This window comes from Geminocystis sp. CENA526 (genome assembly GCF_050753365.1).
Taxonomy (GTDB): domain Bacteria; phylum Cyanobacteriota; class Cyanobacteriia; order Cyanobacteriales; family Cyanobacteriaceae; genus Geminocystis.
Genome location: NZ_JBLZFY010000030.1, coordinates 1 through 42,272, shown reverse-complemented (window position 1 = coordinate 42,272; position 42,272 = coordinate 1). Strand labels below are relative to the sequence as shown.

At 33.7% G+C, this 42,272-nt stretch carries 43 protein-coding genes; 28 read left to right on the top strand and 15 right to left on the bottom strand.

Going from position 1 to position 42,272, the window contains the following annotated elements; all coding sequences use genetic code 11:
- Positions 1-193 precede the first annotated feature (193 nt).
- From ACN4EE_RS10430 to ACN4EE_RS10415, 4 genes are all read left to right on the top strand, one after another.
- Positions 194-1,768: a site-2 protease family protein gene (locus ACN4EE_RS10430; RefSeq protein WP_431706383.1), complete on the top strand. Its 1,575-nt coding sequence runs from the start codon at positions 194-196 to the stop codon at positions 1,766-1,768.
- Positions 1,769-1,980: 212 nt separating this feature from the next.
- Positions 1,981-2,445, top strand: coding sequence for an SsrA-binding protein SmpB (gene smpB, locus ACN4EE_RS10425; protein WP_431706382.1), 465 nt, complete (start codon positions 1,981-1,983; stop codon positions 2,443-2,445).
- Between the two features lie 22 nt (positions 2,446-2,467).
- Positions 2,468-2,857 (top strand): hypothetical protein, encoded by a 390-nt coding sequence (locus tag ACN4EE_RS10420; protein WP_431706381.1) that lies wholly within the window; start codon positions 2,468-2,470, stop codon positions 2,855-2,857.
- A gap of 580 nt (positions 2,858-3,437) precedes the next feature.
- Entirely contained in the window at positions 3,438-4,448 is a 1,011-nt protein-coding gene (locus tag ACN4EE_RS10415) for a phosphoribulokinase (protein WP_431706380.1), read from the top strand.
- Between the two features lie 76 nt (positions 4,449-4,524).
- Here ACN4EE_RS10415 and ACN4EE_RS10410 read toward each other — a convergent pair whose 3' ends face one another.
- The gene (locus ACN4EE_RS10410; protein ID WP_431706379.1) at positions 4,525-6,123 is read right to left on the bottom strand and encodes a peptide chain release factor 3; all 1,599 of its coding nucleotides are present in this window, start codon (positions 6,121-6,123) and stop codon (positions 4,525-4,527) included.
- A 321-nt stretch (positions 6,124-6,444) separates the two neighbouring features.
- Here ACN4EE_RS10410 and ACN4EE_RS10405 point away from each other — a divergent pair, with 321 nt between their 5' ends.
- The 3 genes from ACN4EE_RS10405 to ACN4EE_RS10395 all read left to right on the top strand — a co-directional run bounded on the left by ACN4EE_RS10405 (position 6,445) and on the right by ACN4EE_RS10395 (position 7,889).
- Positions 6,445-6,993 carry a hypothetical protein gene (locus ACN4EE_RS10405; RefSeq protein ID WP_431706378.1) on the top strand — a complete coding sequence of 183 codons (549 nt, stop codon included), beginning with the start codon at positions 6,445-6,447 and terminating at the stop codon, positions 6,991-6,993.
- A gap of 319 nt (positions 6,994-7,312) precedes the next feature.
- A complete protein-coding gene (locus ACN4EE_RS10400; protein ID WP_431706377.1) occupies positions 7,313-7,555 on the top strand; it encodes a type II toxin-antitoxin system RelN family antitoxin in 243 nt (80 codons plus the stop codon).
- Positions 7,548-7,889 (top strand): type II toxin-antitoxin system RelE/ParE family toxin, encoded by a 342-nt coding sequence (locus ACN4EE_RS10395; RefSeq protein ID WP_431706376.1) that lies wholly within the window; start codon positions 7,548-7,550, stop codon positions 7,887-7,889. The genes ACN4EE_RS10400 and ACN4EE_RS10395 overlap by 8 nt, the downstream gene beginning before the upstream one ends.
- 274 nt (positions 7,890-8,163) lie before the next feature.
- Here the strand turns inward: ACN4EE_RS10395 and ACN4EE_RS10390 are convergent, their stop codons facing one another.
- The 5 genes from ACN4EE_RS10390 to pheS form a co-directional block, all read right to left on the bottom strand.
- Positions 8,164-8,646 carry a crossover junction endodeoxyribonuclease RuvC gene (locus ACN4EE_RS10390; RefSeq protein ID WP_431706375.1) on the bottom strand — a complete coding sequence of 161 codons (483 nt, stop codon included), beginning with the start codon at positions 8,644-8,646 and terminating at the stop codon, positions 8,164-8,166.
- 59 nt (positions 8,647-8,705) lie between these two features.
- The gene (locus ACN4EE_RS10385) at positions 8,706-9,062 is read right to left on the bottom strand and encodes a XisI protein (RefSeq protein ID WP_431706374.1); all 357 of its coding nucleotides are present in this window, start codon (positions 9,060-9,062) and stop codon (positions 8,706-8,708) included.
- Entirely contained in the window at positions 9,032-9,466 is a 435-nt protein-coding gene (locus tag ACN4EE_RS10380) for an element excision factor XisH family protein (protein WP_431706372.1), read from the bottom strand. Before ACN4EE_RS10380 ends, ACN4EE_RS10385 begins: the two co-directional genes overlap by 31 nt.
- A 96-nt stretch (positions 9,467-9,562) precedes the next feature.
- Positions 9,563-10,432 carry a bile acid:sodium symporter family protein gene (locus ACN4EE_RS10375; protein WP_431706371.1) on the bottom strand — a complete coding sequence of 290 codons (870 nt, stop codon included), beginning with the start codon at positions 10,430-10,432 and terminating at the stop codon, positions 9,563-9,565.
- Between the two features lie 182 nt (positions 10,433-10,614).
- On the bottom strand, positions 10,615-11,610 hold the full coding sequence (gene pheS / locus ACN4EE_RS10370) for a phenylalanine--tRNA ligase subunit alpha (protein WP_431706370.1): 996 nt from the start codon (positions 11,608-11,610) through the stop codon (positions 10,615-10,617).
- Positions 11,611-11,820: 210 nt separating this feature from the next.
- Between pheS and ACN4EE_RS10365 the strand changes: the two genes are divergently transcribed.
- From ACN4EE_RS10365 to ACN4EE_RS10350, 4 genes are all read left to right on the top strand, one after another.
- On the top strand, positions 11,821-12,483 hold the full coding sequence (locus ACN4EE_RS10365; protein WP_431706369.1) for a response regulator transcription factor: 663 nt from the start codon (positions 11,821-11,823) through the stop codon (positions 12,481-12,483).
- Between the two features lie 2 nt (positions 12,484-12,485).
- On the top strand, positions 12,486-13,940 hold the full coding sequence (locus tag ACN4EE_RS10360) for an FAD-dependent oxidoreductase (protein WP_431706368.1): 1,455 nt from the start codon (positions 12,486-12,488) through the stop codon (positions 13,938-13,940).
- A 7-nt stretch (positions 13,941-13,947) separates the two neighbouring features.
- Positions 13,948-14,586 carry a dTMP kinase gene (gene tmk / locus ACN4EE_RS10355; protein ID WP_431706367.1) on the top strand — a complete coding sequence of 213 codons (639 nt, stop codon included), beginning with the start codon at positions 13,948-13,950 and terminating at the stop codon, positions 14,584-14,586.
- 447 nt (positions 14,587-15,033) lie between these two features.
- On the top strand, positions 15,034-16,773 hold the full coding sequence (locus ACN4EE_RS10350; protein ID WP_431706366.1) for a M61 family metallopeptidase: 1,740 nt from the start codon (positions 15,034-15,036) through the stop codon (positions 16,771-16,773).
- A gap of 17 nt (positions 16,774-16,790) precedes the next feature.
- On the opposite strand, the gene ACN4EE_RS10345 is transcribed toward ACN4EE_RS10350, so the two are convergent.
- On the bottom strand, positions 16,791-17,927 hold the full coding sequence (locus ACN4EE_RS10345; protein ID WP_431706365.1) for a response regulator: 1,137 nt from the start codon (positions 17,925-17,927) through the stop codon (positions 16,791-16,793).
- Positions 17,928-18,135: 208 nt separating this feature from the next.
- Here ACN4EE_RS10345 and glyQ point away from each other — a divergent pair, with 208 nt between their 5' ends.
- Positions 18,136-19,032 carry a glycine--tRNA ligase subunit alpha gene (gene glyQ / locus ACN4EE_RS10340; RefSeq protein WP_431706364.1) on the top strand — a complete coding sequence of 299 codons (897 nt, stop codon included), beginning with the start codon at positions 18,136-18,138 and terminating at the stop codon, positions 19,030-19,032.
- 74 nt (positions 19,033-19,106) lie between these two features.
- Here glyQ and ACN4EE_RS10335 read toward each other — a convergent pair whose 3' ends face one another.
- The gene (locus ACN4EE_RS10335) at positions 19,107-20,075 is read right to left on the bottom strand and encodes a bifunctional riboflavin kinase/FAD synthetase (protein ID WP_431706363.1); all 969 of its coding nucleotides are present in this window, start codon (positions 20,073-20,075) and stop codon (positions 19,107-19,109) included.
- A 208-nt stretch (positions 20,076-20,283) separates the two neighbouring features.
- Entirely contained in the window at positions 20,284-22,272 is a 1,989-nt protein-coding gene (gene uvrB / locus ACN4EE_RS10330; RefSeq protein ID WP_431706362.1) for an excinuclease ABC subunit UvrB, read from the bottom strand.
- 78 nt (positions 22,273-22,350) lie between these two features.
- On the opposite strand from uvrB, the gene ACN4EE_RS10325 reads away from it, so the two are divergent.
- On the top strand, positions 22,351-22,524 hold the full coding sequence (locus tag ACN4EE_RS10325; protein WP_431706361.1) for a DUF3285 domain-containing protein: 174 nt from the start codon (positions 22,351-22,353) through the stop codon (positions 22,522-22,524).
- A gap of 91 nt (positions 22,525-22,615) precedes the next feature.
- On the opposite strand, the gene ACN4EE_RS10320 is transcribed toward ACN4EE_RS10325, so the two are convergent.
- Positions 22,616-22,942, bottom strand: coding sequence for a DUF3082 domain-containing protein (locus ACN4EE_RS10320; protein WP_431706360.1), 327 nt, complete (start codon positions 22,940-22,942; stop codon positions 22,616-22,618).
- Positions 22,943-23,133: 191 nt separating this feature from the next.
- Entirely contained in the window at positions 23,134-24,279 is a 1,146-nt protein-coding gene (locus tag ACN4EE_RS10315) for a citrate synthase (protein ID WP_431706359.1), read from the bottom strand.
- A gap of 485 nt (positions 24,280-24,764) precedes the next feature.
- Between ACN4EE_RS10315 and ACN4EE_RS10310 the strand changes: the two genes are divergently transcribed.
- From ACN4EE_RS10310 to ACN4EE_RS10280, 7 genes are all read left to right on the top strand, one after another.
- Positions 24,765-25,223, top strand: coding sequence for a CBS domain-containing protein (locus ACN4EE_RS10310; protein ID WP_431706358.1), 459 nt, complete (start codon positions 24,765-24,767; stop codon positions 25,221-25,223).
- An 88-nt stretch (positions 25,224-25,311) separates the two neighbouring features.
- Positions 25,312-25,977: a phycobilisome degradation protein NblB gene (nblB, locus tag ACN4EE_RS10305; RefSeq protein WP_431706357.1), complete on the top strand. Its 666-nt coding sequence runs from the start codon at positions 25,312-25,314 to the stop codon at positions 25,975-25,977.
- Between the two features lie 88 nt (positions 25,978-26,065).
- Entirely contained in the window at positions 26,066-27,136 is a 1,071-nt protein-coding gene (locus ACN4EE_RS10300; protein ID WP_431706356.1) for a class I SAM-dependent methyltransferase, read from the top strand.
- A 230-nt stretch (positions 27,137-27,366) separates the two neighbouring features.
- Positions 27,367-28,257, top strand: a complete 891-nt coding sequence (locus ACN4EE_RS10295) for a PhzF family phenazine biosynthesis protein (RefSeq protein WP_431706355.1) — start codon at positions 27,367-27,369, stop codon at positions 28,255-28,257.
- A 277-nt stretch (positions 28,258-28,534) separates the two neighbouring features.
- Positions 28,535-28,843 (top strand): carbon dioxide-concentrating mechanism protein CcmK, encoded by a 309-nt coding sequence (locus ACN4EE_RS10290; RefSeq protein WP_431706354.1) that lies wholly within the window; start codon positions 28,535-28,537, stop codon positions 28,841-28,843.
- Positions 28,844-28,906: 63 nt separating this feature from the next.
- Positions 28,907-29,254 carry a carbon dioxide-concentrating mechanism protein CcmK gene (locus ACN4EE_RS10285; protein WP_431706353.1) on the top strand — a complete coding sequence of 116 codons (348 nt, stop codon included), beginning with the start codon at positions 28,907-28,909 and terminating at the stop codon, positions 29,252-29,254.
- Positions 29,255-29,332: 78 nt separating this feature from the next.
- Complete coding sequence (locus tag ACN4EE_RS10280) at positions 29,333-30,628, top strand: aminopeptidase P N-terminal domain-containing protein (protein ID WP_431706352.1); 1,296 nt, start codon at positions 29,333-29,335, stop codon at positions 30,626-30,628.
- A 189-nt stretch (positions 30,629-30,817) separates the two neighbouring features.
- On the opposite strand, the gene ACN4EE_RS10275 is transcribed toward ACN4EE_RS10280, so the two are convergent.
- Positions 30,818-31,621 carry an EI24 domain-containing protein gene (locus ACN4EE_RS10275; RefSeq protein ID WP_431706351.1) on the bottom strand — a complete coding sequence of 268 codons (804 nt, stop codon included), beginning with the start codon at positions 31,619-31,621 and terminating at the stop codon, positions 30,818-30,820.
- A 290-nt stretch (positions 31,622-31,911) separates the two neighbouring features.
- Between ACN4EE_RS10275 and ACN4EE_RS10270 the strand changes: the two genes are divergently transcribed.
- Positions 31,912-32,247, top strand: a complete 336-nt coding sequence (locus tag ACN4EE_RS10270) for a hypothetical protein (RefSeq protein ID WP_431706350.1) — start codon at positions 31,912-31,914, stop codon at positions 32,245-32,247.
- 45 nt (positions 32,248-32,292) lie between these two features.
- Here ACN4EE_RS10270 and ACN4EE_RS10265 read toward each other — a convergent pair whose 3' ends face one another.
- A complete protein-coding gene (locus ACN4EE_RS10265; protein ID WP_431706349.1) occupies positions 32,293-33,522 on the bottom strand; it encodes a methionine gamma-lyase family protein in 1,230 nt (409 codons plus the stop codon).
- A gap of 184 nt (positions 33,523-33,706) precedes the next feature.
- Here ACN4EE_RS10265 and ACN4EE_RS10260 point away from each other — a divergent pair, with 184 nt between their 5' ends.
- The 6 genes from ACN4EE_RS10260 to ACN4EE_RS10235 all read left to right on the top strand — a co-directional run bounded on the left by ACN4EE_RS10260 (position 33,707) and on the right by ACN4EE_RS10235 (position 38,397).
- On the top strand, positions 33,707-34,432 hold the full coding sequence (locus ACN4EE_RS10260; RefSeq protein WP_431706348.1) for a response regulator transcription factor: 726 nt from the start codon (positions 33,707-33,709) through the stop codon (positions 34,430-34,432).
- A 121-nt stretch (positions 34,433-34,553) separates the two neighbouring features.
- Complete coding sequence (gene cysC / locus ACN4EE_RS10255) at positions 34,554-35,099, top strand: adenylyl-sulfate kinase (RefSeq protein WP_431706347.1); 546 nt, start codon at positions 34,554-34,556, stop codon at positions 35,097-35,099.
- Positions 35,100-35,279: 180 nt separating this feature from the next.
- A complete protein-coding gene (locus tag ACN4EE_RS10250) occupies positions 35,280-36,044 on the top strand; it encodes a TIGR00297 family protein (RefSeq protein WP_431706346.1) in 765 nt (254 codons plus the stop codon).
- An 18-nt stretch (positions 36,045-36,062) separates the two neighbouring features.
- Positions 36,063-36,746 carry a type 1 glutamine amidotransferase domain-containing protein gene (locus ACN4EE_RS10245; RefSeq protein WP_431706345.1) on the top strand — a complete coding sequence of 228 codons (684 nt, stop codon included), beginning with the start codon at positions 36,063-36,065 and terminating at the stop codon, positions 36,744-36,746.
- A 363-nt stretch (positions 36,747-37,109) separates the two neighbouring features.
- Positions 37,110-37,793 (top strand): GUN4 N-terminal ARM-like repeat domain-containing protein, encoded by a 684-nt coding sequence (locus ACN4EE_RS10240; RefSeq protein WP_431706344.1) that lies wholly within the window; start codon positions 37,110-37,112, stop codon positions 37,791-37,793.
- Positions 37,794-37,920: 127 nt separating this feature from the next.
- Positions 37,921-38,397 (top strand): CRR6 family NdhI maturation factor, encoded by a 477-nt coding sequence (locus ACN4EE_RS10235; protein ID WP_431706343.1) that lies wholly within the window; start codon positions 37,921-37,923, stop codon positions 38,395-38,397.
- On the opposite strand, the gene ACN4EE_RS10230 is transcribed toward ACN4EE_RS10235, so the two are convergent.
- Positions 38,365-39,702, bottom strand: coding sequence for a class I SAM-dependent methyltransferase (locus ACN4EE_RS10230; RefSeq protein ID WP_431706342.1), 1,338 nt, complete (start codon positions 39,700-39,702; stop codon positions 38,365-38,367). The genes ACN4EE_RS10235 and ACN4EE_RS10230 overlap by 33 nt on opposite strands.
- Positions 39,703-39,869: 167 nt before the next feature.
- Here ACN4EE_RS10230 and ACN4EE_RS10225 point away from each other — a divergent pair, with 167 nt between their 5' ends.
- A complete protein-coding gene (locus ACN4EE_RS10225) occupies positions 39,870-40,193 on the top strand; it encodes a LapA family protein (protein ID WP_431706341.1) in 324 nt (107 codons plus the stop codon).
- 19 nt (positions 40,194-40,212) lie between these two features.
- Here ACN4EE_RS10225 and ACN4EE_RS10220 read toward each other — a convergent pair whose 3' ends face one another.
- A complete protein-coding gene (locus ACN4EE_RS10220; RefSeq protein WP_431706340.1) occupies positions 40,213-41,769 on the bottom strand; it encodes a B12-binding domain-containing radical SAM protein in 1,557 nt (518 codons plus the stop codon).
- Between the last annotated feature and the right edge of the window lie 503 nt (positions 41,770-42,272).

Below are 42,272 nucleotides of genomic sequence, written 5' to 3'. Positions count from 1 at the left end.
AGAATTAAGAATTAAGAATTAAGAATTAAGAATTAAGAAAAAATTTAGGTATTAATTAATTTTTTATTCTGCATTCTGCATTCTCCCTCTTGTCATTGCGAGGCACGAAGCAATCTCAATCTATTATATTTTAACTAAACCTTATAATTTATTAAATACTTAAAATTATCCTAACTATTATTAATAATTAATCATGTTAAATTTACCTTTAAACTTTACAACCATAGCCATTATTTTAGTAGCTATAGGTCTTATTTTTTGGGGTTATAATAGGGCTAAACCTTATGGAGAAATAGGGATTTTAGCTTGGTTACAATCCCTTAGCTTAATGTCTCCTTGGTTAGTATTTTTTGTCCTGTTAACCACTGGAATTTATCTCAATATCATCGGGATAATTTTACTCTTAGTTATATCCGCAGGAATCTATATTTATTTAGGCAATTTAATTAGGAAAAAAGCAGAACAAAAAATAGAATCTGAACAATTAGAAAAATTTAGAAAACAAATAATTTCATCTCTCGAAAACACTGATTTAATGGAGCAAATGACGACAGAAAAAAAACCTTCTAATCAAGAATCCGTTAAGTTAAAAGAAAATAACTCTACTTTTAAAATTGAGCAACAAATACAAGCAGAATTTAAGCCTATTGACGAAGAAGATTTAAAACAAATCAAAACTATTTTTGGCATCGATACTTTTTTTATTACTGACACAATTCCCTATCAAGAAGGCGTTATTTTAAAAGGTAATTTAAGAGGAGAAGCCGAGATTATCCATGAAAATTTAACGAAAAAATTAACCACAAAACTAGGGGAAAAATATCGTTTATTTTTAGTAGAAACTCCCGAAGGCAAACCCGTTGTTATCATCTTACCTAGTACAAACGATCCTAAACCTTTGACTCTTGCTCAAAAAAATTTGGCTTTAGTCTTGTTTTTAGCGACAATTTTTACTAGCATGGAAGCGATCGCACTGTTGTTAGGCTTTGATTTAGTGGGTAACTGGAATCGTTATACCGAAGTTTTACCTCTATGTATTGGTTTATGGATAATCTTATTAAGCCATGAAATCGGACATCAGATTGTCGGTGCGAAAAATAACGTTAAAGTTAGCTTACCCTTCTTTTTGCCCACTATCCAAATCGGCAGTTTTGGCGCTATCACCCGTTTTGAGTCTATCATACCCAATCGATCGATCCTTTTTGATATTTCCTTTGCAGGTCCTGCGGTGGGTTTTGTGGTATCGTTAGTGATATTATTACTAGGATTTACTCTTTCCCATACTGGCAGTACATTTGCCATTCCCACTAACTTTTTTCAAGGCTCAATTTTAGTAGGTATTTTGGCAAAATTATTTTTCAACAACGCCTTACAAGGAGAAAGTGTCGCCGTCAATCCCTTGACGATTTTAGGATGGTTAGGATTAGTTATCACCGCCCTTAATTTATTACCCGCAGGGCAACTCGATGGCGGTAGAATTATTCAAGCTATCTATGGTAGAAAAACCTGTCGCCGTGCTACCATTGGCACATTAATTATTTTAGGTATCGTTAGCATTCTTAACCCTATCAACTCATTACCCTTTTACTGGGCGATCGTAATTTTATTTTTACAAAGAGACTTAGAACGTCCTAGCTTAAACGAACTAACCGAGCCTAATGATACCAGAGCGGCATGGGGATTAATATTAATTTTCTTATCCTTAACAACTCTCATTCCCATAACACCTAGTTTAGCCAGTCGATTAGGCATCGGCATTGGTTTATAATCCAAATAAATAGTCACTTTTTTAAGTAATGAATAGTGAATAATGAATAATGAGTAAGAAGTAAAAAAGGAAAGACGCAAAAATCGTATTATTTCTCTAGTCTTTTAGTCTTCTAGTCTCTTATCATCACTGATACTTTTTCATCACTCCCTAGGTGTTAATTCTCCATTCCCAATTCTTAACAATCATCATCATCAAAAAATCATCATTCCATGACAGACAAACCAACCATCAAAATTATTAGTGATAATCGTCAAGCGAGATATTTATACGAAATCTTAGAAACCTACGAAGCAGGAATAGAATTAGTCGGCACAGAAGTTAAATCTATTAGACTAGGGCGTGTTAATTTAAGAGATGGTTACGCCTTAATTCGCAACGGTGAAGCGTGGTTAAGCAATGTACATATTTCTCCCTACGAAACCACGGGGAGATATTTTAATCATGAGCCTCGTCGCAATCGTAAGTTATTATTACACAAGAAAGAAATTAATAAACTCATTGGTTTATTAGAACAAAAAGGCTTAACTTTAATTCCCTTAAAGATGTATTTTAAAGGAGAATGGATTAAAGTGAGTTTAGGAGTCGGTAGAGGCAAAAAACTCCATGATAAACGAGAAACCGTTAAACGTAGAGATGATCAAAGAGAAATGGCTAGAGCTTTAAAGAGATTCTAGCATAAAATCATTGTTTATTGAGATGATAAATTTATTTTTGACAGGATTATTAAGTTTTAATATCGGTTTAGAGATACCTGTTTTTGCTATGGATAAAACAGAAGTAAAATTATCTCCACCTTTGGAAAATGAACAAGGTTGGAGTAGTTGGCATCCTTGGATTTACTTTCCTTTTGATAAAATTCAAGTCGGACTTTCTAACATGGATTTAGGAGGAATGCTAGATTTTGAATATTCTTGTTTTGCTTCTGTAGGGGATGAAAATAATCAGATAAAACAGGAAAGTTATTGGTATAGAATAAGTGAAAATACTGAAAAAATTGGCAATGATATTTATGTCAAAATTGAAGTAGGTTGTTGGCTAAATAATGAGTTTAAATCAACAATAATTATTAATGGAATTAAGAATTAAGAATGGAGAAGCTCGAATGGAGAGTTGAGAACTACAAATACAATAAACATCTCCAAAAATTATTTTTAATTGGTTCGTAGTAAGGGCTTCAGCCCTTAAAATCTTAATTAATGGAGAAGTCTAATAAATCAAAAACACGTCTAACAGTTTCTCTTTCAATAAATTTTACCCTGACTTACACCTAGCGTCATGGCAGTAGTCGAAATGTAGTAGTGGAAGTGGCTCTGATTTTTGAGAACTAAGATAATTAAAAACTTAGGACACCTTTTTATGTTAATATTTTTTTGTTGTTAGTAACAATATTATTTTTACTTTACTCAAAACACCCTTTTTCCTAATATTGTTGACAGTGGTGAAAATAGAAGTAAAAATTATCAAAACAATCTATGTATAGATTTTTTTGTACTCAAAACCCTTTCCATTTGGAAAGGTAGGCGAGATAGTGCCGAATTACACGATATTCGTTAGATTTTTAGATAAATTTTTAACAAATATTGGGTTAGAACCTATCTGATAAGATAACAAACAATAGAAAAATTACTGATATAAGTAAAATTTAGTTTCAACTATAGAGGAAAATATGACTCAAGATAGAGTAGTAATTATTGGAGTTGCCGGGGACTCTGGTTGCGGTAAATCAACTTTTTTACGTCGCTTAGAAGATTTATTCGGAAAAGAATTTATGACTGTGATCTGTCTTGATGACTATCATAGTCTCGATCGAAAAGGTAGAAAAGAAGCTGGTGTAACTGCACTTGATCCCCGTGCTAACAATTTCGATTTAATGGCGGAACAAATTAAAGCCTTAAAAAATGGTCAAGCTATTGATAAACCTATTTATAATCACGAAACAGGGGAAATTGATCCCCCCGAAAGAATAGAACCCAATAAAGTAATCGTTATCGAAGGTTTACACCCTCTTTATGATGCCAGAGTGAGAGAATTAGTGGATTTCAGCGTCTATCTCGATATTAGCGAAGAAGTTAAAATCAACTGGAAGATTCAACGTGACATGGCTGAAAGAGGTCACAGCTACGATGACGTAGTGGCTTCGATCATGGCAAGAAAACCCGACTTTACCGCTTATATTGAGCCTCAAAAACAATACGCTGACATCGTACTTCAAGTTTTACCCACTCAATTAATCAAAGACGAAAAAGAAGGTAAAATTTTACGAGTTCGTCTCATTGAAAAAGAAGGAATCCCCCATTTTGAACCTACTTACCTCTTTGATGAAGGTTCTACCATTGATTGGCGCCCCTGCGGACGTAAACTTACTTGTGCTTATCCCGGTCTTAAAATGTACTATGGACCTGATAACTATATGGGCAACGAAGTTTCTATGCTTGAAATCGATGGTCAATTCGATAACCTCGAAGAAATTATTTATGTTGAGAGTCATCTAAGCCGTACTAGCACTAAATATTATGGTGAAATGACTGAACTTTTACTCAAACATAAAGACTACCCCGGTTCTAACAATGGTACTGGTTTATTCCAAGTTTTAGTTGGTTTAAAAATGCGTGAAACCTACGAGCAATTAACTGGCACTACTGCTAACACCGAAGAAAAAGAAGTTGCCAAAGTTTAACTTAATGTTAAAATTCATCCCACATCTTTTTAACTATATTCTTCTTAGTAGATGTGGGACTTCTTCCTTTATTGAGTTAAAAGGCGATCGAACTCAATTTTAACTCAGGATGATCCCCTTGTAACTGATTGACGTTCCATTCATTGCGGAAAAGCAAAACAGGGCGATTACGAGCATCTTTAACTGTCATCACGTTAAACAAACGTCCGACTTTCTCTAAGGCTTCCCAACCATCCACCACCCAACGGGCAACATTAAAGGGAATTGGCTCTAAAGTCGTCTCTACGTTATATTCACTCAACATCCGATATTGGACAACTTCAAATTGTAATTGACCAACAGCCGCTAAAATTGGTTCTCGAATAAACTCATCCACAGAATACATGATTTGTACCGCTCCTTCTTCCTGAAGTTGTTGCACTCCCTTCTGGAATTGTTTAAACTTAGAAGGGTTAGGATTCTTGAGATAACAGAATAATTCGGGAGAAAATGACGGTATTCCCTCGTATTCGAGCTTTTTACCTAGATAAATAGTATCTCCGATGGCAAATACCCCCGGATTGTTTAAACCGATGACATCCCCCGGATAGGCTTCTTCAATGGATTCCCTCCCTTGGGCAAATAATTTTTGAGGGTGGGACAAACGTACTGGTTTCCCCGATCGAGCATGATTCACCGTCATATCCTTTTCAAATTTCCCCGTACAAACTCGCACAAAGGCAACCCTATCCCTATGTTTGGGGTCCATATTTGCCTGTAATTTGAACACAAAACCAGTAAAATCAGGGTGGGTAGGCTCTAATTCTCCTAAAGTGGATTTGCGTGGAGTAGGGGGTAAAGCATAATCTAAAAAGGATTGCAGAAATAAGTTAACCCCAAAGTTAGTCATGGCACTACCGAAAAACACGGGTGTCATTCTTCCCTGATGAATTGCCTCTAAATCGAAAGCGGGGGCGACTTCTTCTAACATCTCCAATTCTTCGAGAGTTTCTTCATACAGTTGTTTATCAATATAATCTAAAATTCGATCGTCACCTTTAGGAATAATAATTTCAGGCACTTCTAAACTACCGTGGGCGATTCTTTCAAATAAATGGTATGCTTGTTCTCTTCGATCGAAAACCCCCTTAAAAAAGTCACCGCTACCGATAGGATAGTTAACAGGATAAGTCTGTAAACCTAACTCCTTCTCAATCTCGTCCAATAATTCAAAAGCTGATCTACCCGGTCGATCCATTTTGTTTACAAAAGTAAAGATAGGTAACGATCGAAGTTTGCATACTTCAAAAAGTTTACGGGTTTGAGGCTCTAAACCCTTAGCCGCATCAATCAACATCACAGCATTATCCGCCGCCGCTAGAGTGCGATAGGTGTCTTCACTAAAATCTTGGTGTCCGGGGGTGTCCAATAAATTGATATAATAGTCTAAATAGTCAAATTGCAAGACAGTAGAAGTAATGGAAATACCCCGTTGTTTTTCCAACTCCATCCAGTCAGATGTCACCTTGCGTTGTTCACCTCTTGCTTTAACCGCACCAGCTTGATGGATTGCACCTCCGTATAATAAAAGTTTTTCTGTGAGAGTCGTTTTACCAGCGTCAGGGTGAGAAATAATGGCAAAATTACGCCGTTTACTGACTGCTTTTAATAATTCTTGTTCTATAGTTAAAGACATTATAATAATTAGGAATTAGGAATTAGGAATTAGGAATTAGGAATTAGGAATTAGGAATTAAAAGAAATACTAACAAAACAAATTAACTGTTTTGAGCCAACGTATTATTTTAAAATCGATGATTTTTATAGTTGGTTGAATAAGTCAGTAATTCTTAATTAACTATTTTTAGTGGTATAACAAATAAAATAACCTTTGAAATTATATCATTAAAACGTTATTAATGTCATTAATTGTTTAAGACAAGAAAATATTTATCTACTAAAATTAAGATATTTTGCATTTACTATTAATTGTCGTTTATCAAAAGATTTGAAGAAAATGAGTAAACCAAAAAATCAACAAGAAAAAGAATTAGAACAAATTAAATTAAGAGAAATTTTACTGCTTTTAGATCAATTATTTAGACGAGAAGAAGCGACAGCAAAAGGAATTGTTGGTTGTTTATACGACATTGCTACCATTAATATTATCAATAAATATTGTCCTTTATGGGGCATAAATGCAACCTTAAAATATTTAACCCGTTTTCCTCGTCCTATGGCTCAATCTTTAGGGGTAAAATTATATTTACAACCTCAATGCCCTAAATTAATTACCGATTGGCTTTATACTTTAGTAGAATTTTCTCAAGAAAAAATCCCTGTTATAGAAGCTGAAATTATGGAAAAAGAATTATTACCAACTTTACAAAAAAATAAGTTAGAAATAAAATCTTTAGAGCAAAAAGTGACTTTTTTAACAGGAAGTTTAGTGGCGACTTTTGCTATTTTTATCGGTAGTTTTGCTTGGATTACCTATAATTTAGAAATGAGTCCGATCGATCTGCTAACAACATCTAAATCTAAGGTACAATTATTGTCCAAATAGAATTGTTCCTCTTTTGTCAGTTTCCGATTTTAACTGTGATTAAATATTTTCAAACTGCTTGATAAGTAGGTAAGCAAAATTAATTATGAATTTTATTTATCTCAAAGCTATGATAACAAGGGTTTAAACCCCTTGTCTTTATACAATCAATTTTGCACAAGAACTTAACTAAGGATTAAAATATACTAATTTAAAATAATATTTGCTCGATCTATTAGTATATAAAAGTTTCAGAATGTATAAATTGCAAGTGTTTGCGGAATTTGACAGACGAGGGTTATTGAGTAAAAATTAAGTCTAAATTATTAAGATCAAATTTATGAAAGCAATAGAAACCATCGGCATAATTGATCACAATGGTCAAATAATTTTACCAGAACCATTAAATGTTGTTTCAGAAAGTCCTATTAAATTAATAATTCTTTTAGATGATACAACGGATTTATCATCGGAAACTCATCTCAAATCAGCAGTGGAAAGTTTTACTCAAGGATGGCAAGAAGCTATGACAGGAAAAACTCATCCCCTTGATGAATTATGGATAGGAATTGAAAATGAGTAACCCTAATCTTAGCATTGAATTTAGTGATGAGTTTAAACATAATTTAGTGATTCTTGCCAAAAAATATCGATCGATTCGTAATGATATTCAGCCAATTTTAGAAAAACTTAAATCAGGGGAATTAATTGGCGATAAGATACCAAATATTAACTATACCGTTTTTAAAGTAAGAGTTAAAAATAGTGATATAAAAAAAGGAAAAAGTTCAGGTTATCGTTTAATTTATTATTTAAAAACATCCACTAAAATTATTTTAATTACTATTTATTCTAAGTCAGATCAAGCAAGTATTTCAGCTAAAGAAATTAGAAAAATTATTACTAATTTTAGTTAATTTTAGTTAATTTTAATTTGAATATATAGCATTTATCTAAATAGTAAAATCTACTATGTATGCTGGAAAGAATAGTTAAGATTTTTACTCATGGCAAGGGGTTTAAACCTCTTGTTAATAAAAACTGTAACTTAAAATGCGTCTTAGTTTAGATGACAATTTCTCCTCTTACTTATGAGTTACGATAAAATCCTTGCAATCAGGTAAACTTTCATTTTATTTTTGTGTCTTGCAACTGTAAAAAATGTTACAACAATATAAGCTCTGGAAATTATCATTGTATATAGTTTCTTAGCCCACAACAAGCACTATAAGCGATCGCAATGGCATCAACACTATCATCAATGGGAAGATTAGGTAAATCGAAAAGTTGTTGTAACATTTCGCCAACTTCTTTTTTTTTGGCTTTGGCATTACCTAAATGGGCTTTCCAGCTAGACTGATGTAAAAAAAATGGTGTTAATTTAGCCTCTCGATAACACACAAGGTTAATGACTCCTAATGCTTGTAAAACACCACCAGCCGCTTTGATTTCTCGATTAAAAAAAGGCATTTCAATGGCAATAGCTTCTGGTTGAAATTCTTGAATGATAGTGACGAAATCTGTTTCTAATTCCCTTAATCTTTCTCCTGTGGGTTGTTTTTTATCGGTTTCAATAATTCCATAGTCGATAATTTCGGGCATTTTAGTTTCATCCCCTTCTAATATCGCCCACCCAACTATGGCTAATCCGGGGTCTATTCCTAACCAAATCATGTTATGCTATTTTCCATTTAAGTTCTTCTCCTCTAACTCAAGATTTATAAACAATAAAGTTAAGCAACGGCAAAACCAGTTTGTTCTCGAATTTGAGGATCATAGAATGCTAGGATAATTTTATCTTTTTTGATACCAGCTTCTAAAAAATCGGTAGCGATACCTTTTTCTGTGCCATCTCTTTGAATCCAGATTTTATCGTCAATAATATCCACATGAATTAAACAACCATGTACTCTTTTAGTCGTAGGGAAAGGGTGATTAATTTTTTCTCTACCAACTATCATTAATAAATAGCGATGTTGTTGGGTATCAAAAACAGTTTCAAATTTGATATTAGGGTCTGTATATGGTATTTTAGTATAAGAAATAATAATATCTTGAATTATTTGGCTATAGTTATTTCTGGTATCCATTGCACAATTTCCTCCGAATTAATATCAAAAATTAATAAATTAAGTTGGTAATCTTCTTTAATAAGTTGTCCTAAAGATTCTTGAAATATATCGATATAAACTATACTAGGAATCGCTAAATATAATTTACGTTCTGATTCTGTTTTTCTAATAACTGAACGGTATAATAAATATTGTCCTAAAGCATTTTCTAAGGCATTAATTTCCGATACGGAAGTAAAAGTTTTGATTTCTACAGCTATTTTTTGTTGATTTTTTTCTGCAATTAATAATTTTTCTGCCCCTAAATCAACATACATATCTTTACTCCCCCATTTTAATCTTAAAGGATCATTGGTAATTGTCCAACCATCTTTAATGAGAGCATTTTTTACTTGATTATGGTAAATATCTCTGACAGGCATATTTAGAAGTAGAAATTAAATAAGTGAATAGGTGAAATTGTCATTAATTTCTTATAGTAAACTTTCTTATTACTGTACTTGAGACTAAATTTAAAGTCAAACGTCATTTTTCATTCTATACAGATAACAAATGATGCTTCCTGTAATAAACATAATGATAGAATAAATAGCAGGGGCGATGGCAATGGTAGGATTATTTAATAATGTACTAGAAGATGCGATCGTAATCCCTAGAGTACCATTTTGGATGCCAGATTCGATCGAAATAGCGGAGGATTGCCGAAAGTTTAAACCGACTAATCTAGCGATGAGTAAACTAAGAATAATCGCTAAAACATTGAGGGTAAGAGTCGGTAAACCAGTCTCTTGAAAAAAGGGAATGACATTTTCTCTATCTTTTAAGATAGCACCTAAAACGATAATGGCAATAAAGATTCCTGATGCGATTTGAAAAGGTTTTTGTGCTTGACGGGCAAAATTTGGTTTCCAATTTCTCAAACTCATTCCTATTATTATAGGTACGATTGTAATAATTAGTATCTGAATAATCGTTTTGACTACGGGTAAAGCAATATATTGCCCTTCTCCCATAAATACTTCCATGCCATAGTTAACGAGAAAGGGAATACTAAAGATAGTAATAAAACTAGAAATCGCCGTCAAACTTACGGATAAGGCAACATCACACCTACCCAAATAAGAGTATAAGTTAGAAGTGGGACCTCCCGGACAAGCGGATAGTAAAATCACCCCCACGGCAAATTCTGGCTTTAAATCCCAAAAATACATCAACCCAAATGCCACCAAAGGCAAGAGAATTAATTGACAAAACAACCCCGTTAATACTGCTTTAGGTTCGATCGAAATTGCCTTAAAATCTTTAATGGTAAGGGATAATCCCATGCCTAACATAATTATCGTCAAGGCTAAAGGTAAGAAAACCTCAGTTAATAAATTTCCCTGCATAGAATTTTAAGTAAGGAGTAAGGAGTAAGGAGTAAGGAGTAAGGAGTAAGGAGTAAGGAGTAAGAAGTAATGATTAATGAATAACTCTCTAATCTGTCATTGCGAGGAAACGAAGCAATCTCCGCTAAAACTTGTGATTTTATTTTTTAATTCTTCATTCTGCATTCTGCATTCTTAATTCTTTAGAATTGTTGTAAGAAACGGAGATCGCTGTTGTATAATCGGCGAATATCGTCAATTTTGTGCAAAATCATGGCAAAACGCTCCACTCCTAACCCCGCAGCAAAACCACTATATACTTCTGGATCATATCCTACCGCTTTAAGGACATTGGGATCAACCATGCCACAGCCTAAAACTTCTAACCATTTTCCTTGCCATTGTACATCAACTTCTGCTGATGGTTCGGTAAAAGGGAAGTAACTAGCACGAAAAACTGTCGGTAAGTCGTCACCAAACATCTGTCTTAAAAACTCTTTGATTGTGCCTTTTAAGTCGGTGAAAGTTAAGCCTTTATCAATAGCAAGGATTTCGATTTGATGGAAAACGGCGGAGTGAGTAGCATCAACGGTATCTCGTCTATATACCCTCCCCGGGGCGATAATTCTTAGGGGAGGCTCATTTTTTTCCATGTACCTAATTTGTACTGAAGATGTATGAGTACGCAATAAATTACCATCTTCAAAGTAGAAGGTATCTTGCATATCTCTAGCAGGATGATCTTCGGGGGTATTTAAAGCGGTAAAATTATAATAGTCGCTCTCGATTTGAGGTCCTTCTGCTATACTGTACCCTAACCCTACAAAAATATCTATTACTCGATCGATCGTACTTTGTAAAGGGTGAGATTTTCCTAAAGGATAACTAACCCCCGGCATAGTGACATCGAGGGTTTCCTCTGCAATTTGACGATTAAATTCTGCCTGTTGTAACTGTTGCTGTTGATTACTGAGGGTATCTTGAATTTGATTTTTGATGTCGTTAGCAATAGCGCCAATACGAGGTCTATCTTCGGCGGATAATTTACCCATTTCCTTTAAAATAAGGGATAATTCCCCTTTTTTGCCTAAATACGCTACCCTTAATTCTTCTAACTTTTGCAAGGTTTGTGCCGATTCGATCGACTTTTGTGCTGTTTCTTTTAAAATATGTAATTGAGATTCTATATTGGTAATCATAAATAATAGTGAATAGTGAATAGTGAATAGTGAATATTATCCAGAAAAATTGAGAGTTCAATTGATTGAACGTGATATTATTAGCCGTGTAATGAATCACACGGTGGGTTATTAATTAACATCTAAAACTTTTATTACTTAGGTATTTTTTCAGATGATGGCAATTTTTAGGATAAGATTAAAATATATTCCCTCAAATTAGTTGACATTATGCCTTTGCAAATTCTTGTCACCGATGATGATCTTGTTATTAGAAGATTAATACAAGACTGTTTAGAATTACAAGGTTATTCGGTTATTTTAGCAGGAGATGGAGACGAAGCCTTATATTTAGCCTATCAATATCATCCTCATTTACTCATTTCTGACATCAAAATGCCCCATAAAGACGGCTATAATTTAGTCAAGGAATTGCGCCAAAATCCCCATTTTCGTTTGTTACCAGTGGTTTTTTTGACTAATAAATACTCCATTGAAGATAAAATTAGCGGTTATCAAGCTGGTTGTGATGCTTATTTACCTAAACCTTTTCAACCTAGTGAATTGACTGCTATTGTTAAACATTTGTTGGAACGATCGCAAATTATTCAATCTGAATTATTACATACAGAAATTGAACATCAATATCCTTCTCTTGAGATAAATGTTAATTATAATAGTCGGAAATTAAGTTCTGATAATTTACACTTAACGAATAGAGAAAATGAAGTTTTAAAATTATTAAGTCAAGGTTTATCTAATGGAAAAATAGCCGAAGAATTATATTTAAGTCCGAAAACGATCGAAAAATATGTAGGCAATTTATTAAGAAAAACTAACTCCCATAATCGTACAGAATTAGCTAGTTTTGCTTTTAAGAATAACATAGTTTAACCATGATGAAAAATGATTATGACTTAGTGGTAATTGGTGGTACAAAACAAGGCTTTTTTTGTGCAGAATATGCGGTGAAATTAGGAGCTAGAGTTGCCTTAGTTATTGATGATAAATTAGCTTCGATCGAACATGAACAAGATTTTTTATTATTAAATAATGGCATTAGTTATCAAGAATTTTTACAAGAAAAAAAAAGAATAATTGAATACAAAATTTTACCAGATTTAGAAGTATTAGGAGTTGATATAATTTTTAGTCAATGTAAATTTATTCAACAAAAACAACTCATCTTATTTACCGAAAAAAGGCAGTTAAAAAGTTCTGCTTATTTATTAGTAATGACAGCTAATCAACTTTTTTCTCCTTTATCTCCCCTTTATCCCCCCTTAGTAAGAGGAGAATTAACTTTGAATAATTTATTGGATGAGAAAACATGGCATAATTTACCCGAAGAATTAACTATATTGGGAGATGATATTAATACTATTTATTTAGTCAATAAATTATCTCAAGAAAATAAAAAAATCTCTATTATTTCTGCTTCTTCTCAGATTTTACCGTCAGAAGATGAAGATATATCCTATCAACTACAATTATTTTTAGAAGGCAAAGGCATCAAAATTTATCTTAATCATAATGATACTGGTTTAGAGTTCGATCGAGCAACTTCCGATGACGACTTGAAAACACAGCGAGTCACAACTTCCGATGACGATTTGAAAACACAGCGAGTCACAACTTCCGATGACAAATTGAAAACACAGCGAGTCACAACTCCTGATGACAAATTGAAAACATTGCGAGTCACAACTTTAACAAAAAATCTATCGAAAGAGGATAACTTAGAATTAACGAAACTAGGTATCAAAAATAATGGAGGCAAAATAGAAGTCAACTCAAAACTGCAAACCAAACACCCTCAAATTTATGCCTGTGGAGACTTATTAGGAGGTTATGCTTTAGAATCTTTAATACCCTACGAGGTGAAAATTGCCGTTAATAACGCCTTATTTTTTCCCTATCAAGAGATTAATTATAGTGATATTCCCTATACTTTAAATACAAATCCTCCCATTAATAGATTAGGATATACTGAAAAACAAGCTAAATTTTTGTTATCCCAAAATATCAAAGTTTTGAAAATATATTGTTTATTAACATCTCCCATAAATTGGCAACAAGAAGTTACTTTCTTGAAAATTATTTTAGATGAATCTAATTATCTATTAGGTTTTCATTCCTTTGGTTTTGGAGTGGAAGAATTAATAACAGCAATGACTTTTATCAAAAAGCGTAATTTGCCTTTTTACTATTTATTTAAAATGAGTTTTGCTAATCTTAATACTCAAAAATTAATTACCAAAATTAATAATTATTGGAAAAAAGAGCAGAGGAGACAATATCAGATTATACTAGATTTAGCAGAAACTTTTTTTATTTGGAAACGTGCTTAATTTAATTATGAATAATATTGTAGAAAAACAAGGTTATTTTATTGTTTTAGAGGGAATAGATGGGGCAGGTAGCACTACCCAAGCTGAGTTATTGCAAGATTTTTTCTTAAATAATGAACAAAAAGTAGTAATCAGTCCAGAGCCTTCTTCGGGTAAAATAGGTAAATTATTACGAGAATTTTTAGCTAATGAAAATCCTTTTTTAACTCAAGATTTGTATGATCAACAAATGGCTTATTTATTCGCTGCCGATCGACATCATCACCTGTATAATAATATTGATGGGGTTAAAAAACTCACTTCAGAAAATACCCACGTTATCACCACTAGATATTATTTTTCTTCCCTTGCTTATAATGCAAAAACGCAAAAAGAATTTGAGTTTGTCAGTGTCTTAAATAAAGACTTTCCTCCTCCAGATTTTTTGATTTATCTTGATATTCCCGTAGAAGTTGCTTTAACTAGAATACTCGATCGAACTACTTTAGAAATTTATGAAACTAAAGAAAAATTAACCCAAGTTAAGGCAAATTTTGACAAAATTTTAAGCAATTATCCCCATAAATATTTAAGGGTAGATGCCACTAAAACTAGAGAGGAAATTCATCAAGAAATAGTCAATTTTCTTTTCTCTACCTCCTCTTAATAAGCAGGGTTTTTTCATTCTCAAAAATCTCAATTTCTGAAACTAATAAATAATACCAGATACAGAAGTTTTTAACTATTAATCAATTAATATATAAAAATATGATTTTTTCGGAAAAATTTAACTCACTTTAGTAGAGTTAAGCTATTAGTAATGAAATTTATTTCATTGTGGGATAAAGGTTTCATGCCATAACTCGCTTTGCAATAAATTAACAAAGCTAATAGCAAAAGTCTGCTAAAGCGACTAAGAAAAATTCAATCTTTGAAAATGTGTGAAAGGCAAAAGGCATCGGGCATAGGCAACAAAGATTATGGGTTATTTCCATTAATTTTAAAATATACAATCTATTTTGCTTTAGTACTTAGAAATGCTATATATTATCAAAAATAATGTATAATAGTTATAATTTTCATCCTCAATTAAGTTAATTTGTGCCAATAAACTATGAACAAATTTAGTCCAAATATCCATTATTTTGTTTCGATGTCTTCCCCTCAATCTCATTTATTTACCGTTACATTAAATATTGAAAATTGGCAAGAAAATATATTAACTTTAAAAATGCCTGTATGGACACCCGGTTCATATTTAGTAAGGGAATATTCTCGACATCTACAAAATTTTGCAGTAAATAGTGACGATAATTCTATTCAGTTAAATTGGCAAAAAACTGCTAAAAATACTTGGAAAATAGACACAAAAAATCAAACAAATATTATTATAAAATATCAAATTTATGCTAACGATTTAACCGTAAGAACTAATCATTTAGATGCAACTCATGGTTATTTTAATGGGGCGGCTTTATTTTTTTATATCCCTGATTATCAACAATTACCGATCGAGATTTCGATCGAACCGCCTGAATCTCATTGGCAAATTAGCACATCATTACCAAGAATTGCTGATAGAAAAAATACATTTTTAGCAGAAAATTTTGATACTTTAGTAGATAGCCCGTTTGAAATTGGAACACAAAAAATAGTTCATTTTAAAGTAGAAAATAAGCCTCATCAATGGGTAATTTGGGGAGAGGGAAATATTGATATTACTAAACTGGTAAAAGATACCGAAAAAATTATTAAAACTGAAGCAAAAATATTTGGAGATTTACCATATAAAGACTATTTCTTTTTGCTACATTTATCCGCTAGTGGCTTCGGTGGATTAGAACATAAAAACTGTTGTGTGTTGAATTATCCCCGTTTTGGCTTTCAAAAACCAGAAAAGTACGATCGATTTATTCAATTAGTAGCCCATGAATTTTTTCATCTTTGGAATGTGAAAAGAATCCGTCCTAAAGCCTTAGAAACCTTCGATTATGAGCAAGAAAATTACACTACTTCTCTATGGTTTTCGGAAGGCTCAACCAGTTACTATGACATGATTATACCCCTGAGAGCAAAAATTTATAATCGTCGAGTATTTTTCGATTTATTAAGTAAAGATATTACTCAATATTTAAACACTCCGGGACGACAAATTCAACCTTTAGCAGAATCTAGTTTTGATGCTTGGATTAAACTATATCGCCGAGATTCTTATAGTAATAATTGTCAAATTTCTTATTATTTAAAAGGGCAATTAGTGACATTATTACTAGACTTATTAATTAGAAAAAATACCGATAGTGAAAAATCTTTTGATGATGTCATGTTAACTATGTGGAATAAATTTGGAAAAGAAGAAATCGGCTTTACCCCAGAAGATTTAAAACAAGAAATAGAGTTAATTGCTAATACAGATTTAACAGAATTTTTTAAATTATATTTAGATAGTACGATCGAGCTACCTTTCAACGAATATTTTGAACCTTTTGGCTTAATATTAGAGGAAAAAATAGACAAAAATACCCCACCCTATTTAGGCTTAAAAACCCAAAAAGATAACGGTGTAGAAAAAATTACCTTTGTTGATGCCAATTCTCCAGCAGGAAAAGCTGGAATCGATGCCGATGACGAATTATTAGCCATCGATAATTTTCGAGTCACCAGCGATAATTTAAACGATAGATTACAAGATTATCAGCCCTTAGATGTCATCAAATTAACCTATTTTCACCAAGAAGAATTAAAAACAGCACACATCAAATTAGAAGCCCCCAAACCATCCAGTTATCAAGTCAAAATCATTGATAATCCCTCGAAAAAACAGCAGGAAATGTTGAATAAATGGCTTAGTTAATTATTAATAGTTAATTGTTATTTAGCGGATAAATATTTACTGACAATATTAAGTACTTCATCTCGATCGAGGGGTTTAGCAATGAAATCCGAAGCACCCATCATTTTTGTTCTGACTCGTTCTACCATACCATCATTAGAGGTTACAATAATAATGGGAGTTTGACGAAATAAAGATAGTTTCCTTAAACTAGCACAAATTTCATAACCGTTGGTGTGAGGCATGACTAAATCTAAAAAGATTAAATCGGGTTTAGTCGCTAATACTTTTGCGATCGCCTTCATGGGTTCAGTAATACATATAAACTGGTATCCTGCTTTTTTGACAATATTTGCCATAGTTTCACAAATAAGAGGGCTATCATCAATACAGGCAATTAAAGGGCTTTTATCTTCTGGTTGAATAATGGTAGGAGGCGAAATGGGAGCAGGTAAATCGGCAACGGAAACTAAGTCGATATAGCCTTGTTGAATGTAGGGTAATAATGAACTACTAAACTGGTTTAAATCTCGTTTCAACTGTAGAGATAAATCTCTGAGGGTGTTTCTACCGTTAAATAATTTGGTAAATGCCTGATAGGTTTTGGGGGTAATATTTGCTTGTAACTGTTCACCAGAGCGAATTACGGGGGCTTTATTCGGCGATCGATCTCCTAACCTGAGACTAACCCAACTTTGCCATTGTTGCCAAGCAGGTACAATAAATTGATTAGCATCCACCAGAAAAATTTGCTCTGATAGGGGTATTTGAACTTTATTATCAAGATGAAAAGTAATTTCTGTAGTTTGATTGAGATCGAAAAAAATTTCTGTGAGAATACCATTAATCATCTTCATTACTCCTTCTCTATCCGCCTTTCCATTGACTAACCAACGGCGCACTAACTCGTATTCCCAACAAAATTTAATGTTATCACTGGAAATCGATCGAATTTCTGTCTCCAAATAACTGGCATCTGTAGCGATATTAGGAAGATAAGCGGCTAAATTACGGCGCCAACGTCTGACAGAATGCTCTCCCCCCGTACCGTAAATTAAGCGCCCCATAGACAAGTAAAAATGCCATTGAGTTTTACCCGGATACACTAACCGAACTTTTCCACTAAATTGATGTTTTTTGAGGGTGTTAAATAGGTAGGTTTGTTTCGATGCCACAAACCCCTTGATTGGAATACTATAGTTTTCTTTATTTGGCGTATCCATCAATGATAAATTAGAAGTAAGCTGATAATCATTTTTTTGATCTTAGTATAAAATTAAGAGTTTGTCTGATTTCTAAGTCATACTCTTAAGGTTTTATTCTTATTCTAAAGATAATTGCCTTATATTCTATATATATTTTAAAATTTCTTAACTATAGTTCATGAGTATTAATTTTCAATCGATCGTAACTACCCTCAATCAATTTTGGAGTGACAGAAACTGTCTTATTGCTCAACCCTATGATACCGAAAAGGGTGCAGGTACTATGAGTCATAATACCTTTTTACGAGCTATTGGACCCGAACCTTGGTCTGTGGCATACATAGAACCTTGCAGACGACCCACCGATGGACGTTATGGAGAAAACCCCAATCGAGTCCAACATTATTATCAATATCAAGTCTTAATCAAGCCTTCTCCCGACAACATTCAAGAGATATATTTAGACTCTCTCAAGGCATTGGGAATACATCCTGAAGATCATGATATTCGCTTTGTGGAAGACAACTGGGAATCTCCCACTTTAGGCGCTTGGGGTGTCGGTTGGGAAGTGTGGTTAGACGGCATGGAAATCACTCAATTTACCTATTTTCAACAATGCGGAGGAATTGACTGTCATCCTGTTTCGATCGAAATTACCTACGGTTTAGAAAGATTGGCAATGTATTTACAGGATGTGGATAGCATTTATGATATTCAGTGGAATAATGACATAAAATATGGAGAAATTTTCTTACAAGGAGAAATTGAACAATGTACCTATAACTTTGAAGCATCCAATCCCGACTTACTTTTAAAACTGTTTAATTTGTACGAAGAAGAAGCGAAACAACTAATCGAAAAAAATCTTGTTTTACCTAGTTTAGACTATGTTTTAAAATGCTCTCATTGCTTTAATTTGCTAGATGCTAGAGGCGTTATTGCCGTAGCTGAACGCACTAGATATATTGGTAGAATACGCAATTTAGCCCGTCAAGTTGCTTTACAATATCTCAGTCAAAGAGAGTCATTAAATTTTCCTTTAATGAAAGATAATTCTGCAAAAATTTTGGCTTAACACTTGATCTGATTATTCGAGATAAAAAAAGGGGGAATAGGGAATAGGTAATAATGCGATTAATTCGCTAGAAACTAGATAAAATAATCTAGGGATAAAAGTATTTGCTTTACTCCTATCCTTGCTTTTTCACAATCAAGTTTTATTTGTTTTTTTAATTCATCGATCGAACTAAATTTTTCTTCATTTCTTAGAAATTTAATTAATTTTACCGTTAAATTTTGGTTATATAAATCATCATTAAAATCGAATAAATGCACCTCGATCGAGATATTTTTGCCGTCAACAGTAGGACGTTTACCTAAGTTCATTACGCCAAAAAAATAGTTATCTTTTACTTGAACTTTTACCGCATAAACGCCCATTTTAGGTAAAAATTTTTCCAAAGAAACACCTATATTTGCAGTAGGAAAACCGATAGTTCTACCTAATTTTTTTCCTTCAATAACTCTTCCTACAATTTGATATTCCCTACCTAACATTTCTGAGGCTAACTCTGCTTTACCCATTAACAAACTTTCTCGAATATAAGAGCTACTAATTCTTATAGATTGATTATTTATGGTTAAATTTTGTTCTTCAGTAATGTTAACTTTTACATCATATTTAGTGGCTAAATTTTGCAAATATTCAGCGTTACCTTGTCTTTGATAACCGAATCTAAAATCTTCCCCAACACTAATAAATTCGGCTTTTATTTCTTTAATTAAAATATCTTGAATAAATTTATCGGGACTTAAATGGGCTAATTCTCGATCGAAAGGCAATAGAATTAGTTGTTGAATACCTAATTTTTCTAGTATTTTACATTTTTCAGGAATAGGGGTAAGTAATTGTTTTCTTGTACCTGTAAAAAATTCTTGGGGATGGGGAATAAAAGTAACTAAAGAAGGAGTTAAATGGGGATAGTCAAAAATGGGTTGTATTACTTGTTGATGTCCTCGATGAATCCCATCAAAATTACCAAGAGCGATGGCACAAGGGGAATTGATGGTATCTTGTCGAACATTGTTAAGGGAAGTAGTAATAATTTTCAACATCATTAGCGGATATTTTATGATTCCGTAATATTTCTTAAAATAACTTCATATTCTACCAGATTTATCCAAAGTCCAGTTATTTATTCTACTGATGCCTGATACCTACCCTCATCAAAATACTTTTTCAGCACCCCTAAGTATTATACAATCACAAACTATGATTTCAAAAATCAAAACCATACTACTGTAGAAGAGCCAAATAGAATAGTCATTAATGACGGTAAATCGATCGAAAATGCTTAATTTTGTCTCGATATTCTGCGGCTTTTTCAAACTCTAAATTCTTCGAGGCTTCTAACATTTTTTCTTCTAATTGTTTAATTATAATTGGTATTTGATCTAAACCTATCTCTTCAATATTTTCAGATACTTTTTCTAATTCTTGATTATTTAATTTTCTCGATATGTCTAAAAATTCTAATAATAAATTACTCGATTTTTTCGTGATTGATCGAGGTGTAATGTTATTCTCTTGATTATATTTAAGTTGAATTTCCCTACGGCGATTAGTTTCTTTAATAGCTTTTTCCATACTATTAGTAAAGTTATCAGCGTATAAAATTGCTTGACCATTTACATGACGAGCGGCTCTACCAATGGTTTGAATTAATGATTTTTCAGAACGTAAAAAACCCTCTTTATCAGCATCTAAAATTACCACTAAAGACACTTCAGGTAAATCTAAACCTTCCCTTAATAAATTCACTCCAATTAAAACATCAAATTCTCCTGCTCTTAAACTTTGTAAAATTTCAATACGTTCGATCGACTGAATCTCCGAATGTAGATATTGTACATTTATTCCCCTTTCTTGTAAATATTCCGTCAAATCTTCTGACATCTTTTTAGTTAAAGTTGTTACTAAAACCCGTTGTTTTTGCTTAATTCGCTCTTTAATTTCTGCTAATAAATCATCTATTTGCCCCTCACTAGGACGTACAAAAATTTGTGGGTCTAAAATACCAGTTGGGCGAATAATTTGCTCCACAATTTGATGATTAGACTGTTCAATTTCCCAATTACTAGGAGTAGCAGAAACGAAGATACATTTTTTCACTTTTTGCCAAAATTCATCGGCTTTTAAAGGGCGATTATCAGACGCACTAGGTAAACGAAAACCATGATCAATTAACACTTTTTTTCGAGCTTGATCACCGTTATACATTCCCCTAATTTGAGGTACAGTAACATGGGATTCATCCACAATTAAAAGCCAATCTTCGGGAAAATAATCTACTAAACAATCTGGTGGTTGTCCAGCTTTTCTTCCTGTTAAATGACGAGAATAATTTTCAACTCCATTGCAATATCCTACCTCTTTTAACATCTCTAAATCATACTTTGTTTTTTGTTTTAATCTTTGTGCTTCCACTAATTTTCCCTCTTTTTCTAATCCTATTAATCTTTCCTCTAATTCGGCTTTGATATTTTCGATCGCACATTCCAACTGGTCTTTAGGTGTTACAAAGTGCTTGGCAGGATAGATGTTAATTCGCTCTAATTCTTCTAATAATTCCCCTGTAACGGGGTCTAAAAGGGAAATTGCCTCGATTTCATCTCCAAAAAAATCAACCCGTATAACTCGATCTTCGTAGGCTGGTACAACTTCTAAAACATCCCCTTTGAGGCGAAAAGTAGCACGACGCAAATCAACATCGTTGCGACTATATTGTACATTAACCAAGTCTCGAATCAGTTGACGGGGATCATATTCTTCCCCAAGACGTAGGGGAATAGAGGCTTTCAGGTATTCTACTGGCATCCCTAAACCATAAATACAACTAATGGAAGCCACCACAATAACATCTTTTCTTTCAAAGAGCGATCGAGTTGCAGAGTGACGAAACATATCGATTTCATCGTTAATAGAAGAACTTTTTTCGATGTAGGTATCCGTAACAGGGATATAGGCTTCGGGTTGATAGTAGTCGTAGTAACTGACAAAATACTCTACAGCATTGTGAGGGAAAAATTGCCGTAATTCGTTGCAAAGTTGCGCCGCTAGGGTTTTATTATGGGCTAATACTAAAGTCGGTTTTTGCCACTGTTCGATCGTACAAGCTATAGTATAAGTTTTTCCTGTACCCGTTGCGCCGAGTAGAGTTTGAAAAGAATGTCCAGCCTGTAATGATTTTACCAGAAGTTCGATCGCTTGAGGTTGATCTCCAGTAGGTTTGAAGGGTGCTTGTAAGTTAAACATTAATGATCTTATAAGGGAAGTTCCAAGATAATAAATAGGATAAACTATAAATAAATTTATTCTCTTATTGATTCTTTTATGACTAATTCCGATTCATCTACCAATACCCCTGAAACAGAAGTCAAAGATAGCTATGTAAAATTAGCCATGCGCAATATGGTAAAAAAAGGGGGATTATCTCTCAAACATTTTTTCTTAACTACTGTGGGATTATTAGGCTTTTTGGTAGGTATCTCTTATCTAACTCGATAATCTAAGAGATGTCATTCTTGAAGTGTGATTAACATATTCAGATTTGTAGGGTGGGCATTGCCCACTATTCTTACATCGAACTGAGGTTAATTCAGGTTTTAACGGATTTATAGTTATCTATAATTAGCTTAATGCCCAAAGCTATTAAACCGACTGTCACCATCAAAAATAAAAAAGTCGCCATAGTGGTAATACCCATAATTAATGTTCTCACGGTAGAGGCGATACTCATTGCCATTTGATTATTGAATTTTATGGGCATTGTACTATAAGTCGAAATTACGGATTTCGTTAATAGATAAGCTCCAACCGCCAATCCCCCCGAAATGGAAGCCCCCGTAAAACAACGAAAAGGGGTTATTTTTTCTTGATTTTCTTCTTGTTCGATCGATCGATCGTTTGTATCACTATCAGTCATAATTATAAAATTATTGGTAGGTAATAGGAATTAATGTGATATAGCAGTACTAAATCATTTGTGAGAAAATTAAACTAAGTACCCCCTTTGTTTAAGGGAGGTTAGGGAGGATCATATTCTCACGATTCATTTAGGATTGCTATATATTCTATTCCATTGTTAATTGTTAATTGTTAATTGTTAATTACTTTCTAGCTTCTTTCCTCGATCGGAATATAAGATTGATTATGTTCACCTACATACACTTGAGTCGGGCGAAAAATGCGATTAACGGCTAATTGTTCTTTCCAATGGGCTAACCATCCTGCAACCCTTGAAATAGCAAACATAGGAGTAAATAAATCCGACTTAATGCCTAACTTACGATAGACTAAACCAGAATAAAAGTCCACGTTAGCATAAATACCCTTATGTCCTAAATGTTCTGCGACAACTTTTTCCACTTCCAAAGCAATCTCATAATATTCATCATAGCCCGTTAATTCAAACAAACGTTCTGCTAATTGCTGTAATATTTTAGCACGAGGGTCTTTAACTTTATACACCCGATGACCAAAACCCATGATTTTCTTTTTATGTTTAATACAATCTTCAATATAAGGACGGACATTTTCCACACTACCGATTTGTTCTAACATCAATAATACTTCCTCATTCGCTCCTCCGTGTAAAGGACCGGCTAATGTACCTACAGCAGAAGCCACAACAGCATACGGATCGGTTAAAGTGGAAGCTGTCACCATCGCTGAAAAAGTAGAAGCATTCATGGTATGTTCAGCATGGAGCATTAAACACACATCAAAAATTCTCGCTTCTAAAGGTTCTGGCTCTTTTTCCGTTAACATATAAAGGAAATTAGCAGAATAGTTTAAATGTTCGCTAGGTTTAATGGGATCATTTCCATTACGCATTTGAGCAAAAGCCGCTACCATAGTAGGAATTTTGGCTAATAACCTAATTACCGCATCTCTAATATATTCTTCTTTGGCTAAGGCACGACGAGAATAAAATAACCCTAAAGCCGCCGCCGAAGTTTGTAAGGCATCCATAGGATGTCCACTTTCAGGAAAACACTTCATCATATCTCGAATATGATATTTAATGCGTCTATGACGAGTTACTTCATCTTGAAATGTTGCTAATTCTTCCTTCGTGGGTAATTTCCCCCAAATTAATAAGTAAGCTGTTTCCAAAAATGTGCTTTTTTGAGCTAATTCTTCAATATTTATTCCTCTATATTCTAAAATGCCGTTTTTGCCATCGACAAAACTAACGCTAGATTGTGCGACGGGTATTCCTTCTAAACCGGGTTGATATTGACAAGCTGGTTGCGTCATTTTTATTCCTCTATGATCTAATTATAATAGTATTTTTTATAAGTACTCTTTTTGATTAATTGTTTATTGTGAGTTAGGTTATATTCTATTTTATTCAACCTATTATTTAAGGTAAGAGTGCTGTTCATTCAATATACAATTAATTTGCTTCAGTTACTCTAAAAAGCCCATTAATGAAAGTAATTGATCATGGAAATCACAAAAGTTGTGTAAGATACTAATTTATTGACCTAATGACTGTTAACTAGGAGTTGATGAAAAGGTATTTTCGTGGGGAGAGGCAAAAGGCAAGAGGGAAAAGTTAAGACTTTTGGTTATTTTCAAGAATTATGTCAGTTAAATGCGTTTTAGCTTAGTTCCAATTAATCAGAAATAAAATATTTTCAAAAGTATGTTATTTAATTTACGATTTGAAACAATAAAAAAAATCGGATGGTGCATTTTGATACAATTACCTGTATTAACAAACCAAAATTAATAAGATTATGAATAAAACCGTTGCTGAGGTGATGACACCGAATCCTATCACCGTTACACCTCAAACTCCTTTAAAAGAAGCTATTACTATTTTAGTGGAAAACAAAATCAGTGGTTTACCTGTCATTGATGAGCAAGGTGAGTTAGTCGGGGTAATCTCTGAAAGTGACTTGATGTGGCAAGAAACAGGAGTTGAACCGCCTCCTTACATTATGATTTTAGATAGTATCATCTATTTACAAAATCTTAATCGTTATGAAAAAGAGATACATAAAGCATTAGGGCAAACTGTAGGAGAGGTGATGAATGATAAAGTCATTTCGATCGAAAGTAGTCAGTCTGTAAAAAAAGCGGCTCAATTACTCCATGATAAACCCATTCGCCGTCTTCCAGTGGTTAACGATGAGGGAAAAATAATTGGCATTATTACTCAAGGGGATATTCTACGCGCTATGGCAATGGATTAATCGTGAATTAAGAATTAAGAATGCAGAATTGAGAATGACAAAGACTTATTTACTAGACTCTATTCACCTATTCAAAATTAACTAAATTATGACGATTACCCCTGAATCCGTAAAAGCGTTGATACATTCCCAAAATTTTGGGGAGCGTATTCGAGGTATTAATGAATTAAGACAGTTAGAGAAAGAAACTGCCTATGAATTATTAATTGCCATCATTAAAGATAATAACGTCAGAGTGCGTTATGCCGCTATTTCTCAACTGGATAGTTTAGGAGATATTAACCTTGACAAATCCTTAGAAGTCTTGTTAGATACACTATATAATGATCCTGAATCCGATGTGCGCGCGGCTGCAGCAGATGCCATCGCAGGGTTAAAAATTACTAAGGCTTTTCCCGACTTAAAAAAAGTCTATTATGATAGCGATGATTGGTTAATTCAATTTAGTATTGTGTCAGCATTAGGAGAATTAGGGCATCCTGACGGCTTTGATTTACTCCATGATGCGTTAAATTCTGATAATGAATTGCTGAAAACCTCTGCTATTGGTGCTTTAGGAGAATTAGGAGACGATCGAGCCATCGATTTATTGATACCCTTTGCTAATAACGATGATTGGCAAATTCGTCATCGAGTCGCCCAAGCATTAGGCAGATTTGGAGGGGAAAAAGCGAAAGCGGTTTTAATGACTCTTTCCCTAGATAAATCCGTAGCCGTATCAGAAGAAGCTAAACACTATCTTATTAGTGAATAGATGTTAAGTAATAGGTAATAGGTAATAGGTAATAGTGCGATTTTTAATTAAGGCTCATTGAGATAAAATCTTTGTGGAAAATATCATAATGAAAAAACAGATTTTAAAACAAAAAGACGCTCTGACGATCGCAAATGAGTTATTAGAAGTACTCAATCATGGGGCATTAGCGATTATGATTTCCATAGGGCATCGTACCCAACTTTTTGACACTATGGCAAATTTACCTCCTGCAAAATATAGTACTATTGCCCAAGAAGCAGGATTAAATGAAAGATACGTCAAAGAATGGTTAGGTGCATTAGTTACAGGAGGAATTATTGAATATAATCCCGAAGCAGATACTTACTATTTACCCCCTGAGTATGGAGAATTTTTGACTCGCCAAGCTACTCCCAATAATATAGCGGCGGTAATGCAATATATTCCCTTATTAGCTCAAGTGGAAGATAATATCATCCCTTGTTTTTATCAGGGGGGAGGTTTACCCTATTCGGCTTATCCTCGCTTTAACGAAGTCATGGCAGAAGATAGTGGGCAAACAGTGGTAGCAGTATTAGAAGAAGCTATTATCCCTCTGGTAAACGGTTTACAGGAAAAACTAACCCAAGGTATCAAGGTTTTAGATTTGGGATGTGGTAGTGGACAAGCCTTGATTAAAATGGCTAAACTATTTCCTAATAGTCAATTTTTAGGTATAGATTTTACTTCAGATGCCATCGAAAAAGCTCTTAATTACTCTCAAACACTGGGTTTAACTAACATCGATTTTCAAGTACAAGATGCGGCGCAATTAAGTTTAACCACCAAATTTGATTTAATTACTACCTTTGATGCTATTCATGATCAAGCCAAACCTGCCCAAGTGTTAAAAAATATTTATGATAGTCTCGATCGAGATGGTGTATATTTGATGCAGGATATTAAAGCCTCGAAATATCTACACAAAAACTTGGATCATCCTGCAAATATTTTCCTTTATACTGTATCCTGTCTTCACTGTACCTCCGTTTCTTTAGCCTATAATGGTGATGGATTAGGTACAATGTGGGGAGAAGAAACCGCCTTAGAAATGCTCCAACAAGCAGGATTTTCCGAGATAACCGTTAAACAACTTCCCCATGATCCCATGAATAATTTTTATATATCACGAAAATAATAATTTAGCTAATTCGATCGAACCTATTAAGTATTATCTACACAAATTCGACATAAAATTTTAGAAAAGGATAAAAAATAGGAGACTAGACAACTAGAAGAAAATTATTTATTAGACTTCTCCAATTATTATGATTTTACCACCGTAGAACAGGCATCTTGCCTGTATTTTTGAAGATGTCTATTACCTATTCCCTACCTTCATCATTCTACTTAAATGCAAACTAGCTTATGAAATTCTATACCCTTGACGTTTTCACCGATAAACCTTTTAGCGGAAATCAATTAGCAGTCTTTCCCCACTGTGAAGAATTATCCCCTCAAACCATGCAAAACATCGCTCAAGAGTTTAACTTTTCTGAGACAGTTTTTGTTTTTCCCCCTAGCAATCCTCAAGCTAATTTTGATGTCAGAATTTTTACCCCAGCAGGGGAAATTCCCTTTGCAGGGCATCCCACCATCGGCACGGCTTTTCTGTTAGCATATCTAGGCATGGTGCATTTAACCAACAATACCACCGAAATTATTTTACATGAAGGAGTAGGGAATGTTCCTGTTACTATTTATAGCGAATATAACGAACCCCTTACCACAGAATTAAGTGCGCCTCATCCTCCCGAATTTTATGATGATATTCCTTCTAAATCAGCGTTAGCAGAGATTTTATCGTTATCGGAAGCGGATTTGAGCGATAAATATACCCCTCAAGCAGTTTCTTGCGGTTTACCGTTTCTCATTATTCCCCTCAATAGCTTATCGGCGTTGAAGAAAGCACAACTTAACTTAACAGCATGGCAAACAACCTTATCTAATCATATTGCACCCCATGTTTATCCCTGTTATCAGACAGGAGATTTTCAATGGAGAGTGAGAATGTTTGCGCCTAGCTTAAATATATCAGAAGACCCTGCAACGGGATCGGCAGCCACTGCTTTTGCTGGTTATTTAGCTACTTATCAACCTGAAAAAGATGGTAATTGGCAATGGGTAATTGAGCAAGGTTTAGAAATTAATCGCCCTAGCAAAATTATCGCTTCTGCCAGTAAACAAGATGATCAAATTACCCAAATCAAAGTTAAAGGACAATCAGTGGTTATCATGGAAGGAGTTTTGGTTACTTAGACTAACCTCAGTTCGAGACAAAATTAAGTTAAATTTATTTAACGATTTCAATATCTAAATTGATTTAATTTTTTATTTCTGGAGATGTCTAATAAATTGACAAAGCGAATAGATAACGTTCAATGAATTGAACTAATAAAATGCAATTTTACCTCGACTTTGAAAAAATCCTGCTTCTCTCCCTCTTATCTTCATCAATATCCATTGGGGTTTTACCTGATTTGTAGCCAAGAGGTGATAAAATTGCCTTTGATTAGCTATTCTTTAAAAAAAATCCATGCCTGAAGCAGTAGGAGTAATTCAAACATTAGGATTTCCCTCTATTTTAGCCGCCGCCGATACGATGGTGAAAGCGGCAAGGGTGACTCTAGTTTATTTTGATAAAGCTGAAAAGGGTGATTTTGTCATCGCTATTCGTGGACCCGTTTCTGAGGTAAAAAAGGCTATGGCTGAAGGTATCCAAGAAGCAGGAAAGGTATTTGGTGGAGTGGTACAAACTCATTATATTGTCCCGAATCCCCCCCCTAATGTTGTGGATGTCTTACCGATCGAATATACAGAAAAATCACAACCCTATCGTTTTTAACACAACCTCAATAAAATTATTTTTATTACAAAATTTATTATTAATTAAAGGAGAATTTTTTTTATGCCTTCACAATCAGCAGTAGGATCTCTTGAGACAAAAGGATTTCCCGGAGTTTTAGCCGCCGCCGATGCTATGGTAAAAGCTGGTAGAGTTACCTTAGTGGGTTATATTCGTGTGGGAAGCGCTCGTTTTAATGTCAATATACGGGGGGACGTTTCCGAAGTTAAAACCGCAATGGCGGCTGGAATAGATGCTGTTAGTAAAGCCGAAGGTGCTACCCTTGAGTCTTGGGTAATTATTCCCCGCCCCCATGAAAACGTATGTGCAGTATTACCGATCGATTACTCAGAAGCGGTTGAGCCTTATCGTCAGGCGGTGGAAGGTGTAGCGTTACCCCCTTCTCGTTAAAATAGTGAATAGTGAATAGTGAATAATTGTTAATTGTTAATTCCTAATTCCTAATTCTTAACTCTACATTCCTTAATAATGATTACCTTTACAGAATATCAACAACGTCGTCAAAAATTTATGCAAGTTATCGGTAAAGGAGTAGCGGTGTTTCGTAGCGCCCCCCAAGCCGTTATGCACAATGATGTAGAATATGTTTATCGTCAGGATAGCGATTTTTATTACTTGACAGGATTTAATGAATCTGAAGCTGTAGCGGTTTTTGCACCTAACCATGAAGAACATCAATTCATACTTTTTGTACAACCTAAAGATTTAGCTTCAGAAATTTGGACAGGTTACAGAGTGGGAGTGGAAGGCGCTAAGGATATTTATGGTGCTGACGTGGTTTATCCGATTAATGAGTTAGATGAGAAATTACCAGAATACCTGATTACGGGCGATCGAATCTACTATCATTTAGGCAGAGATTTACCCTTCAACGAAAAAATTATCTACCATTGGCAAAAATTAATGGCAAAATACCCTAAAACTGGGCAAACCCCCAGAGCCATCGAAGATAGTAACTTTGTTCTGCATCCCTTACGATTAGTGAAAAGTGAAGCGGAAATTGCCATGATACGCAAGGCAACGGAAATTTCTGTGAAAGGGCATCAAAAAGCCCGTGAAGTGGCACAACCCGGACGTTATGAGTATGAGATTCAAGCAGAAATTGAACACACTTTTAGATTATTAGGAGGAGATGGAGTTGCTTACCCCTCGATCGTAGCATCAGGAGGAAATTCTTGTATTCTGCACTATATCGACAACAACCGCAAAATGGAAGCAGGAGACTTGTTATTAATCGATGCAGGATGTTGCTATGGTTATTATAACGGTGATATTACCCGTACATTTCCCATTGACGGCAAATTTACTCCTCAACAAAAAGACATCTATCAGTTAGTCTTATCCGCTCAAACTCAAGCTATCGAGCAAGTAAAACCGGGCAACACCTATAATCAATTTCATGATAAAGCCGTAGAAGTGTTAGTGGAAGGCTTAAAAGAACTTAAACTATTACAAGGAGATAGTGAAGAAATCATCAAAGAGAAAAAATATAAACCCTTTTATATGCACCGCACTGGACATTGGTTAGGCTTAGATGTGCATGATGCTGGAGCTTATAAACAGGATAAGGAAAATTGGATAAAATTTCAACCAGGTAATATTGTCACCGTTGAACCCGGTATCTATATTTCACCATATATTACTCCTGTGGAAGGGCAACCCGAAGTATCCGATATATGGAAAGGTATCGGTGTCAGAATCGAAGACGATGTTTTAGTCACGGAATCTGGCAATGAAGTCTTAACCAGTGGTATCGAGAAATAAATACGATTTGTTGAATAAATCAAAAGGTGATTAAAATTAATTCTGATTATTTACAATACACCTGTGTATTTGTTGAAGAGATAACGCTTCAAAACCTTGATTTTTCATTCTTTAACCTGACACCCGATACCTGATGCCTGATACCTACCCTCATCAAAATACTTTTTCAGCTTATACGCAACTAAATCTTTAACTTCGTTTTAGCTTATCGCATACTAAAAGAGTACCTGCGGAAACGCATAAAGGAATAATAATTAAATTCAATAAGGGAATACTAATTAAGGTTAAACAAATTAAACCAAATCCTGCGGTAGTTGGCAATTTTCCCCACACAAATTTTAATTTTTCTCGAAAATGTAAACGTTTTCTTTCTAAGGTTGCGTCAAAAAAATCTAAGCAAATAATCGTACAAGTGAGAGTTATTCCTCCTACTAAAGAAATTAAATTACCCATAGCTGGAATAAAATTTAATAAAAATAAGGGGACACTGATGACTATAATTAACAATAATTTTTTCAGTTCAAATAATATCGCCCTCAATATCTCCTGAATAATATTAACTTCGACAATTTCTAGTTTTCCTGTGTATAAAATTTCTAGTTTTTCTGATAATTTACCATACCAAGGTGAGCCGATTATTGAGCCAAATTGCACTATGATAAAACCAATTATAATTAACAATATCAAAAATAAGATAACCTTCAAAATTTGACTAATAAACAAGAGAATTGCTATTAATATATTTGACCATTCTGGAAGTTGATTGATAGCATTATCCACAGATATTATAATGTTATTAGTGAAAGAATCGAATAATTTTAAACTAGGATTTAGTAAAAAAATATAAGTGGTGATTCCCACACAAATATTGATAATAATAGGGATAATTAGATATTGCCATAATTGCTTATGGTTTGCTATAAATTTTATGGCTAATAAAGGGTAGCCAATACCTGTAAAAAAGGTAAATTGTTTGAGGTTTTCTTTACTCATTAATTTTAGATTTAATGGAATAATAAGATATTCAGTATTATATAGCAGTCAGTTATGAGTTGTGAGAATTATCTTATCCTAAAAGGGAATAGCGAATAGTGATGCTATCTTATATATCTTTTTCTAATAATTGATTTCTTATAAATGATTCCTGATTGCTATCAGTTAGTTAAGAGATAAATTAATAAACTACTATGTAAATTTATACCTGAGTTCGATCTAAAATAATGACGATGAGAGAAGGAAAAGGGAAGGAATATACTTTAAAACTTTAGTTAAATTTAGTAAATATGGAATATTTAACTTACTTTATAATAATTATTGTGATACTAATATTAGTTATTAGTTATTTGATGATTCTTAAAAATCAAGTAAATAATCGCAAAAAAAATTATCAAAATTCTTCTAATTTTAAAAGAAAAGTAAATAAAAAAATTGTTAATAAAAATAAAGAAGAATCTGATGAAAAAATAAATGAATTAAAAAATCAATTGTTAAAATTAGTTAATCATGATGCTAAAATTGTAGAACGTTTGATTAATAATCTTAAACTAAAACATCCCGATAAATCAGAAAACTGGTATTGGGAGAAAGCAATTTTAGATTTAGAAAGAGACAGAACGTGATATTAATAATATCAAATCAACTTCTTAATTCTTAATTCTTAATTCTTAATTCTCCATTATGGCTTTAATGGCTTCAGAAAGTGCGATCGAAGTATGTGTCCAATGAGTCCCCCCTTGACAGAATACTATATAAGGTTCTCGTAAAGGTCCATCAGCAGAAAATTCTGAAGTACTACCATCGATAAAAGTTCCTCCTGCCATGACTAAATTACTCTCGTAGCCTACCATGGGTGCAGGTACTGGGTCAAGATATGAACCTACAGGAGAGTTACGTTGGATCGATCGACAAAAAGCCACCAATTTATCAGGATTACCGAGTTTTACCCCTTGAATAATATCTCGACGAGGTACAAAAGGTAAAGGATTGACTTCGTAACCCAACTCAGAAAACACTAAGGCGATGAGATGACTGCTTTTCATGGCTTCCGCTACCATCTGAGGCGCTAAAAATAAGCCTTGAAACAGGAGGCGATTTTGATCAAATGTAGCACCGCCACTGCTACCAATACCGGGGGAGGTGAGACGACAACAGGCTTTTTCCACTAAGTCTTCTTTTCCAGCTACATAACCCCCTGCTGTAACTATTGTACCCCCCGGATTTTTAATTAATGAACCTGCCATCAAATCCACCCCAACGGCAGTAGGCTCAAGGTTTTCGATAAATTCTCCATAGCAGTTATCCACAAAACATACGGTATCAGGATTTTGTTGCTTCACTACCTTGACAATTTGGTCAATTTGTGCTATGCTCAAGCTCGATCGCCACGAATAACCGCACGATCGTTGAATTAAGACTAATTTGGTTTCTGGCTTAACGGCGGTATTCAATGCCTCCCAGTCAATATTGCCTTCTGGGGTTAAGTCTAACTCTCGATAGCTAATACCAAAATCTTGTAGTGAACCTTGTCCTTCACCTCGTAATCCGATAACTTCTTCTAAGGTATCGTAGGGATGCCCCGCCACTGCTAACATTTCATCATTAGGGCGCAATATTCCGTATAGACAGGATGCGATGGCATGAGTACCCGATACAAATTGTACTCTAACGGCAGAACTTTCGGCGTTAAAAACCTGTGCAAAAATGTTGTCTAAAACTTCCCTTCCTAAGTCATCATGACCATAACCGCTTACACTAGAAAAATGATGCACTCCCACTCTATTATCTCGAAAAGCTGTCAAAATTTTTTGTAAATGTTGTTTGACTTGTCGATCGATTTGTGCAAAAGTTGGTAATAATTTTTTCTCGGCTTCTTCTATTAATAAATCAACGTTCATTATTGTTACTATACTTAATAAAATTATAATTTGAGTGTTTCAAAAACTTCTATCCCTATTTCCTAGCTTCATCATTATCTTTCATTAACGTTCGATCGAGTTAAGATAATTATTGAGAAAAGAATAAGATAAGATATAATAAAAATTGAAAATCTGAAACATTAAGTAACCTAGAATAAAGTAAATGACAAGAATATTAGTTATTGAAGATGAAAAAGAAATTAGAGAAAATATTATACAAATATTAGAGTTAAATAACCATGAAACTATTTTTGCAGATAATGGACAAAGTGGATTAGACTTAGCAGTCAAAAACCTACCAGATTTAATTGTTTGTGATGTAATGATGCCTTGTATGGATGGTTATGAATTTCTGGAAAACTTGAGAAAACTAGAAGAAACTGTAACAATTCCCTGTATTTTAGTTACAGCCAAAGTAGAAAAAAAAGATTTTCGTCAAGGCATGGGATTAGGTGCAGACGACTACTTAACAAAACCCTTTACTCCCCAAGAATTATTAGAAGCAATTGAGTCACGGTTACAGCGTCATGAAAATATTACAGAACAGTTTAAAAACAAATTAAAAGAAAATGAACAAAATATTACGGAGATTAAACAAGAAATCAAAGAAAAGAAAAAACAATCTAAAGCAAATGAAGATTTAATTGCGATGAAAGATAATATTATTGATAAATTATTGACCAATTTAAGTGATCCTATTAATAATATCAATCTAGCGGTGAAAATGTTAATAGAAGCTGATAGCGAAGAAAAACAGCAATTATATTTGAAAATCCTACAAGATGAGTGTGCTAAAGAAATTGCTTTGTTAAATGAGACTAAAGAATTGCAAAAACTTTTAACGACAGAAACTATTGGAATGTTACAAAAATTTAATCTTTTAAAATAAAAATGTAGCTCACTTGAAATAAAAGATTTAAAGAATATTTAAGCGAAAAAGTCACTCTTGGGGTAAAATATTTCAGGATAAATTTCCGTATCATAAATATATATTTAATATAGTCAAAATAATGGAACAAAAAGGTGTTACGATTTGGTTTACTGGATTAAGTGGTGCTGGTAAAACTACTATTAGTCAACAGGTAGAACAAAAATTAAGAGAACAAGGTTATAAATTAGAAGTATTAGATGGTGACATTGTTCGGACTAATTTAACCAAAGGTTTAGGTTTCAGTAAAGCAGATAGAGACGAAAATATCCGCCGTATCGGTTTTGTAGCTAATCTTTTAACCCGTAACGGGGTAATTGTGATTGTGTCAGCTATTTCCCCTTATCGTGATATTCGAGATGAAGTTAGAGTAAAAATTGGCAATTTTGTTGAAGTTTTTGTCAATGCGCCTTTAAGTGTTTGTGAAGATAGAGACGTAAAAGGGTTATATAAAAAAGCTCGATCAGGTGAAATTAAGATGTTTACAGGCATAAGTGATCCTTATGAGCCTCCCTTAAACCCTGAGATTGAATGTCATACTGATTTGGAAGAGTTAGACGAGAGTGTCAATAAAGTATTAGAAGGTTTAGAAAAACTAGGTTATTTACGTCAAACCGCTAATGTTTAATTAATAGTGAATAGTTGATAGTGAATAGTGGATAGTGGATAATTGATTCCTAAATTCTTAATTCTTTCTTAAGGCAAACCTTATTTACCTTTATGATTACTAGGCGATTTTTCTTAGCGTCTTAGCATCTTTGCGAGAGAAAAATCAGGTTTTGAAATAACAAATAAAGAGGAAATATTGATGGAAAATCTTTATTTTGATTGGTCTAATCCTTGGATAACTGGTGTTATAATTAATACTATTCTCATCATTATTGCCTTGATTTCTCCCAAAAAACTCCTCACTGTCATAGGTTATCTTAATGCTTGGGTGTTGGGGGTGATTGTCTGGGGAAGTTTACAATGGCAAGGTTATGCTGTGGTAATGTTTTATTTTTTAGTAGGCTCTGGTATTACTAAAATTGGCATAAAACAAAAAGAAGCTGAAGGTATTGCAGAAAAACGATCGGGCGTAAGAGGTGCTGAAAATGTGTGGGGAAGTGCCTTAATCGCCACGATTTCTTGTTTAGGCTATGTTTTTCTTTCTCCAGCGTGGCAATCCTTTTGTTTAATTGCCTATGTAGCTAGTTTCGCCACGAAGCTATCTGACACTTGTGCTAGTGAAATTGGCAAAGCCTACGGTAAGCGCACTTTTTTGATTACCAATTTTCAACCAGTGGCGAGGGGTACGGAAGGGGCTGTAAGTCTTGAAGGTACATTAGCAGGTATAATAGCGAGTATTGTTATCTCTGTGTTGGCATGGCAAATAAATTTAATTGATTTTATGGGAGTTATTATCTGTATAATTTCTGCTTTTATTGCCACTAATTTAGAGAGTGTAATTGGGGCGACTTTACAAACTAAATTTGAATGGTTAACCAACGAATTTGTTAATATTTTAAATACTTTAATCGGGGCATCGATCGCAATTTTTATTACTTATATTTATCTATTAAATTTTATTTAAAAAACATCACTATTAACCATGAAAAAAATTTTAGTCGTTTTAACTAGCGTTGCCAAGTATCCTAACTTAAATAGAGCTACTGGATTATGGTTATCAGAAGCGGTACATTTTGTTAAACAAGTAGAATCCGCAGGATATGATGTGGACTATGTTAGTCCTCTTGGTGGTTACGTTTCGATCGATCCCCACAGTTTAGCCGCCGCCGATTCTGTGGATTGGGAATGGTATCAAAACAAAGAATTTATGAATCGTTTAGGGAATACTTTAACACCAGAGGAAATTAACCCTGATGACTATATTGCCATTTATTATGCAGGAGGGCATGGAGTGATTTGGGATTTTCCTGATAACGAAGCCTTGCAATCTATCAGTCGTCAAATTTATGAAAACGGAGGTTACATTACATCGGTTTGTCATGGTGCAGTAGGGTTACTCAATATTCAATTATCCGATGGAAATTTACTCATCAAAGAGAAAAAAGTAACAGGATTTTCTAACGAAGAAGAAAAACAAATAGAATTAGATAAAATCGTACCGTATTTAACCGAAACAGAGTTAATAAATAGAGGAGCAATTTATGAAAAAGCAGTTAAACCTTGGGAGGTTTTTGCCATAGAAGATGATAGAATTATTACAGGGCAAAATCCCGCATCTAGCGCCAAAGTAGCAGATTTATTAATTGCTTCATTACAAAATAAATAGAGTCTGTTGAAAAAGCATTTTGATGAAGGGAGGCAAAAAGCAAAAGGCAACAGGCAATAGTTTTTACATTATCATCTCTCCATGTAAAGTTTACCGTAGGGGTGGAACATTGTTCAACCCTGCCCTTCTCTCATATTTTTAACCTCTTCCTTTATGTTAAATTTTCAATGCTTCTTCCTCTCTTACACGTCTATTTTTTATCTCTCGCAAAGTCGCAAAGTCGCAAAGAAGAATGCAAAGGTGTCTTTTAAATGGTATAAATAAAGAGGGTATGTATAAAACAGAGAATATGATCTGTAAAATTTTATTAATCAAATAACATCTCTATATTTAAAAACTATAATAAATTTTTGTAACTATAAAATGAATGATTTATTAACTTTAAAAGATAAATTTAGTCAAACTTCTGATAAAAATAGGATACCTTTAATTAGTGAATTAATTAATCAAGGAGAGGAAGGTTATCAAATTTTAAGAGATTTTTTACTTAGTAATAAAGAGCAAGTAAATCCCGTTATGGGAAAAATATATCAATTACTAAAAAATAATAATAATGCTGAAAATAAGAAGTTTTTAAATCTTTATTTTCCTAAAGGAATTGTTAAATTACTATCCGATAAAAATATTGATTATAGCGAACTTCAAAGATTATTAATTGAGCAAAAATATCAAGAAGCAGATGTTTTAACACGGGTTAAGTTATGTGAGTTAGCAGGAGAAACTGCTATTAAAAGAAAATGGGTTTATTTTACTGAAGTAGAGAAATTTCCTGCTACAGATTTAACCACGATCGATCTACTTTGGCAAGTATATTCTGAGGGAAAATTTGGTTATAAAATACAGCGTCAAATATGGTTATCTTTAGGGAAAGACTATAATCAATTATGGACAAAATTACAGTGGAAATCTGGTAATAAATGGACAAAATACCCTCAAGAATTTATTTGGGATTTAAGTGCACCTAATGGACATTTACCCTTATCAAATCAGCTACGAGGAGTAAGGGTTATGGATGCTTTATTATCTCATCCTGTATGGAATAATTAAGAATTAAGAATTAAGAATTAAGAATTAAGAATTAAGAATTAAGAATTAAGAATTGCACAAAAAATCTTTTTTAATTCCCCTCACCCCTATCTTTTCATTTTCCATCAACATCCAATTAATTATTATCATGGCTATTAATATTTCTCTTAATGAAAATCATATTAATAATTTAGATTTATCTCCCGTAAAAACAGTTATTGAAGACGTAGAAAAACGTCAAGAAATTTTGACTTTAGAACAACAATTAGTATTTAATATTGATTATCCTAGGGAAGAAAATGATCCTCGTGAGTTATCAGAAATTCCAGAGATAAGACTCTGGTTTATTGCCTTAGATAGTGTTTATCCTTGGTTGCCTTTTGCCTTAAATTGGCGAGAAGGAGAATTAGCCCGATATACTGCAATGCTTGTACCTCACCAGTTTAACCGCACGGAGGGAATACAGTATAATCAAGAGGCTTTAGATATTTTTGTCATGGCAAAAACCTTTATTCTCCACCGTTGGCTAAAGCAAAATAATATTACGGGAAATTCTCGTTTAAAAGCGATGGCACAAATTTTTGGCTACGATTTAGACGATCGATTTTTTGCCTTGCTCAATTAAAATATATAAAAAGTTTTCTAGTTTTATTAACGTATTAATTACTTGCTTTTTAGCTTCCTCATAAGTCATTTCTTCAAAAGTTAGCAGATTTAAAGGTTGAATTTTTAACCATCTATTAACTAATTCCTGAAGATTTGTTTCTTTTTCCCATAGACACAAAAGACAAGCCGTCATGTTGCTTTCTAATTCAATATTTCCTCTTGCGGTTAAGGTAATATATTTACTGATAATAAATGATTGTTGCTGTTCGATCGATCGTAATAAATCCTGTTTAATTTTATCGGTTTTAAGTTGAGGATGAACATAAATTATGGCATTATCCCAATCATTATCATTCCATGCAGAAACAGGAGTTAAAGAAGGTAAAGAAGTTTGATTATTGACACACCAAAAATCGATTAAACGATGAATAGGATTTAACAAATCATATAAATTTAACTCCTCCTCTTGAGATATATTTTCTAAGCCCATTTCCCAATATTCGGGCAATTCTTCAAACAAATCTTGAATATTCCAACTACGCCAATCCGTCATACTTAAAAATTTTAAATTAGCATTATTTAACATAGCAAAAACATCGGGAATGGTAAAACCTTTATCACTTTCTAACAAATAATTCATCAAGATACTGCTTTTTTGTTTTTCGGGAGAAAACTGAGTAAAGATGTTATTCCATTGAGCTTTTATTCCTATATTATTTTTTAATTTAGTAAAAGTATCCTTAACTATTTCTACCTCTAAATCATCGGGACTTTCTTCCATTAAACCTAAAGTACGAAACAATTTTTGAATAGTAAAAATACTAAATCTTTGATAATAATTATGAAAATTAGTACGAAGAATACCTCTTTCTTTTAATACTGATTGTAAAATTTTTAATCCTTTTTCTGGCTCAGGTAATAAGTAAATAACTTCATCGCAATTAATATAATCAAATTGATAATTTAAACTTGGTAAATCTTCTAAATTTAGAGCGTAAAATTCACCATTTGTTAACCCATGATACTCAAATCTTGCCTGTGCAATTTCTACGGATTTGGGGGATAAATCAACCCCAATAATTTTGGCATTGGGATTGGCGTAAGCTAAAACTAAAGACTTCCAACCACTACCACAACCAGCATCTAAAATAATTGTATTTTTTAAATCAATGATTTCTTGAAATGCTAAATAATAAGAAGTCCTTAAATCATGCACAAATAAAGCATTATAATCATCATCAGCAGTTTTTTCGATCGGTATATTAGGATAGGGCAAATTTTCATATTGCCCTTTAATTTTTGATAAAATTTCTTTCTCAGTCATAATCTATATAATAATCAATAACAATTTAATTATATTTTAATTTGGCTCTCTTACTTTGAGTATGATAAATTTTTGATGAAGATAGGGAATAGCGGATTTGGGAAAAGAGTTTGATTTCTAATACAAGGGGTTTAAACGCCTAAAGTAATAAATTTTGAAATATTATTATGAATAGCACAAAAACAATTTTAATCAATTTAATCATCGGATTTTGGCTAATTTTTATAGCGGTATTTTCTATTCAAAATATACAGTTAATTAGTCTCAAATTTTTCTTGTTTGAATCCATAAAAATATCCGTGGGGTTTTTATTAACTTTATCTCTCGCAGGAGGATTCATATTTGGTGGGTTAATACCAGTGTTATTTTCTAATAAAACATCGAGTAAATCAAGTAAAAAGTATCCGAAAAAAAACATTAAAAATAGTAAAAATAATGAATTTCAAAGAGATTGGGAAGAGGAAAAAGATCCTCTTTTTGATTGGGAATAATAGTTTTTTTGCAGTCTATTTAACAAGCTACTAATAATTCTCGATCGAGCTTTAAGTATTCTTCCAACTGTGCTTCGATTTGTTCCTTAACGATTTGACGGTATTCGAGGAAATGTTCATTATGGGCGCACATAGTTAGATAATGTTCCCACACTGCGGGATTATGTTTGATGATACTAAACAGATGATGCCAGAATTTGCCACGGGTATCCCGTTTAATGCCTTGTCGCCAAATGACGATGGCTAAAGCCTTCAAATCGACAAAACTAGGTAATTTAGGAGCAGGTTTAGCCGTAGGTTTACCCAATTTGAGAAAACAACGATAAACTCGATCGAGATAGACATGAGGATCGTATAATTGCCAGAAAGTCTCAATATATTCCTTAGCAATATCCTCCACACTGCGAGTAGGAATAAAATTAATTAAGGTAGTTTGATTAATGTCTTGACGAGTATTTTCTAAAAGTCGCCCTTCCTTTTCCAAACGATACCATAAAGCCGTATTGGGCAAAGCCTGAAGCATTCCAAACATCGCCGTAGGAATTGCCGATTGTTCGACAAAATTGATAATACGAGTAGCCGCATCCTTTTTCTCCCCGTCAAAACCAATGATAAAACCTGCCATCGGGCGCAACCCTGTACGAATGATTTTATCCACCGCATCCACTAACGAACTACGGGTATTTTGAAACTTCTTAGTAAGCTGTAAGCTATCTTCATCGGGGGTTTCAATGCCAAGGAATACCGCATCAAAATAACAATCCACCATTAACTGCATTAACTCCTCATCGTCAGCTAAATCCACTGAGGCTTCAGTATTAAAATGGAAAGGATATTGATGGTTTTCCTGCCAAATTTTTAATTCCTTCAACAATAATTTAACGTTGCGTTTATTGCCGATAAAGTTATCATCCACCATAAACACCGCCCTTCTCCAACCCAATTCATACAAATAATCTAACTCTTTTAAAAGTTGTTCAGGGGTTTTTGTTCTTGGTTTTCGCCCATAGAGTACAATAATATCGCAAAATTCGCACTGAAAAGGACATCCCCTCGAAAACTGTACCGACATGGAATCATAGGCATCTAACTCTAATAAGTCATAACGAGGGATAGGGGTAGTAGTAACGGCAGGTTTTTCTGTGGTACGAAATACTCCCTGAGTTTCGCCTTTTTCTACGGCTTCCACAAACATCGGTAGGGTGATTTCCCCTTCATCCAATACTAAGAAATTCACTCCACTTTCTTGCAATTCATGAGGTACAGAAGTAGCGTAAGGACCACCTACGGCAACGGATTTGCCTCGTCTTTTAGCTTCTTTTATCTGTTCAATTAAGTCATATTTTTGCACAATCATAGCGGAAAAAATCACTATATCTGCCCATTGCCATTCTTCTTCGGTGACGGCACGAATATTTCGATCGACCAACTTAAAATCCCATTCTTGGGGTAAAATCGAAGCGACAGTAATTAACCCTAAAGGTGGCAATAATACTTTTCGATCGACCAACTCAAGGATTTTATCATAAGACCAGAAAGTAGGGGGGAAAATGGGATAAATTAATAAAGCGCGCATATAAAAAGTGATGACATCACAAAAGTTTAATTATTATCCTCAACTGTAACTGATAATTTTGAATTTTTCATGTGGTAATCAATAAACTTATGTAAAAAAATTTTATTTACTGTAGGGGTTGAATAATATTCAACCCACCCAACATTTCAAACAAATGAAGTGTGACATCTCCCACACTGACCTAACGGTACAGATGTTGGCTTCTTAACTTCGCAATTAAGAGTTTCTGCTTCACAGGACGGCACTAGCCTTACAGACAAGTCCACAAGACCCCGTAACCGCTACCCTCCACAGACCGATACCGACTGCCCATCGGCTTTAATGCTTTAACCGTATCCACCGCTATGCACTGTTCACCAGTTTTTTGCCGTACGTTTGTGTCATCGGTTGAGGTGGTTAACCTATAGTTATTTTATCACGTCACTGGCGATTCATCCCACACTTGTTTTAATTATTTTTTTTACTCGAAAACAAAGTGTGGGGCTTCTCGCCGTTTAAGCTAA

Coding starts and splice junctions, on each gene's coding strand:
- ACN4EE_RS10430 (WP_431706383.1), top strand. CDS start 194: ATGTTAAATTTACCTTTAAACTTTACAACCATAGCCATTATTTTAGTA.
- smpB (WP_431706382.1), top strand. CDS start 1,981: ATGACAGACAAACCAACCATCAAAATTATTAGTGATAATCGTCAAGCG.
- ACN4EE_RS10420 (WP_431706381.1), top strand. CDS start 2,468: ATGATAAATTTATTTTTGACAGGATTATTAAGTTTTAATATCGGTTTA.
- ACN4EE_RS10415 (WP_431706380.1), top strand. CDS start 3,438: ATGACTCAAGATAGAGTAGTAATTATTGGAGTTGCCGGGGACTCTGGT.
- ACN4EE_RS10410 (WP_431706379.1), bottom strand. CDS start 6,123: ATGTCTTTAACTATAGAACAAGAATTATTAAAAGCAGTCAGTAAACGG.
- ACN4EE_RS10405 (WP_431706378.1), top strand. CDS start 6,445: ATGAGTAAACCAAAAAATCAACAAGAAAAAGAATTAGAACAAATTAAA.
- ACN4EE_RS10400 (WP_431706377.1), top strand. CDS start 7,313: ATGAAAGCAATAGAAACCATCGGCATAATTGATCACAATGGTCAAATA.
- ACN4EE_RS10395 (WP_431706376.1), top strand. CDS start 7,548: ATGAGTAACCCTAATCTTAGCATTGAATTTAGTGATGAGTTTAAACAT.
- ACN4EE_RS10390 (WP_431706375.1), bottom strand. CDS start 8,646: ATGATTTGGTTAGGAATAGACCCCGGATTAGCCATAGTTGGGTGGGCG.
- ACN4EE_RS10385 (WP_431706374.1), bottom strand. CDS start 9,062: ATGGATACCAGAAATAACTATAGCCAAATAATTCAAGATATTATTATT.
- ACN4EE_RS10380 (WP_431706372.1), bottom strand. CDS start 9,466: ATGCCTGTCAGAGATATTTACCATAATCAAGTAAAAAATGCTCTCATT.
- ACN4EE_RS10375 (WP_431706371.1), bottom strand. CDS start 10,432: ATGCAGGGAAATTTATTAACTGAGGTTTTCTTACCTTTAGCCTTGACG.
- pheS (WP_431706370.1), bottom strand. CDS start 11,610: ATGATTACCAATATAGAATCTCAATTACATATTTTAAAAGAAACAGCA.
- ACN4EE_RS10365 (WP_431706369.1), top strand. CDS start 11,821: ATGCCTTTGCAAATTCTTGTCACCGATGATGATCTTGTTATTAGAAGA.
- ACN4EE_RS10360 (WP_431706368.1), top strand. CDS start 12,486: ATGATGAAAAATGATTATGACTTAGTGGTAATTGGTGGTACAAAACAA.
- tmk (WP_431706367.1), top strand. CDS start 13,948: ATGAATAATATTGTAGAAAAACAAGGTTATTTTATTGTTTTAGAGGGA.
- ACN4EE_RS10350 (WP_431706366.1), top strand. CDS start 15,034: ATGAACAAATTTAGTCCAAATATCCATTATTTTGTTTCGATGTCTTCC.
- glyQ (WP_431706364.1), top strand. CDS start 18,136: ATGAGTATTAATTTTCAATCGATCGTAACTACCCTCAATCAATTTTGG.
- ACN4EE_RS10335 (WP_431706363.1), bottom strand. CDS start 20,075: ATGATGTTGAAAATTATTACTACTTCCCTTAACAATGTTCGACAAGAT.
- uvrB (WP_431706362.1), bottom strand. CDS start 22,272: ATGTTTAACTTACAAGCACCCTTCAAACCTACTGGAGATCAACCTCAA.
- ACN4EE_RS10325 (WP_431706361.1), top strand. CDS start 22,351: ATGACTAATTCCGATTCATCTACCAATACCCCTGAAACAGAAGTCAAA.
- ACN4EE_RS10320 (WP_431706360.1), bottom strand. CDS start 22,942: ATGACTGATAGTGATACAAACGATCGATCGATCGAACAAGAAGAAAAT.
- ACN4EE_RS10315 (WP_431706359.1), bottom strand. CDS start 24,279: ATGACGCAACCAGCTTGTCAATATCAACCCGGTTTAGAAGGAATACCC.
- ACN4EE_RS10310 (WP_431706358.1), top strand. CDS start 24,765: ATGAATAAAACCGTTGCTGAGGTGATGACACCGAATCCTATCACCGTT.
- nblB (WP_431706357.1), top strand. CDS start 25,312: ATGACGATTACCCCTGAATCCGTAAAAGCGTTGATACATTCCCAAAAT.
- ACN4EE_RS10300 (WP_431706356.1), top strand. CDS start 26,066: ATGAAAAAACAGATTTTAAAACAAAAAGACGCTCTGACGATCGCAAAT.
- ACN4EE_RS10295 (WP_431706355.1), top strand. CDS start 27,367: ATGAAATTCTATACCCTTGACGTTTTCACCGATAAACCTTTTAGCGGA.
- ACN4EE_RS10290 (WP_431706354.1), top strand. CDS start 28,535: ATGCCTGAAGCAGTAGGAGTAATTCAAACATTAGGATTTCCCTCTATT.
- ACN4EE_RS10285 (WP_431706353.1), top strand. CDS start 28,907: ATGCCTTCACAATCAGCAGTAGGATCTCTTGAGACAAAAGGATTTCCC.
- ACN4EE_RS10280 (WP_431706352.1), top strand. CDS start 29,333: ATGATTACCTTTACAGAATATCAACAACGTCGTCAAAAATTTATGCAA.
- ACN4EE_RS10275 (WP_431706351.1), bottom strand. CDS start 31,621: ATGAGTAAAGAAAACCTCAAACAATTTACCTTTTTTACAGGTATTGGC.
- ACN4EE_RS10270 (WP_431706350.1), top strand. CDS start 31,912: ATGGAATATTTAACTTACTTTATAATAATTATTGTGATACTAATATTA.
- ACN4EE_RS10265 (WP_431706349.1), bottom strand. CDS start 33,522: ATGAACGTTGATTTATTAATAGAAGAAGCCGAGAAAAAATTATTACCA.
- ACN4EE_RS10260 (WP_431706348.1), top strand. CDS start 33,707: ATGACAAGAATATTAGTTATTGAAGATGAAAAAGAAATTAGAGAAAAT.
- cysC (WP_431706347.1), top strand. CDS start 34,554: ATGGAACAAAAAGGTGTTACGATTTGGTTTACTGGATTAAGTGGTGCT.
- ACN4EE_RS10250 (WP_431706346.1), top strand. CDS start 35,280: ATGGAAAATCTTTATTTTGATTGGTCTAATCCTTGGATAACTGGTGTT.
- ACN4EE_RS10245 (WP_431706345.1), top strand. CDS start 36,063: ATGAAAAAAATTTTAGTCGTTTTAACTAGCGTTGCCAAGTATCCTAAC.
- ACN4EE_RS10240 (WP_431706344.1), top strand. CDS start 37,110: ATGAATGATTTATTAACTTTAAAAGATAAATTTAGTCAAACTTCTGAT.
- ACN4EE_RS10235 (WP_431706343.1), top strand. CDS start 37,921: ATGGCTATTAATATTTCTCTTAATGAAAATCATATTAATAATTTAGAT.
- ACN4EE_RS10230 (WP_431706342.1), bottom strand. CDS start 39,702: ATGACTGAGAAAGAAATTTTATCAAAAATTAAAGGGCAATATGAAAAT.
- ACN4EE_RS10225 (WP_431706341.1), top strand. CDS start 39,870: ATGAATAGCACAAAAACAATTTTAATCAATTTAATCATCGGATTTTGG.
- ACN4EE_RS10220 (WP_431706340.1), bottom strand. CDS start 41,769: ATGCGCGCTTTATTAATTTATCCCATTTTCCCCCCTACTTTCTGGTCT.